The sequence below is a fragment of the Streptomyces sp. L-9-10 genome, assembly GCF_004151105.1.
Lineage (GTDB): Bacteria > Actinomycetota > Actinomycetes > Streptomycetales > Streptomycetaceae > Streptomyces.
In genome coordinates, this window is sequence record NZ_PHRF01000077.1 from 1 (window position 1) to 56,340 (window position 56,340).

Genomic DNA, 56,340 nt, shown 5'->3' on the forward strand with positions numbered 1-56,340 from the left:
CGGGGCCAGAGCACCAGTACGGCGATGGTCCCCGCCCCGATGAGGAACGCGGTCAGCGCCGTACCGGTGGTGAGAATGTCGCCGGCCAGTCCGGGCAGTCCGGCGATCTTGCCGAGTCCGCCGGACGGCTGCGCGGTGTCGGCCATGGCGTAGACCTGGCCCAGGACGAGCACCAGGCCGATGCCGGCGAGCATTCCCTGGACGACGGCGACGGAGATGGCCCGGAACCAGCGGCCGAACCCGAAGGCGCCGAGGGCCAGTTGCAGCAATCCGGACACCAGGACGATGGCGCCGAGCGTACCGACGCCGAATTCTTTGACGGCTTCGTATACGAGGACCGTGAGACCGGCTGCCGGGCCGCTCACCTGGAGCGAGCTGCCGGGCAGGCAGCCCACGATGAGCCCGCCGACGATACCGGTGACCAGACCGAGTTCGGCCGGGACTCCGGAGGCGACCGCCACCCCCACACAGAGGGGTAGCGCGACGAGGAAGACGACGAGGGACGCGGGGGCATCGGTACGCAACACGTACCCGACGGTTTTCAGACGACGCATGGGGTGTTCCTTGTCGACGCGAGGTGGGGGGTTTGGCCGGCTGGAGGCCGCGTCCGCGGTACGGGCGCGGCGCATGGGAGTTTTCACAGCGGCCGAAACGCGCGAGTGGTGTGGGAAGAGACGAGGACCTGGCCGCTTTCGACGGTGTAGAACCAGCCGTGCAGCCGCAGTCGGCCTGTCGCGAGACGCTGGGCTACGCAGGGATAGCTACGCAGGTGGGCCATCTGTGTTACCAGGTGGTGTTGGGTCACCGTGGTCGGATCTTCGTCCGCCGGTGTGTGGTTCGTTGACGGCCTGGTGGGGGTGGGGCCATGTCCGGCCCGAGACAGCCATCGTCGAACGAGGGGCAGTGATGCGACACTCGGCCGGTTCATCAGACCTTTGACGGCGCCACAGTGGGAGTGGCCGCACACCACGATCTCGGGGACGTTGAGTGCTTTGACGGCGAACTCGATGCTGGCGGCCACACCGCAGGCGGCGTGGGCCCGGTAGCGGGGCACGATATTGCCCGCGGTGCGCAATTCGAAAAGCTGGCCGGGGCGGGCACCGGTGATCAGGGAGGGGACTACGCGGGAGTCGGAGCAGGAGATGAACAGGGCGAGTGGCTGCTGGCCATGGGCCAGTTGGGCGAACTCCTGCCGCCGGTCGGCGATCGCGGCGGGGAGATTCCGGGCATGGTCGATGAGTGACTGCATGGTCGGCCTCGTGCTCGTCGTACGGATGAGTGTGCGTACGGGAAGCGTTCACAACCAGCCGGGCACACGTCAGCGACGGCGCACAGGACGCCGGACAGGAAGGTGTGGGGGGCTGGGGAACGCGGGGCCGCTCAGCAGCGGAACGTCTGCAGAGTGCTGGGAGTGGGCGTCACCGCGCCGGTGGGGTGGTGTCTGTCGCGGGCGGTCGCGGGGTGGGAATCGAGCCTGGTGCAGTGGCTTCCCCGGACAACGGCGTCCGTCTGGCCGCCGTCGGTCGCCTCCACGGCGACGGGACTGTTCTGGACCCGGCTGAGCACAGAGGCAGGATCTTGCTGATCGTCGTGGAGGCTACTGCCCGACGGCTGCACCTGGTCGAACGTCGGATGCGGACCGCTACGAACCTGGTCCTGTGTCTGGCTCGCCGCATTGGTGGTGCGAGGAGAAGTCCAGGCGTGGTGGGGGGTGACCGCGTGCACCAGGACGACGGCAACGAGCAACAGCAGAGCGGCTATTGCGCGACGTACCACCAGCACACCTCCCTCGACCGGCTGTCGTTGTGGATGCGTTACCTTCAAGGCAAACATCATCATGCCAAACTCTCCCGCCCCCTGGGTGTGAGGGAGACCATGAAACGGAACCCGTTCGTCCTTTCCTGGCGGCGAGGAGCGGGGCGCGGTTCTGTCATGAGCCCTGGGAAGAGCGACCGCGGGGCGGCGCGGGACTGCGGTGTACTGCCGGGCCGAGGCCCACGTGCCGAGCACGCTCCGAGAACCCGCGGGGGCGGTTCTCCGGGCCGCCGGAGCTGCCTCAGTGCCCGGTCGGGAAGTCGGCTGAGAGAGCGGAATGTGGCTGGTGAGGCTTGGTGTCGGCGAGTTCCGCGCGGATGAGCGCGCTGATGACCGCGTAGGGGGCTGCGGGCATGGCGGAGCTCGTGCACGGGAGATTCCCCAGCGGATGATCTGAGGCGCACCGATCCCGGGAGTGAGCGGGATCGGCCGACCGGGGGCGAACAGCGGCGCAGGACAATGCTCCCAGCGGAGGCAGCAGAAGAATGGCCTGAGAATGCCGGTTCGCGGCTCGTTTCCTCCTGGACTGTCTGTGACAGCGGCTGGAACACAAACGAGCCGGCGCACGCGCTCGCCGATCTGGCCACGCTCGTCCTGCTGGTCGACCAGCAGGGTAAGCACGACCAGGCGCGCGATCGGGACGGAGCCTGCTGTGCCTCCGGCGACGAGACGCCCGGCCACGCCCGGAGTCCGGAGGCCCGTCATGGCTGAGAAATGCTGCGGGACCGGCCCGGCGACGAACACCTCCACCCAGGGCGGCCCCGGCACCCGAGCCGCCCTCCCGTGTCTGGCCGGTGCGCGAGCCGCAGGCGTCCGCGCTCCAGGGCCCGCCCCGCCGAGGTCCGGCCGGCCGGATGAGCAGCATGCCGTGTCCCGTAGCGGGGTACTTCGCGTACTCGGTCGTCATGTGCGGGAAACAGCTGCTGATCATGGCGGGGCTGACGCGGTAGACCTCGCCCTTCGCGACAGTTCCGTCGACCACGTCCCAGTCCGGCTTGATCTTCGCCGCGGCCGGGTTGGGGAACCGCCCGGAGGGTTGTGCCGGGCACAGCCCGGGTCCTTGCCGAACGGCCCCTCGCCGGACAGATCGCCGTCGCCGGACAGGTCGTCGGCGCTGGACAGGCGAGCCGGCGCACTTTCGGGCGGCTCCCGCTGTCCGGGATGCGCGGGCACAGGTGCACGGGGATCTGATTAACGTCAAGCACGACCGCTCCCGAGACACCGAGACCGGGACGGCGTTGATGACTCCGACACAAGAGGTGGCGAGAACCATGATTGAGGCTACGCCCGCGGTGCCAAGCTATGCCGAGACACTGCGTGAACTCCCCACCGATCAGGGTGTTCTGAGGTACCACGAGGCAGGTGACGGTCCGCCCCTGCTGCTGCTCCACGGCTCGGGTCCCGGCGTGACCGGCTGGCGCAACTACCGCGGCAACCTCGCCGCGTTCGCCCGGCACTTCCGCTGTCTCGTCCTGGAGTTCCCCGGCTTCGGAGTAAGTGACCCGACGGACGAGCACCCGATGCTTGCCGCACCCAAGGCCGTGGTCCGATTCCTGGAGGGGCTGGGCTTGGACCGGGTCGATGTCGTGGGCAACTCCATGGGCGGGATCGTCGCCGCGAAGCTGGCGATCGCGCGGCCCGGTCTGTTCCGGCGCATCGTGTCCGTGGGCGGCATTGGCCGCAACCTGTTCAGCCCGTCCCCCGGCGAGGGCATCAAGCTGCTCGTGGAATTCACCGAAAATCCGTCCAGGGAAGCCCTGGTCCGCTGGATGCACTCCATGGTGTACGACCCTGCGGTCGTCACGGACGAGATGGTGGAGGAGCGCTGGGCCCAGGCCACCGATCCGGACACGCTGGCCTCGGCCCGCCGTATGTTCGGGCGCGAGGCGCTGACCGCGCTCCTCGCCGCCGATGAGGCGGGCGACCAGCCGCCGTACTGGGCCATGCTGCACAAGATCACCGCACCCACCCTCATCACTTGGGGGCGCGACGACCGGGTCAGCCCCGTGGACATGGCACTGCTGCCGATGCGCACCATGCCCAAGGCGGAGCTGCACATCATGCCCGACTGCGGTCACTGGGTGATGATCGAACAGAAGGACGCCTGGGAGAGCGCCGTCCTGGCCTTCCTCAACCGGCCGGGCGGCGACGTCTGAGGGGCGCCCGAGCGCTGGAACCGCATAGTGGACGCGGCGGCGGCTCTCGGCTCCGACACGGAGTACGAGGAGGTGGTGCAGATGCAGGAGACAGCTCGTGCCGCCGATGTGGCACTCGGCACGCGAGGGACGATACGAGATCATGCCGGCCGCGCGCTACCTGCTGGACCGGCCTCCCGAGGCGCACGACGCCGCATGGGCATGACCGGCACGATCGTGTGAAGGGCGAGGCCGCTTCGGTGGGCGGCCTCACCCCTCACACATGTACGCACGGGCGCCGGCATCAGCCGGCGGAGTTGTCCTGCGGCTCACTTGCCTCGGGCCACGCTCGGCGTGGTCGGCGAGCCGCCCGCCCGAACCGCGGTCGCTGACAGCGGCATGGAGAGGCCACCGGTCCCGGGGGCGCGGGAGTTGCTGCGGCGGCCGCAGCGACGTGGCGACGAGATCTTCGCTCACTCCGGCGGGAACGCGGTGCGCAGACCGCGGCCACTGCCCGCCAGGCGCAATGGGTTTGGTTGCGCCGGACGGCTGCACGGTCCTCGAAGGTGATCGGACGGCCGCTCTCGGCATCGCCGTGACGCGTTCCCGCTGGTGGTCGAGATGGGCAGCGAGCCGCCCCCTCGGCGGTGCCGATCACCGGCGCGGTGATGCCCAGTGGGAACATGGCCCAGAACGGCAACCGGTACAGGGTGTCCGAGCGGCCCACGCGCTCCGCTGCCTTCTCGCCCTCGGAAACCTCAACGGCATCGATGGTGCGGTAGTCGGGGACGAGGACGTCATCGACGATGACGTCCTCGCTGCCGGTTCCGCACAGGCCGGTCACGTCTCGCGCGGGTCGGCCGCGTGGCCGCCGAAGTCCCGCGGTTGCAGAAGCCGCGTCACCCCCGCCTGGCGGATGAGCTTGACACCCTGGTCGGTGAGCCTGCGCAGCGCTTCCGTCTCCTCGGCCGTCGCCGCCAGGAGCGGCGAGACCTCCTCGACTCGGCGGACCACTTCGTGCGCCATCACAACCTCCGATCCTCACCGCGAACCGGCCCTCTTGGTGCCGTCGCCCGGTCGGGCCAAACGCTAGGGGGGTTCGGCACCGGCCGTGCAGTGGGTTCCCGCTGACCGGGACCGATCCACTGGGCCGCGGGTGCCGAGAAGGGGTTTGGGGAAGTGGCGGCATGACCCGCGGCGCCGTCGTGGCGGGTGTGCGTGAGTCCCCGTGCCGCTCTTTCGGGGCGCCGTCGTGCGGTGGCCGATGTGGTCTCTCACCCCGTTGGAACCTGTCCCGCGACGGATGGTTCCACCCGTGACCGGCTTTTGACCCCGCCGTCCCGGTCAGCGGGAGCGGGCCTTTCTGGGCCGTCGTCCCATTCGCACGATGACGGCCAGGAGTGACGCTGAGGGGTCGGCAGGACGTGACGCCGCAGCCACGTGCCGCGTACAGATGGAGGAGCGATGGCAACAGTCGACTCGGACGACGATGTCCGCGTCATCGAGACCGGAACACCCCCCACCCGATACGCCCACGGCCGGCATTGCCCAGGCCTGGCCGACACGTTCCGGGATGGCAAGCCGCACGCTGTGCAGGCTTTCGGTACCAAGCTCGTGGTCTTCGCCGACAGCACGGGCAAGTCCAACATCCTCAACGGCTACTGCCCGCGTATGGCCGGCGCACGGGGCCCGCTCCCGGACCCGGAGCGGACAGCCAACGTGCAACCCCTGGTGTGCCAGAGCCGCGCCACCGCAGTGCTGGTGCGCAAGAGCAGCCTGGCGCAGACCTCCATGCAGTGGCCCGACAGCGCCGAGGGCAGCGCGGAGTTCGCCGAAGCGATCGCCACCCGCGGACGACCCCGGACCCCGGTGATCCCCACCTGCACCCGGCTGCGGGCGACGATCGAACGGACCCTACGGAACGGAGCGCCGGCGGTGGTCGACGCGTGAGCGGCGTGGTCCGCACGCTGCGTGTCGCCGAGGTGACGCCGGAGACGGCCGACGCCGTCTCCGTCTCCTTCGAGACCGAAGCCGGGATTGCCGATGAACTCCGTTACAAGCCGGGCCAGTTCCTGACCCTGCGCATACCAGGGCCGGACGGCTGGGTGGCCCGCTGCTACTCCCTGTCCAGCGCGCCGGGCGATTCCCGCCCGACCGTCACCGTCAAGCGGGTGCCGGGCGGCCTCGCCTCCAACTGGATCTGTGACCGGCTGCGTCCCGGTGACACCATCGAGGTGCTGCCTCCGGCCGGCCGGTTCACCCCCGCGCCGGGCCACCGCGACCTGCTACTGCTCGCGGCAGGCAGCGGCATCACCCCGGTGATGTCGATTCTGCGGTCCCGGGTCCGGGAGGGCGGCAGTTCCGTTCTGGTGTATGCCAACCGCGACGAACGGTCGGTCATCTTCGCGGCCGAACTGCGCCGTCTGACCGAGGAGTACCCGGACCGGGTCCAGGTGGTCCACTGGCTGGAGACCCTGCACGGGCTGCCTGACCTGGGTCGTCTCACGGCCCTGGTCCGAGCCTGGGCCGGAGCCGACGCCGCGTTGCTGTGCGGGCCGAAGCGGTTCATGCACACGGCGGCCGAGGCGCTGGAGGCGGCCGGCATGGACCGCTCGCGGGTGCTGTCCGAGGAGTACCAGTCGCTGACGTCGAACCCGTTCGCGGAACTGTCCGCGGCGCCCGCGCCACCGCCCGCCGACGAGGCGGGCGCCGGGACGCTGACCGTCGAACTCGACGGGGAGCGCCGGACATTCCCGTGGCCGGCCCGCACCACTCTTCTCGACCTCCTTCTCGCCCAGGACCTCGACGCACCGTTCTCGTGTCGGGAGGGTTCCTGCAGCGCCTGCACCTGCCGGGTGGTCGGCGGCGAAGTGAAGCTGCTGCGCAACTCCGTGCTGATGGAGGAAGACCTCGCCGAGGGGTACGTCCTGGCCTGCCAGGCGGTGCCGCTCACTGACCAGGTGGAAGTCGTCTACGACTGAGCCGCCCGGCTCCCCGAACACCGAAGGAGTTCCTATGCTGCCCAGTGCGAACATACGGACGTTCCGCACCGTCCTGGGACAGTTCGCCACCGGAGTGACCGTGATCACCGGTCTGGACGGTGACGAGCCGGTGGGCCTGACCTGCCAGTCGTTCTCCTCGCTCTCCCTCGATCCGCCGCTCGTCCTGTTCTGCCCGGGGCACAGCTCCACGAGCTGGCCACGTATCCGCCCCTCCGGCCACTTCGGGGTCAACATACTGGCCGAGGACCAGCGCGAGGTCTGCAAGGCGTTCGGCAGTACCTCCGCTCCCAAGTTCGACGCCGTCGGCTCGCGCCGCTCACCAGGCGGGACCGTCATCCTGGACGGGGTCCTCGCCTGGCTCGGGTGTGCCATCGAGGCCGTGTACGACGGCGGCGACCACGCCATCGTGGTGGGCCGGGTGCGCGAAATGCGCGTCGAGCGCAAGGAAGCGCCGCTGCTCTACTTCAAGGGAAGTCATGACATACCAGGCGCCAACCTGATGGCAAGCGCCCGCTGACAGCGTCGCGGGCCGCAGGGCGTCCACCTCGACGATCCTTTCCGCCGGCGGTGGCACTGCCGCAGCCCTGCGTCCGGACACCCAGCCCACCGTCATGCGTCCCTGACCCGCACGTCTACCGCACCACTGGAGGTTGCCATGACACCACCCGCCCTTTTCGGACCAGCGAGGCTCGGCCCCCTGCCGCTGCGCAACCGGTTCATCAAAGCGGCGACGTTCGAGGGCATGAGCAAGGGGGCGCTGGTCAGCGATGAACTGATTGACTTCCACCGCCGCCACGCCGCGGGCGGCGTGGCCATGACCACTGTTGCCTACTGCGCCGTAGCCCCGGAGGGCCGAACCGAACGCGATCAGATCTGGATGCGCCCGGAGGCCGTTCCGGGGCTGCGCCGACTCACCGATGCGGTGCACGCCGAGGGCGCGGCGGTCTCGGCGCAGCTCGGCCACGCGGGCCCGGTGGCAGACAGCAGCTCCAACGGCGTGCCGGCCCTCGGCCCTTCCATCGTGCTCAACAAGCAGTCCCTCCGACGGGTACGGCGGGCGAGCCGAACCGACATCGCACGCATCACCAAGGCCCACGCCGATGCAGCACTGCTCGCCGTCGAAGCCGGCTTCAACGCGGTGGAGATCCACCTCGGCCACAACTACTTCGCCAGCTCCTTTCTGAGCCCCAGGATCAACAAGCGGAAGGACGAGTACGGTGGCACGTTGGAGGGCCGTGCCAAAGTCGCCCGCGATACTGCCCGCGCGGTCCGGGACGCCGTGGGTGACCGCGTCGCCATCCTGGCCAAACTCAACATGGACGACGGCGTTCCGGGCGGACTGTGGCTGGACGAAAGCCTCCAGGTGGCCCAGTGGCTGGAGGCCGACGGCAGTGTGGATGCCCTCGAACTCACCGCGGGCAGTTCGCTGCTCGACCCCATGTACCTGTTCCGGGGCGAGGCGCCACTCACGGAATTCGCCGCCGCGATGCGTAATCCGATCGTCCGTCAGGGCGTGCGCATGGTGGGCAAGCAGTTCATCCGCAGCTATCCGTACCAAGAGGCGTATCTGCTGGAAAGCGCCCGGCAGTTCCGTGCCGCGCTCGGCCTGCCGCTGGTCCTGCTCGGCGCGGTCTCCCTGCGGGAGACCGCGGAGCGGGCCATGGCCAAAGGCTTTCAGTTCGTGGCGATGGGCAGGGCACTGCTGCGCGAACCCGACCTGATCAATCGTATGGAGAGCGAGAGCGGCACCCGGTCTCTGTGCATCCACTGCAACAAGTGCATGCCCACCATCTTCAGCGGCACGCACTGTGTGTTGGCGAACGCTGACGGGAAGGCCATCGGCTGAGGCGGCCACGCGCTTCGCGGTCAGCGTGCAGTCGGCGTCCTCCGGCGGATCCGGGCCGGCGTTCTTCTTGCTGGATCCGGTGCCGTCCGTCATGCCGCTGGAGATCGAGCCGGGCGCGACAGCTACGACACGCAGACCCTGCTTGCTGTACTCCGAGGCGAGTGCGTGGGTCATCGCCAACCAGAACATACCTAACTGAAATAGCTTCCGAGCTACGGGAGGATCGCCATGTCCGTCGAGTTGCGCAGGGTGCTCGGAACGTTCGCCAGCGGGGTCGTTGCCGTCACCGCCATCCATGACGAGAAGCCGGTCGGCATGGTCTGCCAGTCGTTCTCGTCGCTCTCCCTCGACCCGCCGCTGGTGCTGTTCTGCCCGGGCGAGGCCTCGACGTCCTGGCCGAAGATCCGAGCCGCAGGCAGGTTCGCGATCAATGTGCTGGCGGCCGACCAGCGCCGCCTCTGCGACGCTCTCGCCGGGCCCCGCAAGTTCGACGGCCTCGACTGGCGCCCGGGGGTCAATGGCGCACCACTGCTGCCCGGCGCGCTCTCCTGGATCGAGGCCGACCTCGCCGACGAACTGCCCGGCGGCGACCACAGCATCGCCGTCGGCGCCGTCACCGCCTTGACGGCTGAGGGTGACGGCGCTCCGCTCCTCTTCTTCCGCAGTTCGTTCAGGACCCTGACATCTGTTCCCGGCGGAAGCGACCGAGTCCCGCGCGACCTGATCGGCGCACTGAGCGGAGACCGCTGGTTCTGATCCGGCTGTCTCCTGCGTCGGGGTCGCCGGCCCCGGCGGCCAGGTCCCAGCGCGCGGCCGATGTGTGCCGATGATGCATGGGGGTGGTGTCCCGTTGGATCCGAGCAGTGCCGGCGCTCCTGAACAGTGCCGGGCTGCCCTGCGTGTTTCCGCCGGGATCACTCCACCGCCGGTTGTCCCGGCTGAACTGACCAGAGGGGCCAAGGGGCCCGGTCGATCACTTCAGCCGGGAACGGGTACCTGACGTCCGAGCGAGTTGCTTCTTGAGGCGGGCGTAGGCTCCGCCCGTAGGCTGGGGGCGAGGCTGGGCCGCGAGGGCGTCCAGGTCGTTCAGCATGTGCTGGGCCAGGTCGCGCTCGGACTCGTAGTGCCGTTCCGACCAGCGCAGGACCATCTCGGGATAGGCCCAGTCGGAGACCTCGGCGGCGGCTTCGGCGTCGATCGCGGAGAGCTTGCGCATCTTATCGGCGTAGTCCCGGTGCTGTTCGATGACCGCGCGCAACTTCTCGGGCTCCATCAGGTGGCCGAGCCACACCCGGAGCATGACGCCGTGCTTGAGGATGGGCGGCTCGACCGGGGCGTCCCGGGCCCACCGTGTGACAGCCTCCCGCCCTTCGCCGGTGATCGTGTAGACGCGCTTGCCGCGTGTGCTCTCGGTCAGCTCGACGCGCGACACCGCATAGCCGGCCCTCTCAAGTCGCTTCAGCTCGCTGTAGATCTGGCTGTAGGACGGGCTCCAGTAGAAGAACTTCAGGCTTGAGTCGGCCCACTTCTTGAGGTCGTAGCCGGACAGTTCCTCTCCGAAGGAGAGCAGCCCGAGGACCGCCCAACTGGTCGGCGGCAGGGTGGGTGATTTCTCAGTCACCCCTGAAGGCTACCGAACCACGATGAAGCGGCAGCGCTATATATCTGTTAGAACTATTCCTGGTCAAATATCAAAAGGTCACTCCGGCCGGGCCTGAACGGTGGCGAGTACCGGGCGTCACGAAGTCTCGCCGGTGGCCGGCCGCGCGCATCCGCCGTGAAGGACTGCCGTCCCCCGGCGGGAGCCGTCCCCCGGCAGGCCGTCCAGGTTGCGCGGCATCCACTCGGCATGGCCGTGGCCCACACATGCCGGCGCTTGCCTGGGTCAGCGCGCCTGTCGGCGGACCCGAAATGAGAAACCCTCCCAGCCAGCGGGAGACAGGGCAGTGTCAGTACGTCAGACGTCCCTAGGGTCAACCGCATGCTGACACAGGACGACCGGCGGCGAGCGGCCGATCTGCTGCTTGCCGCCGAACTGCGGCGGACACCGATCGCGCCACTCACTGAACTGTTCCCGGCGATAGACGCGGTCGACGCCTATGAGATCCAGCTGATCAACATGCGTCGACGTTTCGAGACCGGAGCCGTGGTCAACGGGCACAAGGTCGGTCTGTCGTCGAAGGCGATGCAGCAGATGATGGGCGTCGAAGAACCTGACTACGGGCACCTGCTCGCCGAAATGGAGCTACGGCAGGACGTCCCTGTCGTGGCGGCCCGGTACTGCTGTCCGCGCGTCGAGGTCGAGGTCGGCTTCGTTCTCGGTAAGGACTTGCCCGGCGACGGCTGCACCGTCGAGGACGTCCTCGACGCCACCGAGCGCGTCGTCCCCGCCCTCGAACTGATCGACAGCCGGATCAGCGACTGGAAGATCGGCCTGGCCGACACCATCGCCGACAACGCGTCCTCGGCCGGATATGTGATCGGAGAGGGCGTCGCCCCGGACAGTCTCGACCTCACAGCGATCGAAGCGACCCTCTACCGCGACGGCGAGCACGTCGTCGCGGGCCGCTCCGACGCCGTGCTCGGCAACCCCGTCACCGCCGTCGCCTGGCTGGCCGGCAAGGTTGCCTCCTTCGGGGTCCGGCTGCACGCCGGGCACGTGATCCTGCCAGGCTCCTGCACTCGCGCTATCGACGTCGCCGCTGGTCAGACGTTCACCGCCGAGTTCACCGGCCTCGGTTCCGTCTCGCTCACCTTCACGTAAAGGAGCGCCCCGTGGCCAAAGCCACCGCGGCCATCGTCGGGCCCGGCAACATCGGCACCGACCTGCTCTACAAGCTGCTGCGCAGCGACCGCATCGAACCCCGGTACATGGTCGGCGTCGATCCGGAGTCCGAGGGCCTGAAAAGGGCCGCGCACCTCGGCCTGGAAAGCAGCCACGAGGGCATCGACTGGCTGCTTTCCCGTACCGAACTGCCCGATCTGGTCTTCGAGGCCACCAGCGCCTACGTGCACCGGGCCGCGGCCCCCCGCTACCGGGAGGCGGGCATCCGGGCGATCGACCTCACTCCGGCCGCCGTCGGACCTGCCGTGGTACCCCCTGCCAATCTCACCGAACACCTCGACGCGGACAACGTCTCGCTGATCACCTGCGGCGGGCAGGCGACGATCCCGATGGTCCACGCGGTGTCGCGGGTCGTCCCGGTCGAGTACGCGGAGATCGTGGCCTCGGTGGCGTCGCAGAGTGCGGGGCCGGGCACCCGCGCCAACATCGACGAGTTCACCAAGACCACCCGGTGCGGCATCGAGGTGATCGGCGGCGCCCGCCGGGGCAAGGCGATCATCATCCTCAACCCGGCCGACCCGCCGCCCCTCATGCGTGACACGGTCTTCTGCGCCATCCCTGCCGACGCCGACCGCGACAAGATCACCGAGTCGGTCCACCAGATCGCCGCCGATGTCGCTGTCTACGTACCCGGCTACCGGCTGTGCGGCGATCCCCAGTTCGACGACCCCACCCCGGTCTCCGGCGGGCTCGCCCGGGTGGCGATCTTCCTGGAGGTCGAGGGCGCGGGGGACTTCCTGCCGCCCTACGCGGGAAACCTCGACATCATGACGGCCGCCGCCACCAAGGTCGGCGAAGAGTTCGCCAAACGCATCGCGGGAGCCTGACATGCCTTACAACAACGAGTGGGACATCCGCGTCACCGACTCGTCCCTGCGCGACGGCTCTCACGCCAAGCGCCACCAGTTCACCGTCGAGCATGTCGTGGACATCGTCTCCGCCCTCGATGAAGCAGGCGTGCCCGTCATCGAGGTCACCCACGGCGACGGTCTCGGGGGCTCCTCCTTCAACTACGGATTCTCCAAGACGCCCGAACAAGAGCTCATCAAGGCCGCGGTGAAGACGGCTCGTCAGGCGAAGATCGCGTTCCTGATGCTGCCCGGGCTCGGCGTCAAGGAGGACATCCGCGAGGCCGCGGACAACGGAGCGTCGATCTGCCGGATCGCCACCCACTGCACCGAGGCCGATGTGTCGATCCAGCACTTCGGTCTGGCTCGCGAACTGGGCCTGGAGACCGTCGGCTTCCTGATGATGTCCCACAGCCGGCCGCCCGAGGTGCTCGCGAGGCAGGCGCGGATCATGGCCGACGCCGGCTGCCAGTGCGTGTACGTCGTCGACAGCGCGGGCGCCCTGATCCTGGAACAGACCACCGACCGGATCGCCGCCCTGGTCGCCGAACTCGGCGACGACGCCCAAGTCGGCTTCCACGGGCACGAGAACCTGGGCCTCGGCGTCGCCAACAGCGTCGCCGCCGTCCGCGCGGGCGCCCTCCAGATCGACGGCTCCGTCCGCAGGTTCGGCGCGGGCGCGGGCAACACACCCGTCGAGGCGTTCGCCGCAGTCTGCGAGAAGCTCGGCCTCCGTACCGGCATCGACGTCATGAAAATCGTCGACGCGGCCGAGGACGTCGTCCGCCCCGTCATGGACGACGAGTGCACCTTGGGCCGCATGGAGCTCATGATGGGGTACGCGGGTGTCTACTCCAGCTTCCTCAAGCACGCCGCCCAGCACGCCGACCGCTATGGCGTCTCCGGCGCGGAGATCCTCGTCCGCGCCGGCCGGCGCAACCTCGTCGGCGGGCAGGAGGATCAGCTCATCGACATCGCTCTGGAGATCGCCGGGCAGGGCTGACGCCCCCGGCCGCCCAACGGGGTCGGTGCAGCCCTCACATCCAGCCGCTGCGCTGCGTCCAGGCGACCATCCCGCTCAGCGTCCGTGAGCGAGCTCGTTGATGCTGCCTTCCACTCCGGAGCGGACCGAACAGCGGGCCTGCCATTCGGGTGTCTGTTGCTCGGCGCGGACGCGGAGTCGCAGATCGCGGAGTTCACGCGGGGGAAAGCCCAGGGTTCGGGCGCTGTCGGCGGTGGTCGTGCAGCGGGTGCGGCCGGACAGGGGCGGTACTGGCTCTTGGTGAACGGTGCCACGATGCGGGCCGTCGGGTTGTAGGCCGAGACGACTGCGACGGCTGAGGGCGGCAGCCCGCCGTCCTCAACGGTGCGCCGGCGCAAGCGGCCGGCCCCGCCGCGGCAGTACTTCTGCACAATGATCTGCCGCAGGCCGGCACGTACGTGAAATCGATGCGGCAGCGAACTGCCTCGGCCGCCTGCCGATCCGACAGACCGGGCAGGAACCGCAGCACACGGTGGCCGGCTGAGCGGGCGAGGAGACCCGGACGGCCGTCACGCGGATACCGGTCGGCGAAGTCCTCGTCACGCCACAGCCCGCCCAGGCGGTCTCTCACTCACATCGCCGTCGTGCCACCCGGGTTGCTCGCCCGCGCCATCTGCACCGTCAGAGAAGGCACTTGCTCACCAGAACGGGCATGGAGCGACAACGGGCACCTCGACAACTGCGTCGTCCTTGAACAGAGCCGAGCATGCCCGTTGATCCTGCCGCCCCGCCGGGGATCCCCAAGATCCCCGGCGGAGTCGGGCTCAGCGCATCCTCGGGCCGGACCAGACCTGGCCGGCCCGGTCCGGTCGTGGTGGTTCCGCCGGCGGGACGGGGCCGCGGTGCCCCGGGACGAACAGCGCGTGCCGGGTCTGGCGCGCTGTGACCAGCAGTGGCGGGATCAGAGCCTGCAGCTTGATCCGGCTGGGTGCGCCCGCGAGGGAAATGGCGGCGATGGCACGGCCCGTGGCATCCCGGAGCGGCGCCGCGACACAGACGATCCCCCGGTAGTTCTCCTCGCGGTCGAAGGCCACACCGCGTTCACGGATCTGGGCGAGTTCACGGCGGAACGCGTGGGGATCGGTGATGGTGAAAGGCGTCCGGGCGGGCAGGCCCGCCTTGAGGATCTCGTCCAGCTCGTCCTCGTCGGCGAAGGACAGCATCGCTTTTCCCGCGCTGGTGCAGTAGGCGGGCTGGCGGCCGCCCAGGCGTGAGGGAATGCGGTTGTCGGGAGAGCCGCCGATCTTCTCCAGGTAGACGATCTCGTGTCCGTCCAGGATGGAGAGGTGGACCAGGGCACCGGTGCTGCTGTGCAGATGGTGCAGATAGGGGAGTGAGGCGTCGCGGAGCCAGTTCTGATGGGTGGCGAGCGCGCCCAGCTCGATCAGCCTGAGGCCGAGCCGGTATTTGGCACCCGTGCGCTCCAGTCCTTTGAGCTGGACGAGTTGGTCGAGGATCCGGTGCACCGAGGATCGCGGCAGGCCTGTGCGGCGCACCACGTCCATCAACGACAGCTCCGGCGTGGACGTGTTGAAGGAATACAGGATCAGTGCGGCCCGCGCGAGCATCGAGCTGCCGATGTCGGGCCTGCTGGCGGCGGGGACTGCCATGTCGAGCTCCTGTCCGTCCGGTGGGTGGAACCGACCGGCTTTCCCGATCTTGAACGCGGCGCCCGCATGGCTGGACATCATCGACGGGCACTCGGTCTCCCGCTGAGCGGGATGTTCTTATTCCTAATAGGAACACCCCGCTTAACGTATTCGCAACGGGTCCGTGAGCTGGCTCACAGGACGTACGGAGTAAGGAGCGCGAATTGAGCGAGCAAGTATTCGAGGTCGTCCGTTCCCTTGTCCCGGTCATCCGCGAGCGGGCCGCCGAGGCGGAAGCAGCCCGGCGGGTTCCCGAAGCGACGATCGAGGAGCTGTCCGACGCCGGCTTCTTCCGGTTGCTGCAGCCGAAGCGCTACGGGGGACTGGAAGCCGACCCTGTGCTCTTCTACACCGCCGTCAAGGAGATCGCTGCCGCCTGCGGCTCGACCGGCTGGGTCGCCTCGGTCGTCGGAGTCCACTCCTGGCAACTCGGCTTGTTCCCGGACGAGGCGCAGCATGAGGTCTGGGGCAATGACCAGAGCGCCCGCATCTCCTCCTCCTACGCGCCGACCGGCCGGATCACGCCGGTCGACGGCGGCTTCAAAGTCAGCGGCCGCTGGAGCTTCTCCTCCGGCTGTGACCACGCCCAGTGGGTGTTCCTGGGAGGCCTGATCCCGGGCCCCGACGGCACCCCCGTCGACATGCGCACCCTCCTGCTGCCCCGCACCGACTACAAGATCGACGACGTCTGGGACACCGTCGGCCTGCGCGGTACGGGCAGCAACGACATCGTGGTCGAGGACGTATTCGTCCCCGAGCACCGGACTCTCAGCTTCGCGAACACGAGTGCTCTGGACTGCCCCGGTAACGAGGTCAACACCTCCCCGCTCTACCGGCTCCCGTTCGCTGCCATGTTCACCACGACGATCTCCGCCCCGATCGTCGGCATAGCGCAGAACGCCCTCGACGCCTACCTTCAGGCCACGAAGGAACGCATCCGCCTCTCCTACGGCGGCCAGAAGGTGGCCGAGGACCCGCACGCCCAGGTGCGCATCGCCACCGCCGCCAGCGAGATCGACGCCGCTTGGCTCCAGCTCTCCCATAACATCGCCGAGCAGCTCCGGCTGACCGAGGCGGGGGAGGATCTCCCGCTGAAGCTCCGCCTGGCCACCCGGCGTGACCAGGTGATGGCCACTCAGCGCGCGATCAGGGCCGTCGACCTGCTGTTCGAGAACGCGGGCGGGCGCGCACTCAAGGCCGGCAACCCGGTCCAGCGGGCCTGGCGCGATGCCCACGCGGGCCGTGTCCACGTCGCCAACGACCCGGAGCGCGCGCTCGCCATGTACGGCCAGGGCGCGCTCGGTCTCGAAGTGACGGACGTGATGCTGTGACTGAGGGAACCGCGAAGAACGGCCTGTTCTACACCGAAGAGGGTGACGGAAATCCGCTGATCATGCTGCATGGCGGCGGGCCCGGCGCGTCCGGGGTCAGCAACTTTGGCGCCAATCTGCCGGTGTTCGCCGAGCGGTTCCGCACCCTGCTGGTGGACCAGCCCGGCTACGGCCGTTCGGTGAAGCCCGAACGCTTCGAGAAGCAGTTCTTCACCGCCGCCGCGGCAGCGGTCGTCGAGCTGATGGATGAACTGGGCATCGACAAGGCCCATGTCCTGGGCAACTCCCTGGGCGGCGGCACCGCCGCCCGGATGGCGATCAACCATCCGGACCGGGTCGACAGGCTCGTCCTCATGGGCCCGGGTGGTGTCAGCCTCAACGTGCTGGCCGCTGACCCCACCGAGGGCATCAGGCGGCTGTTCGAGTTTTCGGCGGGCCCGACCCGCGAGAGTCTCGTCGCCTTCCTGACGGCCCTCGCCCACGATCCGGCACTGGTGACCGAGGATCTCATCGCCAAACGCCTCGCCTCGGCGACCGACCCCGAGACCGTACGCGGCAATGCCGCGATGGCCGCGACCTTCGCGAACCCCGCGATGGCCGAGGAGGGAATGCTCTGGCGCGAGGCTTACAAGATCCGCCACGAGACGCTGCTGACCTGGGGCCGCGAGGACCGCGTCAACCCCTTGGACGGCGCGCTCGTCGCCCTGAAGACCATCCCGAACGCGCGGCTGCATGTCTTCCCGCATTGCGGCCACTGGGCGCAGACCGAGCGTTTCGACGAGTTCAACCGTGTCGCTCTCAACTTCCTGGAGTCCTGAATGATCACTTCCCTCGGTTACCTGCGCTTCGAGACCGCCGACCTCGAAAAGTGGCGTTCGTTCGGCGCCGAGGTGCTCGGCCTCGAGACCGTCACCGGTCCGGACGACAACGCCCTGTACTTCCGGCATGACGAATACGCCAACCGGTTCACTTTCCTGCCCGGCGAGAGCGACCGGCTGCTGGCCGCCGGCTGGGAAGTCGCCAACGCGGCGGCATTGCGTGAGACCGTCGAACGGCTGGAGAAGGCGGGTCACACCGTCACCCCTGGCACCGCGGAGGAGGCCGCCGACCGTCGTGTCGAGGCACTTGTCCACGTGAACGACCCCAACGGCAACCAACTGGAGATCTACTACTCCCCGGCGATGAACCACGCGCCGCAGGCGAACCTGTACGGCAACAAGTTCCTGGCAGGGAACCTCGGGCTCGGCCACATCGTACTGTCGGCCGCCGACATCGAGGCGTCCTTCTCCTTCTACACCGAGCTGCTGGGCTTCCGCCACCGCGACTCCCTGCGCTTCCCGGCCGTCGCGATCGGTGGGCCGGAAGGCCAGCAGAACTGGGTGCGGTTCCTCGGCGTCAACCCGCGCCACCACAGCCTCGGCCTGTGCGAGGCCCCGATGCCCGGCATGATCTTCCACTTCATGCTGGAGCTGTCCAGCCTGGACGAGGTCGGCCGCGGCCTCGACCGCATCCAAAAGGCGGGCTACGAGGTCCAGCAGTCCCTCGGCCGCCACACCAACGACAAGATGGTCTCCTTCTACGCTGCCACTCCCGGCCCCTTCCAGGTCGAGTACGGCTGCGACGCGATCCTCGTCGACGACGCCACCTGGACCGTCAAGGAGATCACCGAGGACGCCTACTGGGGACACAAGTGACCTTGCCGGTCCCACTGGTCACCGGTGACCGCCGCGGCGCCGGAAAAGGCGTCGCGGCGGTACTCGGGGATGCTGCCCACTCCGAGCTCCTCGGTCACAGAGGCTGGAGGCTCATCGCGGCGGAGCCGGCCGAGGGATACGGAGTCACCGATCCGGGCGGGGCCGAGCCCGTCTGCGGCCTGACGGCTCGGTGATCGAGGGCCTGTACGCCACCGGCAACGTCTCGGCCGCCGTCACGGATGAGACCTACCCCGGACCGGGCTCGACGCTCGGACCGTCGATGACCTTCGGCCATGTCGCTGCCACCCACATCGCTGCGCAGGGAGTCAAGAAATGAAGCACCGCGTCATCGAGGCGGCCCCGCCGCCCGCCAGGTTCGCCCGCGGCTGGCACTGCCTCGGCATCGCCGAGTCCTTCAAGGACGGCAAGCCCCACGCCGTCGAGGCGTTCGGCACCAAACTCGTCGTCTTCCAGAGCGGCGACGGAGAGCTGAAGGTCCTCAACGGCTACTGCCCACACATGGGTGGCGACCTCACGCAGGGCACGGTCAAGGGCGACGCCATCGCCTGTCCGTTCCACGACTGGCGGTGGGACGGCGACGGCAAGTGCGCCGGCATCCCCTACGCCAACCGAGTCCCGCGCGGGGCCCGCACCCAGGCGTGGCTGACCCTGGAGCAGAACAAACAGCTGTTCGTCTACCACGACCCGCAGGGCAACCCGCCGCCGCCCGAGGTCACCATTCCCCGGATCGAGGGGGCGTACAGCGACGAGTGGTCGTCCTGGACCTGGAACCAGCTGCGCGTGGACGGTTCACACTGCCGGGAGATCGTCGACAACGTGGTGGACATGGCGCACTTCTACTACGTGCACTACGCGCTGCCGACGTACTTCAAGAACATCTTCGAGGGGCACGTCGCGACCCAGTACTTCGACGGTGTGTCCCGCGAGGACGCCTCCCTCGGGCTGGTGCCGGGCGCGGAGACCCAGAAAATCACCCAGCGCTCGGAGTCGGCCTACTACGGGCCGTCCTACATGATCGACTACCTCTGGAACGAGGCGTCGGGCATGACCGTCGAGACCGTGCTGATCAACTGTCACTACCCGATCTCCGACAACGGCTTCATGCTCCAGTGGGGAGCGATCGTCAAGAAATTCCCGGGCATGTCCGACGAAGACGCGGACGCGATGGCCGCGCAGGTCGCCGAGGGTGTTGGGCTCGGGTTCCTGCAGGACGTCGAGGTCTGGAAGAACAAGACGGCCATCGACAATCCGCTGCTGTGCGACCAGGACGGGCCCGTCTACCAGTTGCGGCGCTGGTACCAGCAGTTCTACGTGGACGTTGAGGACGTCACGCCCGAGATGGTCAACCGGTTCGAGTTCGAGATCGACACCGCCCGGGCGGTCGACGCGTGGGAGAAGGAGGTCGCGGAGAACGTCGCCAACGGCTTCTCCTACTCCATGATCCCGCAGTCGGCGCGGGGCTAGGCATGCAGGAGGTCGGCTGCCGGACCTGCAGAACACGAGTCCTGGTCCAGAAGAACAGCCTTCCGCACACCAGCGTCCAGTGGACGACCGATGCCGCCGTCGCCTGCGAGGAGATAGCCCTGCGAGTGGCGGACGGCGAGTACGCGGCGCGCGTGACGCACTGCGGTGCGCTGCGCGCGTCGATCCAGCAGGCGGTGCGCGAAGGCCTCGTAAGGGTGCCCGAGAACGACTGAACCGCTGCGTCTCTCCGTTGCCGAGGTTGTCCGTGAGACAGCCGACGCACACACCCTGGTGTTCGACGCCGAACTGCCGGCACGGCACTGGAGGTGCTGCCGCCGTCCGGGGTGTTCACCCCTCGCACCCTGGACGGCGGCTTCCTTCTGCTGGCGGGCGGCAGCGGGGTCACTCCCGTGCTGTCCCTCCTGAAGACGGCCTCGGCGGCCGGTCGGGGGCGGATCGTCCTCGTCTGCGCCAACCGGAACGAGGAGTTCGTCCTCTTCGTGGCCGTCGACCGCGTGTGGTTGGTGCAGCGCGGCTGGGAGTACGTTTTCGGAAAGGCTCGTGGTGTTCTCACGAGACGCGGACCAGTCCGGACGGACGGCGGGCGCTGCCAGGGCGTATCGAATTCGCCCAGGCCGCCCCGCAGGTACTGGCAGCGCAGAGCCTGGCCCGGAACCTGGTCGGCTACGTGGAGCGGCCGACGGTGAGCCCGTCCACCGCCGCCTGGAGTTCCGCTCCTGCGGCCAGTTCACCGAACACGCCATCAACCCCTGAACCACCCAGACTTCACGGGCCCTCCGCCCGCCTTTCCTGACGGTGCTGGTCACAGCCACTCGTTGTTGGCCGCTACGAGGACAGCGGCCTCATAGCGGCCCGCGAGCTTGTCGTATCTCGTGGCCACGGCGCGGTGCCTTTTGAGGCGCTCAACGCATCACGTGGGACCTGAGCGTCGACTCCACGGTGTGCCGCGCCCAGTCAGGGAAGCGGTTGTTCGGTCCAGATGCACTTGCCAGTGGTGGTGTAGCGGCTACCCCAACGCTGGGAGAAGGCGGCGACCAACTGCAGCCCGCGCCCGCCTTCGTCAGTGTCCGAGGCATGGCGGATACGCGGCGTGGTCGCACTGGCGTCCGAGACCTCGCAGATCAGCACCTCACTGCGCAGCAGACGCAGCCCGATGGGGGTCTTGCCATGTCGGACGGCGTTCCCGACCAGCTCGCTGACCAGCAGCTCTGTGGTCGTCGCGAGTGGGCTGAGACCCCAGCGGAGCAGCTGCTTCTGGACGTGATCGCGTGCCTCGCCCGCAGCGATCGGCCCGTCGGGGAGCGACCAGGCGACCACGTCGCCCGGAGCGGCTGCGCGGGTACGGGCGATGAGTAGCGCGGCGTCGTCGGTGAGGGGCTCTCTTGCCAGCAGTGAGGCCAGTACGTCGTCGCACACTCGCCCCAGTGATTCGCTCTCGCCTTCCACCGCGCCGCGCCGGGCGGTCGCACCATGGCCGCGTCCAGAGTTCGAGACCGCGGTGCGCAACGCGCTCGCCAGGTGCCTCATTCCGCGGTCGAGGTCCTGGGCAGCGGATTCGACCAATCCGTCCGTGTACAGGACCAGTAGGCTGCTCTCAGGGACGGGGACATCGATGGCCTCGAACGGCAAACGCGCGGAGCCGAGCGGCGGGCCGGGAACCAGGTCGATGAACCGCGCGGTGCCTCCCGGGTCCACCAGCGCCGGTGGGGGATGCCCGGCGCAAGCAATGGTGCATATGGAGAGGACCGGGTCGTATACGGCGTACAGGCATGTGGCGTAGAAGTCGTCTCCCAGGCCGCTCACCAGGTCATTCAGGCGGGTGAGGAGCTCGGCGGGCGGGTACTCCAGATCGGCGAGCGTGCGCACGGCGGTGCGTAGCTGCCCCATGGTGGCGGCCTCGGGCAACCCATGCCCCATCACATCGCCGATGACCAGCGCCACCCGGGTCCCGGACAAGGGAATGACGTCATACCAGTCGCCACCGACGTTTATGCCTTCGGCGGCCGGCAGGTAGCGCGCGACGGCGCTGACGGCTCGGGTCGACGGCAGTGCGTGCGGCAGCAGTCCCCGTTGGAGTTCCTGTGCCCGGGTATGTTCGGTGTCGTAAAGGCGGGCGCGCTCGATGGACTGCGCGATAAGCCCGCTGAGCACGGTGAGGAGAGCCAGCTCCTCGCCCAGCAGGTGGCGTGACTCGGCGAAGGAGATGACGCAGCACCCGATGGCGCGGCCGGAGACAATCAGCGGCAGGAAAGCCCAGGCGCGCTTGTCCCCCGCGCCCGGAAATGCGGCCATCTTGGGGTAGCGCGCGATGTATTCCTCGACCGAGTCGAGGACGACCGGCGTCCTGCTGTGATACACCTCATCAACCGGTGAGATGCTATTGACGGGGGTACCGTCGAGGCGCTCGAGGAAGGCCTGTGAGTATCCAACGGCCCCTGCGACTCGTATGGTTTCCCCCTCGATGAACTGGACGACGAGGCCGGTGGCGTCGAATGGCGGCAGGATCCGTTCGGCGGCGGCGTTCACGACGTCTCGCACCGTCAGAGCCTCCGCGAGTGCGCTGGTCAGCTCGGTGATCCGGACGCTGCGCTCGGCGGCGGCATGCTCGGCGGCGGCGCGATCCGCCTCCCGCGCCCGCTTCTCGGTCACGTCGGTGGCATAGACCGTCAGCCCGTCCGGCACCGGGACAAGCCGCATGTGGTACAAGCGCTCGTTGGCGGGCCATTGCACATCGAACTCGACAGGTGTGCCTCTTTCGGCGGCATGCCGGTAGCGCGACTCCAGACCGAGTGCCGCAGCATCGACACCTATGCCCGTCAACGCATCCCAGAGACTCCGGCCGAGCACCGCGTTCGAGGTTCCGAACAGCCGTTCCGCCTCCACATTCACGAAGGTGATGTGCCACTCACTGTCGACCGCGAAGAACGCGTCGCTCATATGCCGCAGAGCGCGGCCGACCCAGTCCCGGGTGATTCGGCTTTCGGTGGTATCCCACACCGTGCCCACCATGCGATCGGGTTCTCCGTCCTTGCCGGGCATCACCCGGGCCCGCGCGCTGATCCAGACCACTGTCCCGTCCGGTCGGCAGACCCGGTACTCCAGGCTCAGTACCCTGCGGTTGCGGATCGCCTGCTCGACCTCGACCAGGACCCATGGCAGATCATCGCGGTGGACCAAACTGGTCCAGGTCTCGAAACGTGGCTTGGGAGGCGCCGGGTCCATTCCGAGGATCGAGCGGGTCCGCTTGTCCCAGACCTGCTCCCCGGTGGCCAGGTCCCACTCCCAGGAACCCACCCTGACGGCCTCCATCGCCTGCCGTAGCGGCGTGGCGGGCGGACGATCCCACAGCCGCCCACCGGAATCGGCCTGCCTGAACGTCGCCGGGTGCTCCCGCAGGCGTACGGTCACCCAGGCGGCGAGAGCTTCCACCGCAGCCATCTGCCGCCGCGAAGGTTCATCGCCGACGACAGTCAACACGGACAGCGCGCCTGCCACTCCGCCCGGCGTGAGAAGCGGAACTGCCAGCAAACCGTAGTCACCCTGAAGCGCCCGAGCCCTTGTCTGGGGTGCCGCGTCTTCGCCTGACACCCATATCCGCACTCCGCCGGCCACCGCACGGGCTGGGGCCGTGGGCCCGCTCTCCTCGATTTCTTCCCAATCGCCGAGGGCTGTTCGTGCCAGCCCATTCACGGCCATGAGGAGCAGTCCCCGACCGCCGGGACCGCGGAGATGCACCATGCCGCCCAGCCCACCGATCACCGTCACCGCATGGTCGAGCGCGTAGCCCACGAGATCCATCCCTCGCAGCTCGTCACCTGCGCTGGCAATCATGCGCAACCGCGCGTCACCGGTCTCGTCCGCCGGAGTCCGCTCGGCCATGTGCACCTCCTGGCCGCGAGAGCCGGGCAAACCAAAGTGGGACGGAAGCCTTATCAGCCCGGATGAATAAATACATCGACTACGAAGATCCCCCCTTAATCGAGGGCAACGGGGGATAAACCTGTTCTCGCGGACGGCCGCGCTTCTGCTCGATTTTGATGAAAGGGAGGCCGTCAGCTCGGGCATCCGCCTAAAAATCCGGACGATAGTCCCGGTTTCTGCTTTTAGTCGCCCGAGGATACTCCCGCCTGGGCGTTATCGCTACAGGAGCCCGCTCCGCCCATGCTCCGCCGCACGTTCTAGCTTTATTATTGTATTCTACTGCGGTATTTATTCGCGGGAGTCGTACGCGGATCCGCCGTCCGATGCAGTCTCGTCGACGACGTACTCGACGGGGGCCCGCGTTCCTACGCCTGTACGACGGTCACTCGGGCCTGGCCGGGGCCGCGCGGCGTGGCCGGCAACGGCCAGGTCAACGAGCGGCGAGGTCAGCGCGAGCCCGATCAGGTATGGGAATCACATGATCTTGCGAGTCGTATTTGATGTTCTCATCAGTTCTGTTGTCGACTAGAATCAGGGCATGCGTCCCACGACCGCCCAGCCCGCGAACCGCTTCGAACGCCGTCGGGCCAAGACTCGCCAGGCCCTCATCGGTGCGGCCCGCCAGATCCTGGCCGAGCAGGGCGGAACGGACGTGAGTATTCAGGCGATCGCCGACCGGGCGGACGTCGGATTCGGCACCTTCTACAACCACTTCGAGAGCAAGGACATCCTCTTCGACGCGGCGGTCGCCGACGCCTTGGAGGAGTACGGCCGGCTTCTCGACACCGCGACCGCCGATATCGACGACCCGGCCGAAACCTTCGCCGCCAGCGTCCGCCTCACGCTGCAACTGGCCGCCAGCCACCCGGAGATCACTGAAATCCTGCGCTTTCGCGGGCTCCAGCACGTCCACAGCGGCACCGGGCTGGGGCCGCGGGCCCTGCGGGACCTGGAGGTGGGCAGGGCGTCCGGCCGCTTCGGTATCACCGACGCCCGCGTCGCCCTCGGCGCCGTAGGCGGAGCCGTCCTCGGCCTCGTCCAGCTCGGCGCCACCAGCGACCTCGACGCCGCGGCCGGAGAGCTGGCGGCCGAAATGGTGCTGCGCATGCTCGGCCTGCCGGCCGAGGAGGCCCACGAGCTCGCCACCAAGCCCCTTCCTGTACTGGGATAGATCCCGCGCCGGCCTCGCGGCCTCACGGTGACCTGCGCGGGTTCCGCGTCGCCACCATCACGATCATGACCCGGTTCATGGCCGTCTTCGGGTTCTTCTTCGTCGGCCTGCAGTTCCTCCAGCTCGTCCTCGGCCGCGGCCCCCTCAAGAGCGCCATCGTCCTCATCCCGGTCGCGGCCGTGGTCCTTGCCCGCCTCCCAGCTCACCCCCCGGCTCGTCCAGCGCCTCGGCTACAAGACGGCGCTGCCCGCAGGGCTGCTGTGCCTGGCCGGCGGCATGTTCTGGCTGACCTTCCTGGACGCCGACAGCAGCTACCCCGCCTTCCTCGTGGCCCTGGTCACCGCCGGCCTCGGTATCGGCCTGATCGGCTCCGCCGGCACCAGCTCGATCGTCGACTCGCTGGCCCCGACCGCCAGGGGGCGGCCTCCGCCATGAACGACACCACTCGCGAAGTCGGCTCCGCCATCGGCGCCGCCATCATGGGCTGGAACCGGCCGCCCAGCCGCCCAAAGGCGGCGAAGCCGCCAGCACCACCACCAGCGCCGGTACGGGTGCGGGCGGGCGCGTACCGGAAACCGTTCCCCGTGCGGGTGAGTCCGCATGACACCGGGTCCGACCGTCAGCTGCACGTTTGCGGCTACGCGACGATGTGCACGGCATCGCCGATCTCGTCCACGCCCGCGGTATCGGAACGCGCCTCGCGGCGCCGGACCGCGGTCCGCCCGAGCCGGGCACCCCCCAGAGGGGTTCACGCGGGAGCGGGCCCTGGTCCGGCGAGCGAGAAGATGCCCCGGCCATTGACTGATGGGTCGTTCGTAATTGACGATTCCATCACTTGGGTGGGGGGAGGACGACCCGCCGCCGGTGAGGAGAGTTTCATGACCGCCAACGACGCGAGCGCGGGCGAGCTCGCAGCCGTTCCGCCGCTGCCCGGCGCGATCGATGTGCACGCCCACTTCATCACCGACCGCCTGCGCGCGGCGATGCAAGCCGCAGGCCATGGCGAGCCGGACGGGATGCCCGCCATCCCCGACTGGGATCCCGAGGCGGCGCTGACCCACATGGACGCGGTGGGGGTGCGGACCGCGATGCTGTCGGTGTCCTCGCCGGGGGTCGACTTCGGGGACGCCGGGGCGACGCGCGAGCTGGCCCGCAGCGTCAACGACGAGGGAGCGGAGCTGGTCCGTGCGCATCCGGGGCGGTTCGGGCTCATGGCCTCCCTTCCGCTGCCGGACATCCCGGCCGCCCTCGCAGAGGCGGAGTACGCGCTGGACCGGCTGGGCGCCGACGGCATCGTCCTGAAGACCCACTACCAGGGCCGCTACCTGGGTGATCCCCACTACGAGCCGCTGATGGACCTCCTTGACGAGCGCCGGGCGGTGGTCTGCCTGCACCCCACCTCGCCGCAGTGCTGGCAGGACACCAGCCTGGGGTATCCCCGCCCCATGGTGGAGTTCGCCTTCGACACCACCCGGACCGTGGCCCACCTGATCATGTCGGGCACCCTGCGGCGCCACCCCGGGATCTCGTTCATCGTGCCGCACGCGGGCGCCGCACGCGGCAAGAGGGAAAGGCGTCCTCTGGTGGCAGTGACTACCACCCCACACGGCCAGCATGTGGTGTGGGCGGGCCCGCTCGGCTACCGCGAACCCGCCCTTCACGGCCACATCTGGACGATCGTCGAGCACTACCGGATCTCCGCGATGTCCGCGGTTCCCACCGTGTACTCCGTCCTCGCGCAGGTCCCGGTGAACGCGGACATCAGCTCCCTGCGGTTCGCCGTCGTCGGCGCCTCCGCCCTGCCCGACGCCGTCCGCACCGCCTTCACCCGGCACACCGGTGTCGAGATCTGCGAGGGGTACGGGCTGACCGAGGCGACCTGCGCAACGGCCCGCAGCTTCACCGGAGACGACCACCGGCCCGGATCGGTGGGCCAGCGCCTGCCCTACCAGCAGGTCAAGACCGCCCTGGTCGATCCGCAGGGCAACTGGCTGGACCTCCCGCCCGGATCCCCCGGCGTCCTGCTGGTCAAGGGCCCCACCGTCTTCGCCGGCTACGTCACCGGCCACGACCCGGACGGCGTGCGCCTGGACAGCCTCGAAACCATACGCGACGGCTGGCTCAACACCGGCGACCTCGCCCGGGTCGACAAGGACGGCTTCAGCCACCTCCTGGGCCGCGCCAAGGACCTCATCATCCGCGGCGCCCACAACATCGACCCCGGTGCCATCGAAGACGCCCTTCTGCACCACCCCCACGTGACGGGAGCCAGCGCGGTCGGCAGACCCGATCCCCAAGCGGGGGAGGTCCCCGTCGTCTACGTCACCCTCGCCCCGGACGCTCCCAAGGCGCTGACCGGACCGGACGCGCTGATCGCGCACGCGCGTGCCTTCCTCCACGAGAGCGCGGCGGTGCCCAAGGACGTCATCGTCCTCGACGCCCTGCCGGTGACGGCCGTCGGCAAGCCCACCAAGGTGCCGCTGCGGATGCGCACCCTGAAGCGGACCGTCCTCGATGAACTCGCGGCCGCCGACCTGCCGTCGGATCCCAACAGCGTCGGCTGCCATCTCGACGGCGCCCGCCTGACCGTCACCCTTCCCCGGCCCGCGTCCTCCGCCGACGCCGACCGGATCACCGCCGCCCTCGGCCGGTACACCTTCGACTGGACCTTCACGCAGGTCTGAGCACCATCCACCTGGAGCCACCCATGACCTCCACCACCACTGCCCCCGCCCACACCGTGTCGGACCCCCACCACGGCCTGCACAGTGAGGACGGCGCCCGCCACGGCGAACACCCGGGACGTGACCGCCGGCCCGTCATCAAGGCCGTCGACCTCGCCTGGCTGGAGTTCGTCAAGCCCGACCTGGAGCGCGCGGAGACCTTCGCCCGCGACTTCGGCTTCACCGTCGCCGCCCGTACTCCCCAGGCCCTGTACCTGCGCGGCACCCGGCCGGGACCGCACTGCCTGGTCATCCGCAAGGGCCCGACCTCACGCTTCCTGGGCCCGGCCTTCCTCGCCGCCGACCGCGCCGACCTCGACCGCCTCGCCGAAGCAACCGGCCGACGCGTCCACCCCCTGCACGAGTACGGGGGAGGGCACGTGGTGGACCTCCTGGACCCCTCCGGGATCCCCGTCCGTGTCGTCCACGGCGTCACCGAGCACCCCGCCCTGCCCGGGCAGCAGCCGCTCCCGCTCAACACGGGCGGCCATACCGTCCGGATCAACGCGGCCCGGCGCCCGCCCCTGGAGCCGGCCCGGGTCGAGCGCCTCGGCCACGTCGTGCTCTCCACCCGCGTCTTCGGCCGGGCCCTGGACTGGTACCTGCACCATCTCGGCCTCATCGTCAGCGACTTCCTCTACCTCGACGGACAACGCGACCGCGGCCCCACCATGGCGTTCATCCGCTGCGACCGCGGCGACGAGCCCGCCGACCACCACACTCTGGCCATGCACCTGGGCCCCGACACCGGCTACGTCCACTCCGCCTACCAGGTCGCCGACCTCGACGCCCTCGCCGCCGGCGGCACCTACCTCGCCCAGCGCGGCTACCGCCGCTCCTGGGGCATCGGCCGCCACATCCAGGGCAGCCAGATCTTCGACTACTGGCGCGACCCCGACCGCTTCCTCGTCGAACACTTCACCGACGGCGACCTCTTCGACCACACCCTCGAACCCGGCTGGGCCGCCATGTCCGCCTCCGGACTCGCCCAATGGGGACCACCCGCCACCCGCGACTTCCTCGGCGCCACCCCCTCACCAGCACTCCTGCACACCGTGCTCACTGCTCTGCGCGAGGACAACGAACTCGACCCGGCCCGCCTGAACGCCCTGGTGAAGGCAATGAGCTCATGACCCCCGCCCCCGGCGAGCGCACGCCGGTCGCCATCATCGGTGCGGGCCCCGTGGGACTGGTCGCGGCCCTCCTGCTGGCGCGGTACGGCGTGCCCAGTGAGGTCTTCGAGCGCCACCCCGCCCCCTACCCCCTGCCCCGCGCCGTCCACATGGACGACGAGGTCATGCGGATCCTCCAAGCCGTAGAGGAGCCGCCGACGCTTTCGCGGCCCGCAGCCGGCCCGCCCTCGGCATGCAGCTCGTCGACGCCCAGCACCGCGTCCTGGCCCGCTTTCTGCGCGACGACCCCCTGAGGGCCAACGGATACCCTCAGGCCAACATGTTCGACCAGCCCGAACTCGAACACATCCTGCGTGACCTGCTCAAGCGGCAGCCCCTGATCCGTCTCCACGGCGACACCGAGGTCCTCAGCCTCACCCTGCCACCACCCGGCACCGGCCGGTCCACGTCCATCCGCGTCAAAGACCTCCACAGCGGCGCCGAACGCACCGTGCACGCGGACGCCGTCCTGGGCTGTGACGGCGCGACCAGCCTCACCCGCCAGGCCATCGGCTCCCGCCACCAGTCCTCGGCAGGCCCCAGCACTGGTTCGTCATCGACGTGCGATGTCCCATCCCGCTCCCCGTCTGGGAGGGCGTCCACCAGGTGTGCGACCCCGCCCGGCCCGCCACGTACATGCGCATCGGCGAGGACCGCTACCGCTGGGAATTCCGCCTCAACGAGGAAGAGGCCGAAGCCGCCCTCACCAACCGTGCCCGCGCCCTGGAACTCCTCGCACCCTGGACCGGGACGATCCCCGAGCACCAGCTCGACGTGGTCCGCATGGCCCGCTACACCTTCCGCGCCCAGGTCGCCGACCGCTGGCACCAGGACCGCGCCTTCCTCCTCGGCGACGCCGCCCACCTCACTCCGCCGTTCATCGGCCAGGGCCTCGGAGCCGGCCTGCGCGACGCCCACAACCTCACGTGGAAACTCGCCCGCGTCCTTCACGGGCAGAGCACCGAAGCGCTGCTGGACACCTATGAGCGCGAACGCCGCCCCCACGCGGTCCACCTGGTCCGCACCGCCGTCCTCATCGGTCAGGCGATGACCAGCGGGCGCCTCGCGGCCCGGATCGCCCGCCGGGCAGGCCTCGCCGTCGGCCGGCACACCGCACTGCTGTCCCACGCCGTGCCGACCACCCTCAGCCCGGCCCTCCAGGGTGGAGCACTCGCACGCCGCACCGCCGCCCCCGCGCGGGGCCCCCGCCCCGGTGAACTCGGCCCCCAGCCCTCGGTCCATACCGTCAACGGCGACGCCGTACGGCTCGATGACCTTCTCGGTGACGGCTTCGCCCTCGTGACCTGCCGGCCGCTCACCTCCGGGGAGATCCGCCTCGCGGGAGCCCTGCCCGCCCGGATTCTCACGGTCCTCCCGGCAGGCGTCCAGCCGACGGGCAAGGAAGACGGCGCGTGTGCCATCGACACCATCGGCGCCCTGCACAGCTGGCTCAAAGGAGGCATGGCCCTGCTCCGCCCCGACCACGTCGTGCTTGCCGCCGAACACGGCAAGAGCGGCTCCCTCCTGGAGTCGGCTCATGCCTGGGCTCAGATCCTGGCTTCTGCCGGAGCTGTCGAGGAGGACGACGCCGCCAATCCGGCGCACGGCAGCGGGGGACTCGAAACGGTCGCCAAGGCGGCCGTCAACGCCTGAGACGGGCTCCATGGCTGTCCACACGGCACCTGGAACGCCCAGATCGACGGCCCACAACACATCGTCCACCTGAACGACCTGCGGCGGTCCGGTGCCGACGCTCGTCCGTCGTCCCGGGCGGTCGGGCCCTCAGCTCCTCGGCCGGCGGTCCGGATTCCGGCCTGGGCGGACGGCAGGCCGGCGAATGAAGGGACGGTCGTAGGGAGCGCGGTCGCGGGCGGCGATGACCTCCTCGGCCAAGGGTCCGACCGGTACCCGCAGAGGCACGGACGGCGACTCCACGAGGTCCGCGAGGGCTCCGGCGACGTACTCGGGGGTGACCATCACCTCCGGGGGAATGCCGCCGGAGAGGAGCTCGGCGTACGGGTCGTCGGGCAGCCGGTAGGTGAGCATGTCGTCCAGGGCGCCGGAGCTGATCGGGCCCGGCTGCACGAGGCTGACGTCGATACCGAAGCCCGCGACTTCCACGGCAAGGGTTTCGGCGAAGCCTTCAAGGGCCCACTTCGTGGCCGCGTACGCGGCATTGCCCGGGATCACGGTCCGCCCGCCGACGCTGGAGACGAACAGCAGCCGGCCCTGCCGGCGCCTGCGCATCTGGGGAAGGAGGGCCTGGGTGACGCGGATCGCGCCGACGGTGTTCTGGGCGTAGAGACGCTCGATCTCGGCGGTCGGGCTCGCCTCGACCGCGGCGGCGAAGATGGCGGCGGCGTTCGAGATGAGGGTGTCCAGCTCGCCGGCCTGCTCGACGGCCGCCTCCACGCTGGCCTGGTCGCTTACGTCCAGGCACAGCCTCTGGTCGACGTCGAGATCCTCCAGAGCGCGGGGGTCGCGTGCGGTGGCGACCACGCGGTGGCCGCGCTTGGCCAGTTCGATGGCGGTGGCTCGGCCGACGCCCTTGGAGGCGCCGGTGATCAGGATCGAAGACATGGCTGAGGTGCTCCTTGCTCGCTGCGGCTCGCGCGAAAGGCGATCACCGAAAACATGAGTTCGTTTTTCGAATTCACTGCACGGGTTACGATAGCACCGTGAGTCAGGAAATCGAATCGACCAATCTCGGTGCCCCTCGGGTCTGCCCCATCGCCGACGCGCTGGAGATCATCGGCGAACGCTGGAGCCTGCTCGTCCTCCGTGAGATCGGCTTCGACGTCCACCGCTTCAAGGACATCCAGGTCAACACCGGAGCGCCCAGGGAGACCCTCGCCCTCCGGCTGCGCAAGCTCGAAGAAGCCGGAGTCATCGAACGACGCCGCTACAGCGAGCGCCCACCCCGCGACGAGTACCTGCTCACCGCAGCGGGGCAGGACCTCCTCCCCACCCTTGCCGCACTGCGCGCCTGGGGAGAACGCCACGCCTCCCCGGTGCGCCGCCCGTCCGCCGCGGCCGACGAATAGCCGCCACCGGGGCCGCGAACCGTGCCAACCGGACAGGTGGTAACTAAGGGCTGTCCCGTAAATGATCTCTCAGTGGCCTCGGGCATGGTGGGCTGCTGTACGGCTGGATGGGCTATCCGGCGGGGGCGAGGTTGTGCATCCGTGCGATACCGAGCATGGCGTGGTGGACGCCGTCACCTTTGAGACGGCAGTCACTGCTCCCACGCCTTGCAGTCGTTGCGGTTGCCGGGCAGGGGCCGGCCGACCACCACGACAGGGCGGGTGTCAGCGTTGATGACGACCTGGTGGTTGGTGGAGTACCGGTAGTTCTTCGACTGCTCGGCGACAGCGTGATCGCGGGTGGGCACCAGGGTCCCGTCGACGATCATCACGGTGTCCTTCGCGAACCGCTTGCGGGGCTGAAGGGCGAGCATCGGCCCGAGGTGATCGATGATTCGGTCCGCCGCCGATTTGGAAACCCCGAACAGCGGGGCCAGCCGGCGCATGGTCAGGTTCGTGCGCCAATACGTCGCGACCATCAGGGTCCGGTTCTTCAATGGCAGGTTCCACGGCCGGCCCCTGCGGGCCACGGCTGCACCCTCGCGCCGCAGAACCGTCATCAGCCTGGCAAAGGCGCGCGGACTCAGCCCGGTGGACGGGGCTATCCACGAGAACTCCGACGCCGTGATCACACCAGCCATACGACAGATCATTTCAGTTGCCGACACGGCTCCCCGCGGCTGATCCTGGGCATCGGGCAAGCAAGGAGGAACAGGATGGGGCTCATGCTCTCCCCTGGAGACGACGACGTGACCAGCCCAGACGTCTCCTGGTCCTATACCGGCTTCAACATGTTCAGGGAGTGGCTGGCCCAGGCGGAGGGGTTCACCCTTGCGGAGATGAACGGATTCGGTGGAGACCGCCTGTGGAGCAGCGTCTCCACCACGCTGGCACCGCTACTCGACCATCCAGACGACGACAGCTCTCTCGCGCCCGCTCAATGTGCGGCCATGCTGCCCAGGCTGGAGGCAATCACCGACCAGCGGCAGCACGAGGACGGGGATCCCGTCCTTGAACGACGCATCGACGATGTGCGTCAACTGGTCACCGTCATGAAGTACTGCTTGGAGAAGGAAGTTGAGCTCATCTTCTGCTGACCCCCGCGGGCTGTCTCCCGCTGGAGATGAACAGCAGTTACGGGACAACCCTTGGGCAAGTAGCAAACTCGCCCCGAGAGACACAGTCACCGGCATCACGCGAGCACACGTAAATCGTGTGATTTCTCTTCCCCGTTCAGCGAGTAAGGCGTTGTCTCACGTGGCAAGTTTCGCGAGCTTCTTGAGTAGCTCAGGGCGGTGGCCATGGCCAGGCTTCGGCTCTGCCGGTCGTTGCGGTCCACGTACGGGATCTTGAGGCCACGAGTAGCCCATGGCAGGCTCATGCCGCATGATCGATGAATTCGCGAAGGACAACCTGCACGAGAGACTGCGGCGGGATCGCAAGGCGCTGCTCTGGAAACTCGACGGCCTGTCCGAATACGACGCCCGCCGACCTTTGACAGTGACCGGGACCAACCTCCTCGGCCTGGTCAAACACGTGGCCAGCGTCGAGGCCAGGTACTTCGGCGAGGTCTTCGACCGGCCGTCTCCGGAACCGCTGCCCCGGTGGCAGGACCACGACGGCAGCGATCTGTGGGCGGCTGAGGACGAGGCGCGCGATCAGATCATCGAGTCCTACCGGCGCACGTGGGAACACTCAGACGCGACGATCGACGAGCTTGTCCTCGATGCCCCCGGCCACGTGCCGTGGTGGCCGGAGCCTTATGCCAACACGAACCTGTTCGCCATCCTGGTCCACGTCCTTGGCGAGACCAACCGGCATGCCGGGCACGCCGACATCCTGCGCGAAGGCGTCGACGGCCGAACCGGGATGCGCCCCGAACACGAGATGCGGATCGATGAGGACGCCCGCACCGCCTACTGCGCGAAGATCGAGCAGGCCGCCAGATCGGCCGCATCAGTCAAGGCATAGAACGCTGTCCCACGTGACGTGATGTTCGAGCGGCATGGTGCCGGCCGTGAGTGCTGATCTGTGCCGCCTGACCATCCATACGAACGAAAGGGCTCGCACTTCCTCGCCTTCCTCGGCCTGGCCGCTGCCCTGACCTGCTACAAGAAGCTCGCGAAACTTGCCACGTGAGACGCCCTCTGAGTCCGAGTCGCAGGGCCGCTGTGCCGTCCGGCATCCGTGGGCGGCCCTTCGCTCGTGAGCGTGAGTGTGTCCGTGGGAGTCACATCAAGGGGGTCAGCCAGCCTTCGAGCACGGCTTCCCGGTCCCGTGAATGCAGGACCGCGGCCGGTCTGCTCTCTCCCCACCACTGGGTCAGCAGGGAAGGCGAGGCGCTGCCCCGCACGAAGTGGGAGAGCAGCCCGAGCGAGAGGTCGACCTCCCGCTGGGCGTACGCGGTGGCGGCGGCGGAGAAGACCGGTGTCTCGACACGCTCGTCCTGGGCGTGCACCACCGCGGTCATCATCGACGGACCGTCCGGCCCCCAGAAGTTCAGAGCGGCGGCAATGACGGCCGTCACCCGAGTCGCCCACCGTACGGTCGCCGAACGGACCGGAACGTCCAGCACCTGAAGATCCGTCACATCCTTCCAGAGCCACGTCTGTTCACCGACCGAAACTCCGGCTGGGGAAAGGAAGACGCCAGGGTCCTCCTCGACTGGCGGCGCACCCAGGCACACTTTGTCCTGCTCTATCCAGAACAGGCCGATCATGCTTCCCAGACGGTCGGGGCCGCCGTCGTGGGGGGAGGGGATTACCAATTTTAGCTCCGTTCCTCGATCACAGACAGGGAAGCCTTCGTCCGCCGGGCGGCGGACCTCCCACTTTCGCCGTACCGCGTCAGGCCGACCGGACATACGCGGATCGCCGGCCGAGGGCAGCCACAACGCTGGTGGCCTCCTTCTTTGCCGACAGACGCCCGATCATGCCAGGACGGACCCCGGCACAGGGAACCCTCCGGCCACGCAGGGATCTGCCGCACCGGCCACGCCAGGGGACTGCCGACCACCGCACTGCCGGTGCCTGAGACGTGTCTGTGCCGTCGGCCCGAAACACACACGTCGTCAGCTCGCCGAAACGGAGGCAGGCCCCATCGGCAATATTGGATCCCCCCACTGCACTGCCCGCGACATCGCCGCCCTCCTGTGCACCTGGCCCACAGGCTGACAGCACACCGCCCACAGCCGAACCCGCGGACAGCGCAGACAAGGAGAATCCCCATGCCCGACACCTGGAACGACCGCCCCCTTGCCGACCCGAACCCCGTCCGCGAACAGGAGCCGATCCGCTACCGCATCCACGATGCCGACGGTGGCCGATTGTTGGGCATCGGTACGGCCCGTGGCGGCGGCTACCTGGCCGTCGCGGATCACTACCAGCGGATTGAGGCCGCGCACCATGGCCACGGCGTAGCCGGGGGAGCGGCGGCTTGGGCGGGCGGAGCGTGCAGTCCTCTGCGGTGGCCGTCACGGCGGCAGCCCCGCGCACCTTCCCGGCGGAGGGGTCAACAACTCGACGTGCCGGGGGCGTCGACCTGCCCCTGGCCGATAGCGGCCAGCGCGCGGTCCAGGACCTCCTGGACCTGGCCGAGGGCCGAGATCGTGGTCACCAGACCAAGAGCCTGGTAGTGGTCGACGACCGGTGCCGTCTCGCTGCGATAGACCTTCAGCCGCCTGCGAACAGTTGCCTCGCGGTCGTCATCGCGCTGGTACAGCTCACCGCCGCAGACCTCGCAGGTTCCTGCCACCGCAGGCGGGCTGTGGTCGGGTGGATCGACAGATGTGCGGCGAGGCGCACAGCCTGCGTACCCTTGCCGGCTCCTGGCGGCCCGATCAGGAGGATGCGCATCGATGATGTGTCCCTTCGGTCATGCTGGGCGTCGTGACTGCGTAGACGCTCTTCTCCTTGTGTATTTCACAGATGATGGGCACGGTGAGGTCCTTTTCCATGGGTGCCCAGGTATTTCCGCGGCGTGCCCGGCATGCGAACGGGTGCGGGCGCTTGTTGAGCTGGTGGAGAGCACAGCGAGCAAAAGGCGCTTCGCACGTGCATGGCCCGGCTTGGTCGTGATCTTCGTAGCGTCGCTGTGCGGCCCGTCCGGTGCGGGAGTCTCGCCGAAGCCCCGAAGATCACAGCGCACCAGCGGGTTGCCGGTAGTCGGCGTCGATCAAGGCCGGCCACTGGGTATCCCACATCCGCCGGTCACACACCGGAATGCAACAGCACCAGCACCAGCACAGGACCGTTTCCGGCCACCTCATGAGAGAGCGTCATCCGGCAAGACCCTACGCAGCGGCTGCTCGGGACGCGTCCCGGTTAACACCCGCCACCTCCCCGCCCCTCATCCCGCGGCCCTCACCGAACTCATTGACAGCGGACTGGCCCCCTGTCACTGTCTCGTCTGACAGCGGCAGTTCCCGGAGAGAGCCCCGAGGGGACCGCCGCTCGATCCTCCCCCCACCCCCGCGTCTCCCTCGCAGCTGAGTCACCGCCGATGTGGGAGCGCTCCCAGAGAGGGCTGCACTCATGAGAAAGATGATGCGTACGCTCGTCACGTCGGCATTCGCGTGCCTGCTCCTGCCCCTCGGCGCCGGGCAGGCCGACGCCGGCGTCCTGGCCGATCCGATCGGCATGACCAGCGGGTTCTACGCGGACCCGAACTCGACACCGGCCGCATGGGCCGCGGCGAACCCCGGCGACGGACGGGCGCCGGCAATCCGGGACAACATCGCCTCGCGCCCCATGGCCCGGTGGTTCGGTTCCTGGAGCGGTGACATCGGCGCCGCGGTGGGCTCCTACGTGGGAGCCGCGGACGCCGCCGACAAACTTCCCGTCCTGATCGCCTACAACATCCCCGGCCGCGACGCCTGTGGCGGCCACTCCGGCGGCGGGGCGGGTTCCCCGGCGGCGTACCGCACCTGGATATCCGCCTTCGCCTCGGCCATCGGCGGGCGACCGGCGCTGGTGGTGATCGAGCCCGACTCCCTCGGTGACTACAGCTGTCTGACGCAGCAGCAGATCGATGAGCGCAACGCCATGCTCAGAGACGCCCTGGCGCAGTTCTCCGCGCACGCGCCCAACACGTGGACGTACCTGGATGCCGGAAACCCCGCCTGGATCGACGCGGCCACCATGGCCCGGCATCTCGACGGCGCGGGGGCCCGGCAGGCGCACGGCTTCTCGTCGAACATCTCGAACTACTACGGCAACAGCCGCAACATCGGCTACGGCAACGCCATCAACTCGGCGCTGTCGGCGTCCTACGGTTACACGAAGCCTTTCGTCATCGACACCAGCCGCAACGGCAACGATTCCAACGGCGAGTGGTGCAACCCCGCAGGTCGGAGGATCGGCGCCGTCAGCCAGACGGGCGGCGGAGCCGAGATGCTGCTGTGGCTGAAGACTCCCGGCGAGTCCGACGGCAACTGCGGAGTCGGCGCCGGCTCCGTGGCCGGTCAGTTCCTCCCGGAAGTCGCGTACAAGATGATCTACGGATACTGAGGCCGCCCGATTCGTCACTGCGGGCTGCTTCCTCCCGGTCGCAGCCCGCAGTCAACGGTCCCGTCCCGGGCCAGCAGATCCCGCTTCTGGGACGCACCTGCGGCGCCCTGGGCTCGGCCCCGGAGGAGCGCCTTTCGGAGCGCGCTGCCCGCAGCGCCGTCGGGGACCACACGATTGGACGCAACAGACGTGCAGAATGAAGCGCGCTGATTGAATCTGGGGTCTGGGACAGGGGACGCCGTGAGTATCCAGGTCGAATACTGGATTTCACAGAAAGCGGCCGGAATCAGATCATGACCGATGGTGCTGGGGCAACGGTCATGGGAATTCACCATTTTTGCGACGCCGCCTCGATGGCAATCGAGAATTGGACTGCCGCCGTGGCGGGTGGCGTGCGGTGCCGAGGATCGGTCGCGGTCTCCACATCGATGACCGCTGGAACCGACAATGCGAAAGGAAGCGCCTCAATATGGTGAATGCGGCACTCAAGAAGGTCCTCATCACAGGAGCGGGTACCGGCTTCGGGTATGAAGCCGCCATGCGCTTGGCGGAAAAGAATTTCGCTGTGATCGCCGCGGTGGAGATCTACGCCCAGGTCCAGACACTGAAGCGGCAGGCGGCCGAGCGAGGGGTGAGCCTGCAGGTCGAAAAGCTCGATGTGACCAACGACGGTGATCGTCGCAAAGCCCTCAACTGGGGTGTGGAGATTCTCGTGAACAACGCGGGAATCGGCGAAGGCGGCTCGACAGTTGACATTCCCGCACCGAACATCCGGCACCAGTTCGAGGTCAACGTCACCGGACCGCTGCTCCTCACTCAGGGGATCGCCAAGCAGATGGTCAAGCGTGGCGCCGGAAGAATCGTCTGGGTCTCATCCCGAGAGGGCCTGAACGTCAATCCCTTCACCGGTATCTACTCCGCTTCCAAGCACGCGGTCGAGGCGATCGCCGAAACCATGGCCTACGAACTGCAGGAGCACAACATCGAAGTCGCCACGGTCAACCCGGGACCATTCCTGACCGGCTTCAACGACCGGATGTTCCAGACCTGGGAGAGCTGGGAGGACGACCCGTCTCAGCGGATTTTTGACTACTCCAAGCTCGCCTTCCCCCGAACGCAGTTCGATCCTGAAGCGGTCTATGCGACGTTGACGTCCGTCGCTGCCGGAGAGGTGGACAGTTTCCGTAATCTGGAGCCCACGTCGATGCTCGAAGAGACCAAGCGCCTCCAGCGGGTTCCCTGGGAGCGTAAGGTCACGGACGGCCTCGGGACCCGGCATGAGGCGATCCAGCACTCCTACGAGATGCAGCCTGAGACTCCCGTCGCCGGCTGACCGCTTCCCATCACATTGCGGCACATCTTTGCCACCCGCACCGAGGCCCGGCTGAGGACCGCCACCTGGATCACCGGGTTCTGCAACACCCACCGGCTACACAGCGTGTGCGGATACCGAAGCCCGATCGACTACGAGTTTGACGCCGGACGACGCCGGAGGTCAGGCAGGATCGCGCGCTCCTCCTCCAGCCCACGGACCTTCTTGCGCAGGGCTGCGTTCTCCGCCTCCGATGGCGTGGGCGGCTCGGCGGGCACCTCCGCCCGGCGCCCCCGGGGCCGGCTCGCTTCCCTACGCCGTCGCCCTCACCTCCGTGCCCAGTTCGCGTCGGGCGCGGGCCGCGGCGCCGACCGCGACGGAGTCGGAGGCCAGGGCGGCCCGGACCAGGCGGACGGGGTGGCCGCTGACCGGAGGTTCGACGGCGAGGGCTGACAAAATGGCGGGCTCCAGCAGGGGCCAGGCGCGGCTGACGCCGCCGCCGACGACCACCGTGGTGATGTCGACGACGCCCGCCGTGATGACGATCGCGTGGGCGATGCCCGCTCCCGCGGCGCGGTACACCGCGAGCGCGTCCTCGTCGCCATGGGCCGCGGCCTCGGCGACTTCACGGGCGGTGAGACGCTGGCCGGTGCGGTCGGCGTAACGAGCCCCGATGGAGCGGCCGGAGGCCAACGTCTCCAAGTGGCCCCGGCCGCCGCAGGAGCAGGGCAGGTCACCGAAGCCGGGGATGTGCCCGATCTCGCCGGCCGCGCCGTGCGGACCCACGAACAGAGCCCCGTTGGTCCACAGAGCGCCGCCGACGCCGGTCCCCAGGGTCATGCCGAGGACGTCGGCCTCGCCGCGCACCGCTCCGGCGTAGACCTCCCCGTAGAGGAAGGCGTTGACGTCGTTGTCCAGGAAGGCCGGAACGCCCAGGGCCTCCTCGACGGCGGCGGTGACGGCGAAGCCGGCCCAGCCGCGGAAGGAGTCGCTCGCGACCAGGATGCGGCCGTTCGCGGAGTCCACCACCCCGGCGGCGCCGATTCCCGCGCCCACCAGGCGGCCCGGGGTACGGGCCAGCAGCGGGGCGAGTGTGTCGAGCGCGGCGCCGACCATGGCCCGGCCGCCCTCGAGCGCCGGGGTGGCGGCCTCCGCGTTGTTGAGGACGGTCAGGTCGTCCGAGCAGACCACCACCTGGGTGGTGGTGCCGCCGATGTCGATACCGGCGATCAGCGGCCGGAGGGTGGTGGGAATGGCCGGGTCCTGCGGGGTGCGGGGGGAGAGGAGAGGTCCGGTCATGCCTGGGCCTCCGTACGGCCGGCCGCGAGGGTGGCCAGGCGTTCGGCCCTGCGGCCCCGCTGCACCACCGGGTCGGGCACTGGCACCGCGGCCAGCAGACGGCGTGTGTAGTCGGTCTCCGGATGCAGCAGGGTCGTCCCGGTGGAGCCCTGCTCCTCGATGCGGCCGGCGCGCATCACGACGACGCGCTGCGCGAAGTGCTGTACGACGGCGAGGTCATGGGAGACGAACAGGCAGGCGAAACCGAGTTCGTCCTGGAGTTCGGTGATGACCTCCAGGACCGCTTCCTGCACGCTCACGTCGAGCGCGCTGGTGGGTTCGTCGGCGACCAGCAGCCGGGGTTCCAGGATCAGGGCTCGGGCCAGGCTGACCCGCTGGCGTTGTCCGCCGGAGAGCTCGCGGGGCGCGCGCCGGGCGAGTTCGCGTGACAGCCGGACCCGGTCGAGTACGGCGGCGACCTTGGCCTGCCGGTCTTTGGCGGACAGGTCGCGACGGTGCACCCGGAGGGGTTCGGCGACGCACTCGCCGACGGTCATCCGAGCGTCGAGGGAGGCCACCGGGTCCTGGAGGACGACACCGATGCCCGCCCGCAGGGCGCGGCGGGCGCGGGCGCGGGTGCGGCCGAGGTCGGCGCCGAACAGGGAGACGGTGCCGGAGGTGGGCGGGATCAGGCCGAGCGCGACCCGGGCGGCGGTGGACTTGCCGGAGCCGGACTCGCCGACCAGGCCCAGGGTCTCCGCCGGCCCGACCCGGAACGACACGCCGTCGAGGGCGCGTACGGCGGCCTTGCCGCGGCCGAACACCACGTCGATGTCGCGCAGTTCGACCACCGTTTCGCTCGCGGGCCCGCCGGGCCCGGCGGGCGAGGCCGACGGCTCGGCCGCGGAACGGTTCGTCCGGGCCGGCACGGACACGGCCGGCCGGCCGGTGCCGTCCGCGGTCTCGGTGACGGCCAGCCGGGGCACGGCGGCCAGCAGGCGCCGGGTGTAGTCGTGGGCGGGGCGCAGCAGGACGTCCTCGACCGGTCCGGTCTCCACGATCTCGCCGTGGTACATGACGGCGACCCGGTCCGCGAAGTCGGCGACGACGCCCATGTTGTGGGTGACGAGCAGCACGCCGGTGCCGGTGTCGGCGGCGAGTCGGCGCAGCAGGTCGAGGATCTCGGCCTGCACGGTCACGTCGAGGGCGGTGGTCGGCTCGTCGGCGATGAGCAGGCCGGGCTCGTTGGCGATGGCCATGGCGATCACGACCCGCTGGCGCTGTCCGCCGGAGAGCTGGAACGGGTAGGTGTGGGCGCGCTTCTCCGGTTCGGGGATGCCGACCCTGCGCAGCAGTTCGACGGCCTCGGCGGCGGCGTCCTTGGCGGACACCTCGCGGTGGTTGCGGATCACCTCGGTGATCTGCTTCCCGATCCGGGTGAGCGGGTCGAGTGCGGTGGCCGGCTCCTGGAACACCATGGAGACGGTCTTGCCGCGCAGCGCCGCGAGGCCGTTCTCCGAGGCGCCGACGATCTGGGTGCCCGCGATGACGGCGCTGCCGGTGGCCTGGGCGTTCCCGTCGAGCAGGCCCATCGCGGCGAGCGCGATGGTCGACTTGCCGGAGCCGGACTCGCCGACCAGGGCCAGCGTCTCGCCCGGCCGGACCTGGAGGGACACGCCCTTGACCGCGGGTACGTCGCCGGTCTCGGTGGTGAAGACGACGCCGAGGTCGTCGAGTTCGAGGATCGGGCCGGACGCCGCGGTGCGGGCGGCGGAGCCCTTGGTGGTGGCGGTCATCCGCGTCCCCTCACATCGAATGCGTCGCGGAGTCCGTCCCCGATCGCGTTGAACGCCCACACCACGAGGATGATGGCCAGGCCGGGCGGCAGGATGAGCCACCAGTAGCCGGAGTATGCGGCGGTGAGACCGGCGGAGAGCATGCCGCCCCAGTCGGTCTGTGGCGGCCGGACTCCCATACCCAGATAGGAGACGTAGGCGACCAGCAGGATGGCGTCGGCGACCTGGAAGGTCGCGGCGACGATGATGGTGGAGACCGAGTTCGGCAGGATGTGACGCAGGATCGCACGGGCGTGCGTGCCGCCGGTGGCACGCAGGGTCAGGACGTAGTCCCGGTTCTTCAGGGTCAGCGTCTCGGCGCGGACCAGCCGGGACGGCACCAGCCAGGACACCAGGCCCAGGATGACGACGAGACCGGTCAGGCCCGGCGTGGCGATGGCGGAGACCACCAGCAGGATGAACAGCGCGGGGATGGCGATGCCGGCGTCGACGATCCGCATCATCACGGCGTCGATCCAGCCGCCCGCGTAACCGGCGGCGGCGCCCCACAGAGTGCCGATGACGGTGGCGAGGACGCCCGCGGCGACGCCGACGATCAGGGAGACCTTGCCGCCGTACATCAACCTGCCCAGCTCGTCGTGGCCGACGGCGTCGGTACCGAGCCAGTGCGCGCCGCTGGGGGCGAGGTTGACCTGCTGGAGCATGGTGTGGGTCTGGTCGGTGGAGTACACCAGCGGACCGGCGAAGCAGAAGAGGAAGAAGAAGACCACGACGGCGAGTCCGACGACGGCCAGCTTGTTGCGCAGGAAGCGGCGGACGGCGAGCCGTGCGCCGGAGGCCTCACGCGGCGGGGCGGCTTTCGCCGGGCCCAGGTCCGGCTGGATGACGGCGCTCATGCCCGGCCTGCCTTCACTCGGGGGTCGATGATCCGCTGGACGATGTCGGCGAGCAGGGTGCCGACGACGGTGGCGACGGCGATCACCAGGACGCAGCCCAGCAGGACCGGGTAGTCGGAGGACTGCGCCGCGGTCCAGAACAGCAGCCCCATGCCGGGGTAGTTGAAGAGTTGCTCGACGACCAGGGCACCGCCGAAGAGCACCGGCACGTAGTAGCCGAGCATGGCGACCACGGGCGTCAGCGAGTTGCGGAACACGTGCCGCCACAGGATGGCGCGGGCGCGGGAGCCGCCGGCCCTGGCCGTGCGGACGTAGTCCTCGGAGAGGTTCTCCAGGGTGGCCGCCCGCATATAGCGGCTGAACACCGCGACCATGGAGGCCGCGCCCGCGACCACCGGCAGTACCAGGGCCTGCGGTTCGGAGATCACCTGGCCCAGCGTCTCGCCCTGCGGAGCCTGCGACGGGAACCACGCCAGCCCCTGGCTGAAGACCAGCACCAGGATCAGCCCGAGGAAGTACACGGGCGTGGAGTAGGCGATGAAGCTCAGTGTGGTGATGACGTAGTCCACCGGCTTGTTGCGGCGCACGGCCTGCCACATGCCCATCGGGATGGCGAGGACGAGGCCGACGAGAGCCGACAGCATGGTGAGGACCAAGGTCTTCGGCAGCCGCTCGGTGATGAGCTGGGAGACCGGCTCGTTGAGGGTGTACGAGGTCCCGAGGTCCCCGTGCAGCAGTTGGCCGAGGTAGTAGAAGTACTGCACGGGCAGGGGTTTGTCGAGGCCCTGTTCGTGGTTGAAGTGGGCGATCTGCTGTGCGGTGGCCTGCGGCCCGAGGATCCCGCGCGCGGGGCCTCCGGGCAGGGCGTGCAGCAGGCCGAAGACGACAATCGTCACGATGACGATCACCGCGACGGCCTGCAGGACGCGTCTGATCAGATACGAGGAAGTACTCATGTGTTTTCCGGTCGCTTCGTCTCTGTGGTGCGCGCGGGCGTCACTGCGACGTGGAGTGTCGGCGTGGCGGGTGCCGGTGCGGCGGGGGCGCGAGGGGTGCGCGCGGGTCCCGGGGCGGCCCGTCCGGGGTGGACGGGCGACTCCGAAGGCCCGCGCGGGCACCGACCGGGCTTACTTGGTCCACTTCCACATGGCGGGGTGGAAGTTGGCGAGGGAGTCCTGGGCGAAGCCGCCGAGGCCGTTCTTGACCACGGAGATCTGGTAATCGGGCTCCGGCAGCCAGATCACGGGGAGATCCTTGGCGAGCGCGGCGCTGTACTTCCGCACCGCCTCGTTCGAGGAGGACGTGGTGGTTTCGGTGATCAGCTTGTCGACCTCGGCGTTGGAGTAGCTGCCGAAGTTGGAGCCGCCGCCGGTGGCGAAGAGCGAGTCACCGCTCGGGTAGGCGGGGAAGTACCAGCTGCCCGCGGTGCCGAAGAAGGACAGCTGCCACGTGCAGCCCGACTCGTCGGCGGTGCACTGGCCTGACTGCGACAGGACGGAGTTGACCGGGGCGGTCTTGATGCTGAACTTGATTCCGGTCTTCGCGAACGACGACTGCAGCGCGCTCATCATGTTGTCCGTCACGGTCGAGCCGGACTGGGACAGCACCTGCATCTCGAACGTGGTGCCCTTGTCGACGCCCGCACCGCACTGGTTGTCGCCGGTGCCGGGACTGGTGCACACCATGGTGCCGCCCTGTTCGGTCCAGCCGTGGTCGGTGAGAAGCTTCTTCGCCTTGGCCGTGTCGAACGGGTACGGGTTGGTCTTCTGCTCCGGGGAGACGAAGGACGAGTCCTGGCCCTGCGGAACCGGGCCGTAGGTGGGGACGGCGGTGCCGTTGAAGACCACCTTGGAGAGGGTGGTCTGGTCCACCGACATCTGGATCGCCTGGCGGGCGTACAACTGCTTGAACACCGAGCCCATGGCGGGGTTGTTGAAGTTGTAGGGCATGTAGGTGATCGCCCAGCCGGTCCACGGCTTCACCGAGTAGCCCCTGGCTTTGAAGGACGACTCCTGGCTCAGGTCAGTGGCGTTGATGTAGCCGTAGTCGACGGTGCCGGCGCGGAGGGCGTTCGCCTCGGCGTCGGCCGTGGTGAACGGCAGCAGATTGACGTTCTTGATGTTGGCCTTGCCACCGCCGTCGTACTTCGCGTTGGCGGTCAGCTCGACCTTGCCCGCGGTGGAGAACGACTTGATGGTGTACGGGCCGCTGACCGTCTTCCACAACGGGTCGGTCGCGTAGCCGGAGATCTTCTTGGCGGCGTTGTTGAGATACGTCCAGACCTTCTTGGCACCGGCGGCGGTGCGGTCCAGGTCGGAGACGGCGCCGGGGTCGCTGGTCTTGTCCCAGACGTGCTGCGGCATCGGGCGGATCATGCTCAGCTCGTTGGCGAGCATCCACTCCTGGTTGTACGCCTTGTCGAAAGTGATCGTGAAGTGCGTGTCGTCGATCGTCTTGAAGGAGGTCCAGTTGTCCGGCGCCTTGCCCGGGCTGAAGCTTGCCCAGTCTTCCTTGTTGGCCTTGACCAGGGCGAACCAGAACTCCACGTCGCGTGAGGTGATCTGCTTGCCGTCGCTCCAGTGACGATCGCCGAGGGTGACCGTCACGCTCTTGCTGTCCGCGGCGAACTTCGCGTCGGTGGCCAGCGAGTTGTCCTTGTTCCATCCGACCTTGCCGGTGGAGCCGTCGTACGCGATCAGCGGCTCCCAGACGGCCTGGGATATGGAGGAGTTGTTGGTGTTCAGGTGCGAGGCGGTGCCGACCGGGAGGATCCAGTTCGGCGTGAAGTTCGCCGGGAGCGCGTAGTTGATGGTGTCCGACGACGCCGAGCCGGAGGACGACGAGGTACCACCTCCGGAACAGCCGGTGAGCAGCGCGCCGGTGGTGACGGCGGCACCCGCGACGAGGGCCCAGCGGCGGCCTGCGGCCGTGTAAGCAAGGGACATTACTCTCCTCAGAGTGAAAGGACCCGCATACGTCCCGGGAGACCGGGTCGGCGCCGCGGGGTCGGCGCTGCGTACGGCGACAGTCAACGACGGACGTGCCGAACAAACAAACAAGAATTAGTAAAAAGTAAGTTTCTGTGATCTCGATAAGGTCACATCCATCCGCTCCAGACGTCTCGGGAGGTGTCTATGAGTCAATTTGAGGCGATTTGACTCGTGTCGGCGCTCTTCACTTTCTTCGTAAAGCTGTTCCTCGCCCGCCTGGACGGGGCGTACTGTCTCCGTCACACACACCGTTGCGGAAGTTACTTCGTACATGACTGAAATAAGTGCACGGGACAAGACCGTCAAGGGCGTGTCCCAGAGGGGCACGACCACCCTCGCCATGCGGGTCCTCGAACTCGTCGCCTCGGGCCAGGCATCGTCCCGCGCCGAACTCGCGGAACTCCTCGGCACGGCCGCCTCCACCATCTCCCTCACCGTGGCTCAGTTGGTCGAGCGCGGGCTCATCGCCGAGGAGGGCACCCAGTCCTCCACCGGCGGCCGCCCCCGCAGGGTCCTCAGGGCGGGCAGCAGCGACGAGTACGCCGTCGCCGCCGATGTCGGCGGCCGCCATGCCCGGATCGGTGTGGTGCTCCCGGGCGGCGGTGTCCGTGACGTCGCCAACGTCCCGTTCGAGGTCGCCGACGGTCCCGAGGCCGCCCTGCCGAGGCTCATCGAGCACCTGGAGTCCCTTGCCGAGGAGCGTGGACGCGACCGGCTCCGGGGCGTCGGGCTCTCCCTGCCCGGCCCGGTGGACGTCAACTCCGGCGCGGTCGTCATGCCGTCCCGGATGCTCGGCTGGAACCGCTTCCCGGTCGCCGCTTGGCTGGAGGAGCGCTTCGGGGTCCCGGTCGCCGTCGACAACGACGCCAACTGCATGGTGGTCGGCGAGCAGAGTGTCAGGCCCGCCGAGCACCGGCAGGCGATCATGGTGAAGATCGGCTCGGCAATCGGTGCCGGTGTCATAGCCGACGGTCGCCTCTACCGGGGCGCCACCGGAGCCGCCGGCGACATCACCCACATCCGCATCGACGGCGGCGCCGACATCCCCTGTTCCTGTGGCAACACCGGCTGCCTGGAGACGGTGGCGTCCGGCGCCGCGCTCGTCCGCATCCTGCGCGAACGCGGTCTCGACGTCGCCAGCCCCGAGGACGTGGTACGGCTCGCCACCGACGCCGACCCGGAAGCCACCCGCGCCGTCCGCAGGGCCGGCGACCACCTCGGCCAGGTGCTCGCCGCGAACGTCAACTTCTTCAACCCGGACGCCGTCTACCTCGGCGGCATCCTCTCCACCCTCGAACCGTTCGTCGCCGCGGTGCGCAGCAAGCTCTACGAAAGCTGCCACCCGCTGGTGACCGAACACCTCACCATCGAGCGGGCCAGTCTCGGCGCCGACGCCGGCCTGGTCGGCGCCGGACTCTTCGCCCTCCAGCGCGCCCTGACCCGCGCCCTCGGCGACATCGGCCGCGGCGCCCCCGGCGACGACCGGCAGCACACCGCCACGAGCCGCGGAAGGATCTGACGCCGCTGCAAAAAGCCTGACAGTCCCGGAAATTACTCCGTGCCCGCGGCGACGTACCCGCCCGGAAGCCGCGGTCCGTACGCCGGCTCCCGGACGATCCACCGGTTCCAGGCCCCCGAGCCCTGAGCCCAGGGGGCCTGGTCCAGGGGCCACTTCCGAAGTCCCCGCACCCGCCCGGTACCGAAGTCCGTGGCACGCCCCCGTGGCGGACCGCGGAACCCGCCTCACGCACCACACCCCGTCCGAGGAGCCATGTCGCACACCCGCACCCCCGCCGCCCGCCCGGTCATCGCCGTCGCCGGGCTCGGCATCGAGTCCTCCACCTTCTCCCCGGCCCGCACCGAAGCCCCCGCCTTCCACCCCTCGCGCGGCGCCGAGATCTTCGACCGGTACCCCTTCCTCGCCCCCGGAGAGGAACTGCGTGAGGCCGCCGAATGGCACGGCGCCCTGGTCGGCAAATCGCTGCCCGGCGGTACCGTGACCGCCGCCGCCTGGACCGGGCTCACCGACGAGCTCATCGAGCGCCTCGCCGCGCTGCCCCCGTTGGACGGCCTCTGGTACGACATCCACGGCGCCATGACCGTGGAGGGGATCGACGACGCCGAGGCCGTGCTGCTGGAGCGGATCCGCGCCACCGTCGGCTCCGACGTGATCGTCTCCACCTCGATGGACCTGCACGGCAACGTCTCCCGCGAACTCGCCCACCGCAGCGACCTGATCACCTGCTACCGGATGGCCCCGCACGAGGACCACATGGAGACCAAGGAGCGTGCCGTCCGTAACCTGGTCGGCCTGCTGGCGTCCGGCGGCCCCCGCCCGGTCAAGGCGTGGGTGCCGGTCCCGGTGCTGCTGGCCGGCGAGCAGACCTCCACCCGGATCGAACCCGCGAAGAGCGTGTATGCGGCGGTCGATGAGATCGAGGCCGCCGACGGCGTGACGGACGCCGCCATCTGGGTCGGCTACGCCTGGGCCGACGAACCCCGCAACCGCGCCGTCGTGGTCGTCACCGGCGACGACACGGCGGCGGTCTCGGCCGGGGCCGAACGACTCGCCCGGGGCTTCTGGAACGCCCGCCACGACTTCGACTTCGTCGCCCCGACCGGCACCTACGACGAACTCCTCGACGAGGCCCTCGCCTCCGACCAGCGGCCGTACTTCATCAGCGACACCGGCGACAACCCCACCGCGGGCGGCGCCGGTGACGTCACCTGGGGCCTGACCCGGCTGCTGGAGCGCCCTGAATTCCAGAAAGAGGACGGCCCGACGGTCATCTACGCCTCGGTACCCGGCCCCGCCGCGATCGAGACCGCCGTCGCCGCCGGGATCGGCGCCACCGTCACCGTCACCGCCGGCGCCGAGGTCGACGACCGGCACGCCGGCCCCGTCACCCTCACCGGCGTGGTCCACGCGATCCGGCACGGCGACCGGGACGCCGGGACCGAGGTCGTCATCCGGACCGGCAGCGTGTACGCGATCCTCACCGGGCTGCGCAAGCCGTACCACCACGAGCACGACTTCACCGACCTCGACCTCGACCCGCGCTCCGCCGGCATCGTGATCGTCAAGATCGGCTACCTGGAGCCCGAGCTGTTCGACATGTCGGTCGGCTGGAAGATGGCCCTCACTCCCGGCGGTGTCGACCAGGACCTGGTGCGCCTCGGCCACCGCCGCATCCGCCGCCCGATGTTCCCCTTCGACCGCGACATGGCCGACCCGGATCTGACAGCCCGTATCATCCCGGCCTCCAACCAGCCGCTCACCGGGGACGACGAATGACCGGCCACATCACCGGGCCGCTCGGCCTGCCCCGGGCCGGCGGTTCGGGCCACCCTCCGGCACCGGTGGCGGCCGAGGCTGCCGGACCCGGGCGGACCGGCCCGGCCGGACCGGTCCGCCGGCCCGCACTGGAGATCGCCGTCACCTCGCCGGCCGGTGCCCGAGTCGCCCTCGACCACGGAGCCGATCGCGTCGAACTCTGCACCGGCCTGGAACTGGGCGGTCTGACCCCGTCGGCCGCCCTCGTCGAGGCGGTCGCCGCCGTGGGCCTGCCGGTGCAGGTCCTGGTCCGCTGCCGACCGGGCGACTTCGTCCACGACGCCGAGGAGGTCGCCCTGATGACCGCCGAGGTGCGGTCCGTGATCGCCTCCGGTGCCTCAGGCGTGGTCGTCGGCGCGCTCACCGCCGACGGCGGCCTCGACACCGACGCCGTCACCCGCCTCGCCGCGGCGGCTCATGACGCGGGCCGCCCCGTCGAGGTGACCCTGCACCGCGCGATCGACCTGTCCATTGACCCGGTCGCCACCGCCGCGCTGTTGCCCGCCCTGGGGCTCACCCGGGTGCTGACCTCCGGCGGCGCTCCGGCCGCCGGAGAGGGACTCGCCGCGCTCGCCGCCATGGTCGACGCCGCGCCCGGAGTGCAGGTGATGGCGGGCGGCGGGGTGCGCCCCGCCGGCATCCCGGCCCTGACCGCCGCCGGTGTCGCCGCCGTTCACCTCTCCGCGAAGCGCCGCGCCGAACCCCGGCGCGGGGGTGCGTGGATCCCCCTCGGCGCCTCCAGCGGCTCCGCCGAGCAGGACACGCACTTCGTCACTGACCCGACGGTGGTCGCCGAGGCCAGGAGAATGCTGGAGTCGCGGGCAACCGGCTGACCGGCCGGCCGGCGCACCCGCCGACGCCACACCCGCGCCCTGCACGCAGCCGGGCGGCGCGCTCCGGCAGGGAGCGCACGGCCGGGGTCGGGCGGCCGGCCCGCGTGGTCGGTCTCATCAGGGTCGGCGGACGGCGTGCACGAGTCAGTGAGTGAGGCCGTCCAGGAGCAGGTCGACGAGCCTGCCGTTGAGGTGGTGACTGTTGGGCCGGCGGGTGAGCAGGGCCCGGAAGTGCAGCGGTGCGATGAGGATTTCGAGGATGAACGCCGGGTCGGTGCCCTCGGGGAGCTCTCCGCGGGTGACGGCTCGGTCGATCATGATCCTGGCCAGGTCGGACCGCGACTTCCAGAACTCCTCGCGGCTTTCGGCCAGGGCCTGGCCGTCCGCCGCGGCCGACATGGAACGGGCGACGTCCATGTCCCGCAGGAGTACACCCTGGTATTCGAAGGGCGCCGCGATACCGAGGTCCACCTGCTGCCCGACACCGGGCACTGCGCGGTCACCTAACTCCCCGAAGTCCTGGAGATCATCTCCGAGTGGCTTCCGCGCACCCTGTCTGCCCTCCTGGCGGGCCCCGGCGCCGTAGAGCCGGCGAAGTGAGCGGCACCGGGCCCCCGACGACTTCGTCGCCAAGTACCCACGGCGCGTGGGGCGATACGGATGGCACGGTGTGCACCAGCTGCCGACGGCCGGGGGCATGTCTGTTTTCAGGACGCCGCCCGGCCCGGCGGTCGGTGGGCGTTATGCCTGATAGGCCGCGGAGATCTGGCCGACCAGAACGGCGAACGGCATGTCGAGGGCGGTGTAGAGGGCACCGGATTCGGGGGCGGCGTTGTCCGCCAGCGCCTCGACCATGAGGGTGGCGTAGTCGGAGACGATGACATCCGCCTGCTGCATACGGAGCAGTCCGGCCTCCCGCTTGGCCTGGCTGAAGGTGCCGGAGGCGTCCAGGGTGACGTAGGCGTCGTACCCGGCGCCTGTGGCGGAGATCGCGGGCAGGGCCGCGCAGACCTCGAGCGACACCCCGGCGAAGATCAGTTTCTGTCGGCCGGTGGCCTCGATGGCTTCACGGACCCGGTCGTCGTGCCAGGCGTTGACGCTGTTGCGGTCGATGATCTTCTGTCCGGCCGGCAGTGCCTGGACCAGTTCGGGAGTGGTCGGCCCCCACATGCTGTCGGCCGCGGTGGTGGTGACGACCAGTGGGATGCCCAACACGGTCGCCGCTCGGGCCAGCGCCACCACGTTGTGCTTCAGCTCGCCTACCGGGATGTCCCGGACGCCGGAGAGGAGGCCCACCTGATGGTCGACCAGCACCACGACGGCGTTCTCCCGGGTAATCGACTCCTGGAACTTGCTGCGCTCACTCATCTTTCGCTCCTTCGAGGGCGGGGCCTTGGGTGTCACGGATCAATTGGTCACTAATCTTGATAGTCAATATTGGTGACTAATTTGAGGCTACGCCCCTGCCATCCGGAGCGCAAGCACCGGCCTGGAGGAGGCATCGCGCATCAGGGCGACGCCCGGCCCCTCGGGCGGGCTAAAATCGCAGGCCAGGGCGGAGCGGCAGGCATGCGCAGAGAGCAGAGACTGGAGGGGCGTTGACCGGAGGCCAGGCCAAGGAACCGGACCTCGGCGTACTCGCCGCCCGGGTCCTCTTCTCCGTGCAGCGTGAGCTGTTCACCCTGCTCGCCGAGCAGGGCTTCGACGACATCCAGCCCCGCGCCGGCGCCGTCCTCGCCCAGCTGCGATCCGACGGCATCCGTGCGAGCGAACTCGCCCGCACCTCGGGACAGCACAAGCAGGTCATCGGCACCCTCATCGACGACCTCGAACGTCTGGGCTACGTCGAACGCAAACCCGACCCCGCGGACCGCCGGGCCAAACTCATCCACCCCACCGAACGCGGCCTGCTCCAGATGGAGGCCGCCACCTCCATCATGCGAACGATCGAGGAGCGCCACGCGACGGCGCTGGGCAGGCAGGAGTACAGCGCCTTCAAGGCCACTCTCCGTCGCGTGGCCGCACTCCAGCCCGAGACCGAGCACGGCAGCCAAGGCGCCGGGACATAGTCAGGCCGGACCGACCGGTGAGGCCGGCTGAGCCAGAGTGGCGTACGCGGGTGTCGGTCCGGAGATGAGACGGACGGAGTGGGCAGGGGAACCCCCGGAATGCCGCTGGGCTCGGCGTGGGTACCGCGGGGAACCGGCACCGGGCGCCCGGCGGCCTGAGGCGAGTGGGTCGACAGGCACCACAACCCCATAGGGCGCGCGGCCCGCCGACGCCGCCACGTCGGCCAGTCGGACGGCCGGCTAGTCGGACGGGCTTCCCTGGTTGTCCGTGCCGCGGCGCCGCGCTGTGAGTTCTTCCTCGATGCGCCGGAGAGTGGCGTTGACGGCGTCGATTGTGGCGGGGTCGTCGACGATGCCCTGGAGGGTCCTGTCCCAGTGGTCGCGTAGATACTGCAGATTCTGGCGGGCTTTCTCGGTGGGATACAGGCATACGCTCCGGGCGCTGCGGTCGTCCACGACGCGGTCCACGAGGCCCCTTTTCTCCAGTCCGCGCAGAACGCGGCTGAAGTTGCTCGTGGGCAGAAAAGTCGCCTCCGACGCGGCTCGCGCGGAGGTTCCGGGGTTGTGGTTGATGAACCGCATGACGCTGATCTCGATCGGCGTGCACGGCTCGAACGAGGGGTCGCTCGGGGGCCGTAGATGTCGCCCCACGGCGACGATCAGGTCGGCCAACTCGTGGAGGCTGGAGGCTTTGACATCGCTCATACCGCGAGAATACATTCCTGTCACACGATAGCTATCGTTTGATAGCATTAGCTGGCGCGTGGGCGGTCGGCGCGGCCACTCGGGCCGTGCCGCTGCCGGTGCGAAGCCAACCCTGATTCGAAGCCAACTCTGATTCACAGATGAGGAAACCTGCTATGGACATCGACGGAGCCACAGTGCTCGTGACCGGAGCGTCGTCGGGCATCGGAGCGGCCACTGCGCGAGCCGCCTCCCGAGCCGGCGCGCGAGTGGTGCTCCTCGCTCGCCGCGAGGAACGCATCCGGCGGCTCGCCGAGGAGCTCGGGGAGGGGGCCCTGGCCGTGCCCTGCGACGTGACGGACCGGACTCAGGTCGAGAAGGCCGTACGGGACGCGGTCGAGAAGTTCGGACGGATCGACGTCCTGGTGAACAACGCGGGCCAGGGACTGCAGGCCACTGTCGACGCCATCGACCCTGACGACTTCCGGGCCCTTCTGGAGCTCAACCTCGTCGCGCCTCTGGTCGCGATGCAGACGGTCCTCCCGGTGATGCGTCAGCAGGGGGCCGGAGCCATCATCAATGTGAGCTCCGGTATCACCTGGTCGACGCTGCCCGGGTCCGGCGCGTATGCCGCCTCCAAGGCAGCTCTTCAGAAACTCTCGGCCATCGCCCGCGCCGAGGTCGCCGACGCCGGCATCGTCGTGTCGTTGATGTACCCGTCGATCACCGAGACCGAGTTCGTCGGGACGCTCCGCGGCAGCGTCGAGGACGCGCGGAAGATGGAGGCCGCCAGCGGGCTGCGGCCTCAGCCGCCCGAGGACGTCGCCGATGCGATCCTCGGCCTGATCAGGAGCGGCGCGGAGCAGGCCGACCTGGTCCCGGAAGAGTTCGGCGGCACGGTCAAGAGCTGACGCACCGGGAGCCGAACGTGCCCCCGGCACACGCTGCACGGCCCACGGACATCCCCTGGCCACGGCCGGGATACAGAAGGAGCCGAGATGGCGAACGAGTTGAACCACATCATCGTCCATTGCCGCGACCGGCGAGAGTCCGCCGCGTTTCTGGCCGACCTGATGGCGGCCCCCACCCCACTCGACTGGGGCCGATTCACCCAAGTGACCACATCGAACAACGTCGGCATCGACTTCGCCGACGACCTGGTCCCTCATGACCGCATCAACGAAAGCCATGTCGCCTTCCTCGTGACCGACGAGGAGTTCGACGCGATCCTGGCGCGCCTGAAGAAGGACTCCGTCCCCTTCTGGCCGAACCCGGGCAAGTCCTTGGAAGGCGAGATCAACCGCGGCTACGGCGGTCGCGGACTCTACACACTCGACCCCGGCGGCACGGTCCTGGCCGAGTTCATCACCACGCCCTACGACCAGAGCTGATGTGTGAGGTGGCTTGATCGTTTCACGGCTGTTGATCCCGGGCCGCTCGGCCGCCGAGGGGCCGCGCCGCTGACCGTGGGCGGTGGATGTGCCCCGGACCGACGGCTCAGCGGAAGGCGGCGACGTTCTCCGAGGCCCACTGCCGGAACGTCCTGCCCGGGGCGCCGGTGATCCGGGAAACGGTGTCGCGCACCATGATCAGTTCGTCGTTGACATCGCCGCCCGTCAGGTCGAGCACCGCGTCAGCGGCTTCGTCGCCGAGGAAGCCGGCCATCTGGCCGTGGGCCTCCTGCCGGCTGATCTCGGCGAACGGCACCTCCCGCCCCAGTGCTGCCGAGATGGTCCCGACCTGCTGCCGGGCCGTGACCGTCTCCGGGCCGGTCAGCGCATACGTACGCGCTCGGTGGCCGGGCTCGGTCAGCGCAGCCCGGGCCACCGACGCGATGTCCGCAGGATGGATCGTGGGGAGGCCGACGTCCGCATACGGCACGCGGACCGCTTCGTGCCGGCGGATCGCTCCCGCCCACCACAACGCGTTCGACGCGAACTGCGTCGGTCGCAGGATCGTCCACGCCATGCCGCTGTCCATGAGCAGTCGCTCGACGGCCAGGTTCTCGCCCGCGGGACCCAGGTGCGGATGGGTCTGGACGGTAATGGATGACACCAACACCACATGTTCCACACCCGCCCGCCCGGCGGCATCGATGATGTCGGCGTCCGAGCCCATACGGGACACAAGGAACAGCGAACGCACCCCATCCAGTGCGGGCTTCAGCGAGGCCGTCTGAGTGAGGTCGCCCTCAAGGGCTTCGACGCCCTCCGGAAACTCGGCCCGCGCGGTGTCACGCGTGAGTGCCCTCAACGGTCCGACGTCGAACGTCCGGAGCTCCTTCACGAGGGCGCTTCCTATATTTCCGGTGGCCCCTGTCACGAGGATCATGAGGTCCTCTCCTGCCATCCCGCAGCGGTCAACATGATCCGACGCTAAGACCTCAACTCAACTTGAGGTCAAGAGGCTCGACAGGTGCCATGAGCTGGGCGTCGCAGGCGCGTACGAGGTGGACTGGGGGAGGGGCGGCGGATATCCGCGGATCAGCGGCACGAGCACCGATAGGCCGCGGAGGTCAGCTCTCACCGCCCTGACCGGCGCTGCCGATCGGACCGACCTTCACCGGGGAGCCCGACCCGTCGGAGACGGGCAGCGTCGCGGAGCCCGGCCACTCGAGTGAGAACGACTTCGTCTCGTCCGGCGGGGTCACCACAAGAGCCGTGACGCGGACACCGGAGCCGCCCGATTCGTTGATCGGGTAGGTGACGCCGAAGAACGTCGACTCCCCGTCCTTGAGGACGGATGTGTCCGCCTGCTGACCAGTGCGCTCCGCGGACAGCGTCCCCGAACTGGTCTCCAGGTCGACGCCCGCGTACGCGGACAGCACGCAGTCCCGGCCGCCACCGTTCTTCAGCTCCACCGCGACGGTGCCCTCGGTGTCGCCGCCGATGGTGCCGTCCGCAGCCGTGATGTCCAGATCGTCGGTGCGGCACTTGCCGATCTCGCCGTTCCCGTCGGAGCCGTTCCCGGCGACCGGGCCCTGCCCGCCGGAGCTCTTCCCGGCGGAGTCCTGCTCACCGCCCTGATCCGAACCGCCGGCCGAGGGAGACACGGTGGACCCGGCCGACGGGCTGCCCTGTCCCGTGAGGTCCTCCTCGTTGCAGGCCGTGAGCGAGAGACTCGCGACAACGGCCAGGGCGGCGAAGGTCAGCTTGTGAACGCGCATCGATTCTTCCTCAGTATCGGTCGGGGTCTGCCGACTGCTCGGCTACGAGCCGGCGTTTCTGATCACCAGGACCCGTCCGGCCCGGCAGGCCGTTGCACCCAACCGCCCCCTAATACATTGCTGTTACACGCACAGCCAGGCACAACGCGCGACCGCCACCGGGCACACTCCGCCCGCACCCGCCTCTCCCGCTCCCCGGCGGTCACCTTCCCCTGCCCACCGTCCGGCCCGGGAAATGGGGCCCGCACACGGGTGCGCCGTACCGCTCCGGGGCGTGGCGCCGATGGGCCCGGACGGCGGTTCCGGCCGCAGCCGCGCACCTTTTCGCGGCCGACGCCCGCTGGGACAGACTCGTAACCCGGCGGATCTTGACCCCAACCGGTGGCATGGCCTCCGCCAGGGTCTCTGCCCGCCGGGTTGTACAGGTCCCGTAGACACGTGGGGGAGCCGCCCGGTTCTCGTCGATCATCCGGGAGAGCTCCGGGCCGACTAGGGTCTTTCGTTTGGATCAGGCCGGATCAGGGGGTCTGGTGGAGGGGGTCCCTCCCGTGCCGTTCAGGCTACGGGGGAGGATCGCAAGGCGGAGGAGGGAGCCATGGCGGAGCCCTGGTGACCGGCGACAACGCGGCGAGGCGCGGCCCGCCGCGGCAGCGGCTGATGTCACCGCGGGCACGCGAGCCCGGCATGATCCA

The 56,340-nt window shown here is 69.1% G+C and carries 51 protein-coding genes and 7 pseudogenes; 35 read left to right on the top strand and 23 right to left on the bottom strand.

The genetic code is table 11. The annotated features are described in order from the left end of the window. From CU044_RS19505 to CU044_RS19515, 3 genes are all read right to left on the bottom strand, one after another. On the bottom strand, nucleotides 1–554 hold a 554-nt coding region (locus CU044_RS19505; RefSeq protein WP_193564007.1), incomplete at its 3' end, for a SulP family inorganic anion transporter. A gap of 83 nt (nucleotides 555–637) precedes the next feature. Beyond that, nucleotides 638–1,249: a carbonic anhydrase gene (locus CU044_RS19510; protein ID WP_129770012.1), complete on the bottom strand. Its 612-nt coding sequence runs from the start codon at nucleotides 1,247–1,249 to the stop codon at nucleotides 638–640. Nucleotides 1,250–1,380: 131 nt separating this feature from the next. Beyond that, on the bottom strand, nucleotides 1,381–1,839 hold the full coding sequence (locus CU044_RS19515; protein WP_165371941.1) for a hypothetical protein: 459 nt from the start codon (nucleotides 1,837–1,839) through the stop codon (nucleotides 1,381–1,383). Between the two features lie 1,247 nt (nucleotides 1,840–3,086). Between CU044_RS19515 and CU044_RS19520 the strand changes: the two genes are divergently transcribed. Then, nucleotides 3,087–3,971: an alpha/beta fold hydrolase gene (locus CU044_RS19520; protein WP_129770014.1), complete on the top strand. Its 885-nt coding sequence runs from the start codon at nucleotides 3,087–3,089 to the stop codon at nucleotides 3,969–3,971. An 819-nt stretch (nucleotides 3,972–4,790) separates the two neighbouring features. Here CU044_RS19520 and CU044_RS19525 read toward each other — a convergent pair. Beyond that, a complete protein-coding gene (locus tag CU044_RS19525) occupies nucleotides 4,791–4,976 on the bottom strand; it encodes a hypothetical protein (RefSeq protein WP_129770015.1) in 186 nt (61 codons plus the stop codon). A gap of 438 nt (nucleotides 4,977–5,414) precedes the next feature. Here CU044_RS19525 and CU044_RS39580 point away from each other — a divergent pair, with 438 nt between their 5' ends. From CU044_RS39580 to CU044_RS19545, 4 genes are all read left to right on the top strand, one after another. Continuing rightward, entirely contained in the window at nucleotides 5,415–5,900 is a 486-nt protein-coding gene (locus CU044_RS39580; protein WP_240045705.1) for a hypothetical protein, read from the top strand. Next, nucleotides 5,897–6,931 carry a ferredoxin--NADP reductase gene (locus CU044_RS19535; RefSeq protein ID WP_129770016.1) on the top strand — a complete coding sequence of 345 codons (1,035 nt, stop codon included), beginning with the start codon at nucleotides 5,897–5,899 and terminating at the stop codon, nucleotides 6,929–6,931. The genes CU044_RS39580 and CU044_RS19535 overlap by 4 nt, the downstream gene beginning before the upstream one ends. 34 nt (nucleotides 6,932–6,965) lie before the next feature. Beyond that, the gene (locus CU044_RS19540) at nucleotides 6,966–7,469 is read left to right on the top strand and encodes a flavin reductase family protein (RefSeq protein WP_129770017.1); all 504 of its coding nucleotides are present in this window, start codon (nucleotides 6,966–6,968) and stop codon (nucleotides 7,467–7,469) included. Nucleotides 7,470–7,607: 138 nt separating this feature from the next. Next, nucleotides 7,608–8,798, top strand: a complete 1,191-nt coding sequence (locus tag CU044_RS19545) for an NADH:flavin oxidoreductase (protein WP_129770018.1) — start codon at nucleotides 7,608–7,610, stop codon at nucleotides 8,796–8,798. A gap of 21 nt (nucleotides 8,799–8,819) precedes the next feature. On the opposite strand, the pseudogene CU044_RS39585 reads toward CU044_RS19545, so the two are convergent. Further along, nucleotides 8,820–8,975 (bottom strand): annotated as a pseudogene (locus tag CU044_RS39585) (short-chain dehydrogenase); the annotation flags it as partial. Between the two features lie 51 nt (nucleotides 8,976–9,026). Here CU044_RS39585 and CU044_RS19555 point away from each other — a divergent pair. Continuing rightward, complete coding sequence (locus CU044_RS19555; protein ID WP_129770019.1) at nucleotides 9,027–9,554, top strand: flavin reductase family protein; 528 nt, start codon at nucleotides 9,027–9,029, stop codon at nucleotides 9,552–9,554. A gap of 217 nt (nucleotides 9,555–9,771) precedes the next feature. On the opposite strand, the gene CU044_RS19560 is transcribed toward CU044_RS19555, so the two are convergent. Further along, entirely contained in the window at nucleotides 9,772–10,419 is a 648-nt protein-coding gene (locus CU044_RS19560) for a PadR family transcriptional regulator (RefSeq protein ID WP_129770020.1), read from the bottom strand. 360 nt (nucleotides 10,420–10,779) lie between these two features. On the opposite strand from CU044_RS19560, the gene CU044_RS19565 reads away from it, so the two are divergent. From CU044_RS19565 to dmpG, 3 genes are read left to right on the top strand one after another with little or no spacing between them, the layout of a single operon-like run. Further along, nucleotides 10,780–11,562 carry a 2-keto-4-pentenoate hydratase gene (locus tag CU044_RS19565; RefSeq protein ID WP_129770021.1) on the top strand — a complete coding sequence of 261 codons (783 nt, stop codon included), beginning with the start codon at nucleotides 10,780–10,782 and terminating at the stop codon, nucleotides 11,560–11,562. A gap of 11 nt (nucleotides 11,563–11,573) precedes the next feature. Next, a complete protein-coding gene (locus tag CU044_RS19570; RefSeq protein WP_129770022.1) occupies nucleotides 11,574–12,470 on the top strand; it encodes an acetaldehyde dehydrogenase (acetylating) in 897 nt (298 codons plus the stop codon). Between the two features lies 1 nt (nucleotide 12,471). Beyond that, nucleotides 12,472–13,494, top strand: a complete 1,023-nt coding sequence (gene dmpG, locus CU044_RS19575) for a 4-hydroxy-2-oxovalerate aldolase (RefSeq protein ID WP_129770023.1) — start codon at nucleotides 12,472–12,474, stop codon at nucleotides 13,492–13,494. An 803-nt stretch (nucleotides 13,495–14,297) separates the two neighbouring features. Here dmpG and CU044_RS19585 read toward each other — a convergent pair. Then, nucleotides 14,298–15,143, bottom strand: coding sequence for an IclR family transcriptional regulator (locus CU044_RS19585; protein ID WP_129770024.1), 846 nt, complete (start codon nucleotides 15,141–15,143; stop codon nucleotides 14,298–14,300). 203 nt (nucleotides 15,144–15,346) lie between these two features. Between CU044_RS19585 and hsaA the strand changes: the two genes are divergently transcribed. The 8 genes and pseudogenes from hsaA to CU044_RS39590 all read left to right on the top strand — a co-directional run. Then, nucleotides 15,347–16,513 (top strand): 3-hydroxy-9,10-secoandrosta-1,3,5(10)-triene-9,17-dione monooxygenase oxygenase subunit, encoded by a 1,167-nt coding sequence (gene hsaA, locus CU044_RS19590; protein ID WP_129770025.1) that lies wholly within the window; start codon nucleotides 15,347–15,349, stop codon nucleotides 16,511–16,513. Further along, complete coding sequence (gene hsaD / locus CU044_RS19595; protein ID WP_240045707.1) at nucleotides 16,510–17,331, top strand: 4,5:9,10-diseco-3-hydroxy-5,9,17-trioxoandrosta-1(10),2-diene-4-oate hydrolase; 822 nt, start codon at nucleotides 16,510–16,512, stop codon at nucleotides 17,329–17,331. The genes hsaA and hsaD overlap by 4 nt, the downstream gene beginning before the upstream one ends. Next, nucleotides 17,332–18,207: a VOC family protein gene (locus CU044_RS19600; protein WP_129770026.1), complete on the top strand. Its 876-nt coding sequence runs from the start codon at nucleotides 17,332–17,334 to the stop codon at nucleotides 18,205–18,207. Nucleotides 18,208–18,379: 172 nt separating this feature from the next. Then, nucleotides 18,380–18,544: pseudogene (locus CU044_RS19605) on the top strand (FAD-binding protein); the annotation flags it as partial. Beyond that, nucleotides 18,541–19,692, top strand: a complete 1,152-nt coding sequence (locus CU044_RS19610; RefSeq protein WP_129770028.1) for a Rieske 2Fe-2S domain-containing protein — start codon at nucleotides 18,541–18,543, stop codon at nucleotides 19,690–19,692. The pseudogene CU044_RS19605 and the gene CU044_RS19610, both read left to right, overlap by 4 nt. Nucleotides 19,693–19,694: 2 nt before the next feature. Further along, nucleotides 19,695–19,925, top strand: coding sequence for a hypothetical protein (locus CU044_RS19615; RefSeq protein ID WP_129770029.1), 231 nt, complete (start codon nucleotides 19,695–19,697; stop codon nucleotides 19,923–19,925). 111 nt (nucleotides 19,926–20,036) lie between these two features. Further along, nucleotides 20,037–20,399 carry a hypothetical protein gene (locus tag CU044_RS19620; protein WP_275670202.1) on the top strand — a complete coding sequence of 121 codons (363 nt, stop codon included), beginning with the start codon at nucleotides 20,037–20,039 and terminating at the stop codon, nucleotides 20,397–20,399. Continuing rightward, nucleotides 20,377–20,466, top strand: a pseudogene (locus CU044_RS39590) (GNAT family N-acetyltransferase); the annotation flags it as partial. The gene CU044_RS19620 and the pseudogene CU044_RS39590, both read left to right, overlap by 23 nt. Nucleotides 20,467–20,667: 201 nt before the next feature. On the opposite strand, the gene CU044_RS19635 reads toward CU044_RS39590, so the two are convergent. Next, on the bottom strand, nucleotides 20,668–23,592 hold the full coding sequence (locus CU044_RS19635; protein ID WP_240045709.1) for a SpoIIE family protein phosphatase: 2,925 nt from the start codon (nucleotides 23,590–23,592) through the stop codon (nucleotides 20,668–20,670). Between the two features lie 580 nt (nucleotides 23,593–24,172). On the opposite strand from CU044_RS19635, the gene CU044_RS19640 reads away from it, so the two are divergent. From CU044_RS19640 to CU044_RS40055, 7 genes and pseudogenes are all read left to right on the top strand, one after another. Next, nucleotides 24,173–24,805, top strand: coding sequence for a TetR/AcrR family transcriptional regulator (locus CU044_RS19640; protein ID WP_129770030.1), 633 nt, complete (start codon nucleotides 24,173–24,175; stop codon nucleotides 24,803–24,805). 186 nt (nucleotides 24,806–24,991) lie between these two features. Next, nucleotides 24,992–25,240, top strand: coding sequence for a hypothetical protein (locus CU044_RS39065; RefSeq protein WP_193564008.1), 249 nt, complete (start codon nucleotides 24,992–24,994; stop codon nucleotides 25,238–25,240). Between the two features lie 443 nt (nucleotides 25,241–25,683). Further along, nucleotides 25,684–27,489 carry an AMP-binding protein gene (locus CU044_RS19650; RefSeq protein ID WP_240045711.1) on the top strand — a complete coding sequence of 602 codons (1,806 nt, stop codon included), beginning with the start codon at nucleotides 25,684–25,686 and terminating at the stop codon, nucleotides 27,487–27,489. 23 nt (nucleotides 27,490–27,512) lie between these two features. Continuing rightward, nucleotides 27,513–28,661, top strand: coding sequence for a VOC family protein (locus CU044_RS19655; RefSeq protein ID WP_129770031.1), 1,149 nt, complete (start codon nucleotides 27,513–27,515; stop codon nucleotides 28,659–28,661). Next, nucleotides 28,658–28,954 carry an FAD-dependent monooxygenase gene (locus CU044_RS40045; RefSeq protein ID WP_205124088.1) on the top strand — a complete coding sequence of 99 codons (297 nt, stop codon included), beginning with the start codon at nucleotides 28,658–28,660 and terminating at the stop codon, nucleotides 28,952–28,954. Before CU044_RS19655 ends, CU044_RS40045 begins: the two co-directional genes overlap by 4 nt. After that, a pseudogene (locus CU044_RS40050) lies at nucleotides 28,894–29,172 on the top strand (3-(3-hydroxyphenyl)propionate hydroxylase); the annotation flags it as partial. The gene CU044_RS40045 and the pseudogene CU044_RS40050, both read left to right, overlap by 61 nt. Before the next feature lie 89 nt (nucleotides 29,173–29,261). Next, nucleotides 29,262–30,353, top strand: coding sequence for an FAD-dependent monooxygenase (locus tag CU044_RS40055; RefSeq protein ID WP_275670201.1), 1,092 nt, complete (start codon nucleotides 29,262–29,264; stop codon nucleotides 30,351–30,353). Nucleotides 30,354–30,482: 129 nt separating this feature from the next. On the opposite strand, the gene CU044_RS19665 is transcribed toward CU044_RS40055, so the two are convergent. Beyond that, nucleotides 30,483–31,280, bottom strand: coding sequence for an SDR family oxidoreductase (locus CU044_RS19665; RefSeq protein ID WP_129770032.1), 798 nt, complete (start codon nucleotides 31,278–31,280; stop codon nucleotides 30,483–30,485). A gap of 98 nt (nucleotides 31,281–31,378) precedes the next feature. On the opposite strand from CU044_RS19665, the gene CU044_RS19670 reads away from it, so the two are divergent. Then, nucleotides 31,379–31,744, top strand: coding sequence for a helix-turn-helix domain-containing protein (locus tag CU044_RS19670; protein WP_205124089.1), 366 nt, complete (start codon nucleotides 31,379–31,381; stop codon nucleotides 31,742–31,744). A 112-nt stretch (nucleotides 31,745–31,856) separates the two neighbouring features. On the opposite strand, the pseudogene CU044_RS19675 reads toward CU044_RS19670, so the two are convergent. Continuing rightward, nucleotides 31,857–32,424 (bottom strand): annotated as a pseudogene (locus CU044_RS19675) (transposase family protein). A gap of 75 nt (nucleotides 32,425–32,499) precedes the next feature. On the opposite strand from CU044_RS19675, the gene CU044_RS19680 reads away from it, so the two are divergent. Continuing rightward, nucleotides 32,500–32,880: a hypothetical protein gene (locus tag CU044_RS19680; protein ID WP_129770033.1), complete on the top strand. Its 381-nt coding sequence runs from the start codon at nucleotides 32,500–32,502 to the stop codon at nucleotides 32,878–32,880. Between the two features lie 289 nt (nucleotides 32,881–33,169). Beyond that, entirely contained in the window at nucleotides 33,170–33,754 is a 585-nt protein-coding gene (locus tag CU044_RS19685; RefSeq protein ID WP_129770034.1) for a DinB family protein, read from the top strand. A 259-nt stretch (nucleotides 33,755–34,013) separates the two neighbouring features. Here CU044_RS19685 and CU044_RS39600 read toward each other — a convergent pair whose 3' ends face one another. From CU044_RS39600 to CU044_RS39605, 3 genes and pseudogenes are all read right to left on the bottom strand, one after another. Then, nucleotides 34,014–34,310 (bottom strand): hypothetical protein, encoded by a 297-nt coding sequence (locus CU044_RS39600; protein ID WP_240045715.1) that lies wholly within the window; start codon nucleotides 34,308–34,310, stop codon nucleotides 34,014–34,016. A 983-nt stretch (nucleotides 34,311–35,293) separates the two neighbouring features. Beyond that, nucleotides 35,294–35,551 (bottom strand): annotated as a pseudogene (locus CU044_RS19695) (adenylate kinase); the annotation flags it as partial. A gap of 315 nt (nucleotides 35,552–35,866) precedes the next feature. Beyond that, nucleotides 35,867–36,063: pseudogene (locus tag CU044_RS39605) on the bottom strand (alpha/beta hydrolase); the annotation flags it as partial. 252 nt (nucleotides 36,064–36,315) lie between these two features. Here CU044_RS39605 and CU044_RS19705 point away from each other — a divergent pair. Next, complete coding sequence (locus CU044_RS19705; protein ID WP_129770037.1) at nucleotides 36,316–37,290, top strand: glycoside hydrolase family 6 protein; 975 nt, start codon at nucleotides 36,316–36,318, stop codon at nucleotides 37,288–37,290. 469 nt (nucleotides 37,291–37,759) lie between these two features. Further along, nucleotides 37,760–38,623, top strand: coding sequence for an SDR family oxidoreductase (locus CU044_RS19710; protein WP_129770038.1), 864 nt, complete (start codon nucleotides 37,760–37,762; stop codon nucleotides 38,621–38,623). 291 nt (nucleotides 38,624–38,914) lie between these two features. On the opposite strand, the gene CU044_RS19720 is transcribed toward CU044_RS19710, so the two are convergent. The 5 genes from CU044_RS19720 to CU044_RS19740 all read right to left on the bottom strand — a co-directional run bounded on the left by CU044_RS19720 (nucleotide 38,915) and on the right by CU044_RS19740 (nucleotide 45,517). Beyond that, a complete protein-coding gene (locus tag CU044_RS19720) occupies nucleotides 38,915–39,835 on the bottom strand; it encodes an ROK family protein (RefSeq protein WP_240045725.1) in 921 nt (306 codons plus the stop codon). Nucleotides 39,836–39,897: 62 nt separating this feature from the next. Next, nucleotides 39,898–41,676 (bottom strand): ABC transporter ATP-binding protein, encoded by a 1,779-nt coding sequence (locus tag CU044_RS19725; protein ID WP_129770040.1) that lies wholly within the window; start codon nucleotides 41,674–41,676, stop codon nucleotides 39,898–39,900. Beyond that, nucleotides 41,673–42,572, bottom strand: a complete 900-nt coding sequence (locus CU044_RS19730; protein WP_129770041.1) for an ABC transporter permease — start codon at nucleotides 42,570–42,572, stop codon at nucleotides 41,673–41,675. Before CU044_RS19730 ends, CU044_RS19725 begins: the two co-directional genes overlap by 4 nt. Further along, complete coding sequence (locus CU044_RS19735) at nucleotides 42,569–43,528, bottom strand: ABC transporter permease (protein ID WP_129770042.1); 960 nt, start codon at nucleotides 43,526–43,528, stop codon at nucleotides 42,569–42,571. The genes CU044_RS19730 and CU044_RS19735 overlap by 4 nt, the downstream gene beginning before the upstream one ends. Nucleotides 43,529–43,699: 171 nt before the next feature. Next, nucleotides 43,700–45,517, bottom strand: coding sequence for a peptide ABC transporter substrate-binding protein (locus tag CU044_RS19740; RefSeq protein WP_129770043.1), 1,818 nt, complete (start codon nucleotides 45,515–45,517; stop codon nucleotides 43,700–43,702). A 316-nt stretch (nucleotides 45,518–45,833) separates the two neighbouring features. On the opposite strand from CU044_RS19740, the gene CU044_RS19745 reads away from it, so the two are divergent. The 3 genes from CU044_RS19745 (at nucleotide 45,834) to CU044_RS19755 (ending at nucleotide 49,729) form a co-directional block, all read left to right on the top strand. Then, entirely contained in the window at nucleotides 45,834–47,081 is a 1,248-nt protein-coding gene (locus CU044_RS19745) for an ROK family protein (RefSeq protein WP_193564009.1), read from the top strand. 252 nt (nucleotides 47,082–47,333) lie between these two features. Beyond that, nucleotides 47,334–48,857 carry a M81 family metallopeptidase gene (locus CU044_RS19750; protein WP_129770044.1) on the top strand — a complete coding sequence of 508 codons (1,524 nt, stop codon included), beginning with the start codon at nucleotides 47,334–47,336 and terminating at the stop codon, nucleotides 48,855–48,857. Next, nucleotides 48,854–49,729: a copper homeostasis protein CutC gene (locus tag CU044_RS19755; RefSeq protein WP_129770045.1), complete on the top strand. Its 876-nt coding sequence runs from the start codon at nucleotides 48,854–48,856 to the stop codon at nucleotides 49,727–49,729. The genes CU044_RS19750 and CU044_RS19755 overlap by 4 nt, the downstream gene beginning before the upstream one ends. 144 nt (nucleotides 49,730–49,873) lie before the next feature. Here the strand turns inward: CU044_RS19755 and CU044_RS19760 are convergent, their stop codons facing one another. Continuing rightward, nucleotides 49,874–50,221: a TetR-like C-terminal domain-containing protein gene (locus tag CU044_RS19760; protein ID WP_240045717.1), complete on the bottom strand. Its 348-nt coding sequence runs from the start codon at nucleotides 50,219–50,221 to the stop codon at nucleotides 49,874–49,876. 249 nt (nucleotides 50,222–50,470) lie between these two features. Then, nucleotides 50,471–51,097: an isochorismatase family protein gene (locus CU044_RS19770; RefSeq protein WP_129770046.1), complete on the bottom strand. Its 627-nt coding sequence runs from the start codon at nucleotides 51,095–51,097 to the stop codon at nucleotides 50,471–50,473. A 230-nt stretch (nucleotides 51,098–51,327) separates the two neighbouring features. Here CU044_RS19770 and CU044_RS19775 point away from each other — a divergent pair, with 230 nt between their 5' ends. Beyond that, on the top strand, nucleotides 51,328–51,798 hold the full coding sequence (locus tag CU044_RS19775) for a MarR family transcriptional regulator (RefSeq protein WP_129770047.1): 471 nt from the start codon (nucleotides 51,328–51,330) through the stop codon (nucleotides 51,796–51,798). A 240-nt stretch (nucleotides 51,799–52,038) separates the two neighbouring features. Here CU044_RS19775 and CU044_RS19780 read toward each other — a convergent pair whose 3' ends face one another. Continuing rightward, nucleotides 52,039–52,503: a MarR family winged helix-turn-helix transcriptional regulator gene (locus CU044_RS19780; protein WP_129770048.1), complete on the bottom strand. Its 465-nt coding sequence runs from the start codon at nucleotides 52,501–52,503 to the stop codon at nucleotides 52,039–52,041. A 155-nt stretch (nucleotides 52,504–52,658) separates the two neighbouring features. Between CU044_RS19780 and CU044_RS19785 the strand changes: the two genes are divergently transcribed. Beyond that, nucleotides 52,659–53,393 carry an SDR family oxidoreductase gene (locus CU044_RS19785; protein WP_129770049.1) on the top strand — a complete coding sequence of 245 codons (735 nt, stop codon included), beginning with the start codon at nucleotides 52,659–52,661 and terminating at the stop codon, nucleotides 53,391–53,393. Between the two features lie 87 nt (nucleotides 53,394–53,480). Beyond that, nucleotides 53,481–53,873 carry a VOC family protein gene (locus CU044_RS19790; RefSeq protein WP_129770050.1) on the top strand — a complete coding sequence of 131 codons (393 nt, stop codon included), beginning with the start codon at nucleotides 53,481–53,483 and terminating at the stop codon, nucleotides 53,871–53,873. Nucleotides 53,874–53,979: 106 nt separating this feature from the next. On the opposite strand, the gene CU044_RS19795 is transcribed toward CU044_RS19790, so the two are convergent. Beyond that, nucleotides 53,980–54,813, bottom strand: coding sequence for an NAD(P)H-binding protein (locus CU044_RS19795; RefSeq protein ID WP_129770051.1), 834 nt, complete (start codon nucleotides 54,811–54,813; stop codon nucleotides 53,980–53,982). Nucleotides 54,814–54,997: 184 nt separating this feature from the next. Beyond that, nucleotides 54,998–55,648, bottom strand: a complete 651-nt coding sequence (locus tag CU044_RS19800; RefSeq protein WP_129770052.1) for a DUF4232 domain-containing protein — start codon at nucleotides 55,646–55,648, stop codon at nucleotides 54,998–55,000. Nucleotides 55,649–56,340: the final 692 nt, after the last annotated feature.

Coding starts and splice junctions, on each gene's coding strand:
- CU044_RS19510 (WP_129770012.1), bottom strand. CDS start 1,249: ATGCAGTCACTCATCGACCATGCCCGGAATCTCCCCGCCGCGATCGCC.
- CU044_RS19515 (WP_165371941.1), bottom strand. CDS start 1,839: ATGATGATGTTTGCCTTGAAGGTAACGCATCCACAACGACAGCCGGTC.
- CU044_RS19520 (WP_129770014.1), top strand. CDS start 3,087: ATGATTGAGGCTACGCCCGCGGTGCCAAGCTATGCCGAGACACTGCGT.
- CU044_RS19525 (WP_129770015.1), bottom strand. CDS start 4,976: ATGGCGCACGAAGTGGTCCGCCGAGTCGAGGAGGTCTCGCCGCTCCTG.
- CU044_RS39580 (WP_240045705.1), top strand. CDS start 5,415: ATGGCAACAGTCGACTCGGACGACGATGTCCGCGTCATCGAGACCGGA.
- CU044_RS19540 (WP_129770017.1), top strand. CDS start 6,966: ATGCTGCCCAGTGCGAACATACGGACGTTCCGCACCGTCCTGGGACAG.
- CU044_RS19545 (WP_129770018.1), top strand. CDS start 7,608: ATGACACCACCCGCCCTTTTCGGACCAGCGAGGCTCGGCCCCCTGCCG.
- CU044_RS19555 (WP_129770019.1), top strand. CDS start 9,027: ATGTCCGTCGAGTTGCGCAGGGTGCTCGGAACGTTCGCCAGCGGGGTC.
- CU044_RS19565 (WP_129770021.1), top strand. CDS start 10,780: ATGCTGACACAGGACGACCGGCGGCGAGCGGCCGATCTGCTGCTTGCC.
- dmpG (WP_129770023.1), top strand. CDS start 12,472: ATGCCTTACAACAACGAGTGGGACATCCGCGTCACCGACTCGTCCCTG.
- CU044_RS19585 (WP_129770024.1), bottom strand. CDS start 15,143: ATGGCAGTCCCCGCCGCCAGCAGGCCCGACATCGGCAGCTCGATGCTC.
- CU044_RS19600 (WP_129770026.1), top strand. CDS start 17,332: ATGATCACTTCCCTCGGTTACCTGCGCTTCGAGACCGCCGACCTCGAA.
- CU044_RS19610 (WP_129770028.1), top strand. CDS start 18,541: ATGAAGCACCGCGTCATCGAGGCGGCCCCGCCGCCCGCCAGGTTCGCC.
- CU044_RS19615 (WP_129770029.1), top strand. CDS start 19,695: ATGCAGGAGGTCGGCTGCCGGACCTGCAGAACACGAGTCCTGGTCCAG.
- CU044_RS19635 (WP_240045709.1), bottom strand. CDS start 23,592: ATGGCCGAGCGGACTCCGGCGGACGAGACCGGTGACGCGCGGTTGCGC.
- CU044_RS19640 (WP_129770030.1), top strand. CDS start 24,173: ATGCGTCCCACGACCGCCCAGCCCGCGAACCGCTTCGAACGCCGTCGG.
- CU044_RS19650 (WP_240045711.1), top strand. CDS start 25,684: ATGACCGCCAACGACGCGAGCGCGGGCGAGCTCGCAGCCGTTCCGCCG.
- CU044_RS19655 (WP_129770031.1), top strand. CDS start 27,513: ATGACCTCCACCACCACTGCCCCCGCCCACACCGTGTCGGACCCCCAC.
- CU044_RS40045 (WP_205124088.1), top strand. CDS start 28,658: ATGACCCCCGCCCCCGGCGAGCGCACGCCGGTCGCCATCATCGGTGCG.
- CU044_RS19665 (WP_129770032.1), bottom strand. CDS start 31,280: ATGTCTTCGATCCTGATCACCGGCGCCTCCAAGGGCGTCGGCCGAGCC.
- CU044_RS19680 (WP_129770033.1), top strand. CDS start 32,500: ATGGGGCTCATGCTCTCCCCTGGAGACGACGACGTGACCAGCCCAGAC.
- CU044_RS19685 (WP_129770034.1), top strand. CDS start 33,170: ATGATCGATGAATTCGCGAAGGACAACCTGCACGAGAGACTGCGGCGG.
- CU044_RS19705 (WP_129770037.1), top strand. CDS start 36,316: ATGAGAAAGATGATGCGTACGCTCGTCACGTCGGCATTCGCGTGCCTG.
- CU044_RS19710 (WP_129770038.1), top strand. CDS start 37,760: ATGGTGAATGCGGCACTCAAGAAGGTCCTCATCACAGGAGCGGGTACC.
- CU044_RS19725 (WP_129770040.1), bottom strand. CDS start 41,676: ATGACCGCCACCACCAAGGGCTCCGCCGCCCGCACCGCGGCGTCCGGC.
- CU044_RS19730 (WP_129770041.1), bottom strand. CDS start 42,572: ATGAGCGCCGTCATCCAGCCGGACCTGGGCCCGGCGAAAGCCGCCCCG.
- CU044_RS19735 (WP_129770042.1), bottom strand. CDS start 43,528: ATGAGTACTTCCTCGTATCTGATCAGACGCGTCCTGCAGGCCGTCGCG.
- CU044_RS19740 (WP_129770043.1), bottom strand. CDS start 45,517: ATGTCCCTTGCTTACACGGCCGCAGGCCGCCGCTGGGCCCTCGTCGCG.
- CU044_RS19745 (WP_193564009.1), top strand. CDS start 45,834: ATGACTGAAATAAGTGCACGGGACAAGACCGTCAAGGGCGTGTCCCAG.
- CU044_RS19750 (WP_129770044.1), top strand. CDS start 47,334: ATGTCGCACACCCGCACCCCCGCCGCCCGCCCGGTCATCGCCGTCGCC.
- CU044_RS19755 (WP_129770045.1), top strand. CDS start 48,854: ATGACCGGCCACATCACCGGGCCGCTCGGCCTGCCCCGGGCCGGCGGT.
- CU044_RS19770 (WP_129770046.1), bottom strand. CDS start 51,097: ATGAGTGAGCGCAGCAAGTTCCAGGAGTCGATTACCCGGGAGAACGCC.
- CU044_RS19780 (WP_129770048.1), bottom strand. CDS start 52,503: ATGAGCGATGTCAAAGCCTCCAGCCTCCACGAGTTGGCCGACCTGATC.
- CU044_RS19785 (WP_129770049.1), top strand. CDS start 52,659: ATGGACATCGACGGAGCCACAGTGCTCGTGACCGGAGCGTCGTCGGGC.
- CU044_RS19790 (WP_129770050.1), top strand. CDS start 53,481: ATGGCGAACGAGTTGAACCACATCATCGTCCATTGCCGCGACCGGCGA.
- CU044_RS19795 (WP_129770051.1), bottom strand. CDS start 54,813: ATGATCCTCGTGACAGGGGCCACCGGAAATATAGGAAGCGCCCTCGTG.
- CU044_RS19800 (WP_129770052.1), bottom strand. CDS start 55,648: ATGCGCGTTCACAAGCTGACCTTCGCCGCCCTGGCCGTTGTCGCGAGT.